Here is a 57,671-nt window from a genome sequence, read left to right on the forward strand (position 1 = left end):
TAGAAAACATTTTTGATTTTTTTCTAAAAAGACGTTTGATTAGTCTTTATAACAATTTGTTTTCCTTTATAAAGGAAACAAAACATCGAAAAGGGGAGAAATAATGATAATGTTACAAAAACCAAACAGTCGTCCCAATAATACTAATTTTTCTTCAGGTCCTTGTAGCAAACGACCTGGTTGGACTTTTGATGTTCTTAAAAGTGCATTAGTTGGGCGTTCACATAGATCAAGAGAAGCAGAATTAAAACTTGCTGAAGTTATTAATTTAACCCGTGAGATTCTTGAGGTTCCTTCTGATCATCGTATAGGAATTATGCCAGGTTCAGATACCGGTGCTGTTGAAGCCTCTCTATGGTCTTTATTAGGTGAGCGTGGCATTGATATGGCGGCGTGGGAAAGTTTTGGATTTGGGTGGAATAAAGATGTTGTTGAGCAATTAAAGCTTTCTGATGTGCGTCGTTTTGAAGCCCCATATGGTGAAATCCCAGACTTAACACAACTTGATTTTGATCGTGATGTTGTTTTTACATGGAATGGGACAACTTCTGGTGTACGTATTCCGAATGCGGATTTTATTCCGGATAAGCGAGCAGGATTGACCATTTGTGATGCAACATCTGCAGCTTTTGCACAATATCTTGATTTTTCAAAATTAGATGTTGTTACTTTTTCGTGGCAAAAAGTTTTGGGAGGTGAAGCAGCACATGGTATGGTGATTTTAAGTCCTCGTGCTGTTGAGAGGCTTGAGAATCATGTTCCAGTTTGGCCTATGCCTCAACTTTTCTGTATGACAAAAAATGGAAAATTAAACGAAGATATTTTTAAAGGAAAGATAATCAATACGCCTTCTATGCTTTGTGTTGAGGATTTTCTTGATGGATTGAGGTGGGCAAAGTCTCTAGGAGGGGCTGCGGCATTAAGAGCGCGGGTTGAGAAAAACTCTTCTGTACTCGATGCCTTTGTCCGTAAAACACCATGGCTAGAATATTTAGCAAAAGATCCTGAGGTACGTTCTAACACATCTATTTGTTTAGATATTGTGGATCCAGTGATTACGGCTTTAGATACTGAAAAGCGAGTATCTTTTATAAAAGCAGTTGTGAATCGTCTTGCTGAGGAAGGTGTTGCTTATGATATCGGTTCATATCGTGATGCTCCTCCCGGGATTCGAATTTGGGCGGGTATAACAATCGAGGCTTCCGACCTTGAAATTTTAACACAATGGCTTGAATGGGCGTTCCAACTTGAAAAGGCAAAGCTTTAAATAAGACAGGTGATTTTCACAACGCGTTTTGAAACAGAAAAAGGATACGAGAGATTATGATGATCTTTCGTATTCTTATATTAGAACGACTTCTGAATCATTTACATGAATTGTAATAGATTAAGAGGGAAAATGAATGTTTTATCAGGGGAGAAAAGCATAAATTGAAATTCTAATTTTTTACTTTTTCTAACAAAAATGACAGATTTAGAATATTTTGGTATTTGCTTATCTTTATTATTATAAATGTAAAAATTTAATTCCTTGAAGATTGAGAAAATCTGAAATGAGGAGTCGCACTTACTCTAAGGTTTCGTTATAAGGAAGTATTTGTTTTTGGATACGGTTTTTTTTGACCAAACACGACGGAGAAAGTTATGGCCAATGTAGTTGTTGTGGGTACACAATGGGGTGATGAAGGCAAAGGTAAAATTGTAGATTGGTTATCTGAGCGCGCAGATATCGTAGTAAGATATCAGGGGGGGCATAATGCTGGCCACACATTGGTTATTGATGGAGTGAGTTATAAATTATCACTTTTACCATCTGGTTTAGTTCGTGGAAAATTATCAATCATTGGTAATGGTGTCGTTGTTGATCCTCATCATTTTGTTGCAGAATTAAAAAAACTATGTGATCAGGGGATAAAAATTACACCAGAAATTTTACGGATTGCTGAAAATGCTCCCTTAATTCTTTCTTTGCATCGTGACCTTGATGCAATTCGAGAAAGCGGTTTATCAGGTTTAAAAATTGGGACAACAAAGCGTGGGATTGGACCGGCTTATGAAGATAAGGTAGGACGTCGTGCTATCCGAGTGATGGATTTAGCAGAAAAAGACACGCTTATGGCTAAGATTGAGCGACTTTTGAGGCATCATAATGCTTTGCGTCGTGGAATGGGTGTTGCAGAGATTGATTCTCAGGCACTTTATGATGAATTAATGCAAGTTGCAGATAAAATTCTGCCCTTTATGGATTGTACGTGGCATCTTTTAGATGAGGGCTATCGGGAGGGAAAGCACATTCTTTTTGAAGGGGCACAAGGTGCTTTACTCGATAATGATTTTGGAACTTATCCTTATGTAACATCATCGAATACAGTTTCTGGGCAGGCATGTACAGGATCTGGGATGGGACCTAGAGTCATTCATTATATTTTGGGTATTGCAAAAGCTTATACTACACGTGTTGGAGAGGGGCCGTTTCCGACAGAGCAGATAAATGATATTGGTGAATTTCTTGGGACACATGGACATGAATTTGGTGTTGTAACGGGTAGAAAGCGTCGATGTGGTTGGTTTGATGCAGTTTTAGTGCGTCAGATGGTAACAATTTGTGGTGTGCAAGGTATAGCATTGACAAAACTTGATGTTCTGGATGGTTTGGATGAAATAAAAATTTGTATTGGTTATGAGCTTGATGGTAGAAAAATTGATTATTTACCTTCTTCCATGGGAGCTCAAGCCCGTGTAAGGCCTATCTATGAAACATTAGAAGGTTGGAAGGAAAAAACAGCTCATGCATTGAGGTGGGAAGATTTACCGGTGCAGGCTGTTAAATATATACGCTATATCGAAGAGCTGATTAATACAAAAGTAGCTTTATTATCCACAAGCCCAGAGCGTGAAGATACTATTCTTATTACAGATCCCTTTGCAGATTGATGATTGTTTTTAGGTTTTTATATAGATTCTTTGTTCATTTCTGTGTCTTTTAACAAAGAGCTTTTTAAAGAGCGCGTAAGAGAAAGGTGTAAAATAACATTGTTTATTTTTCATATTCATTTTACACTATTACGATAGTTGCACCGATATAAATGACAATTAATGTATGAGGCTAAAAAGTGTTTTGGCTTTAGGGCTGGGGTTTCTTTTCTCAGTTTAAGAGAGATTATAGAGGAAATGGTAGATTTCGTTGGAATCTTAAAAAAAGCAATTAATGCGCGAAATAATGTTACACCACAAGTGCGTAAGAGGATTTATAAACGGGCTATCGAAACGTTAGAACATCAATTTTTAACAGCGAAAATGCCGCAAGAAATAGCAGATGAGCAAAGAAAGATTCTCCAAAATGCTATTGAAACTGTTGAAGAAGAATATTTAGCAGTTGAAAAGAAGTTGCTTTCTTCAGTTATTGGGTGGAATCCCATAAATATAAATGAAGATAAAAAATATATAAAAGAGACTATATTACCAAAGAATAATGAATTTTCAGGGATAAATACAAAAAGCAAGCAGGATTTTGTTACATGTCCAAAGGGTAACAAGGTATTTGATGATCCTTGTGTATCGGATATGCCAGAGGCAGAGCCTGTTAATATGGAGGCTTATGTCCCTTCTGAACATGTTAATCGCTATGCGTTAAAGGATTCTCCTTCACAAGAAGATAATCCGCATATTGTTTCGCATATTTTTTCTCAAGCTTTACGTCGTGCTAATAAATCATTGGTGCAAAGGCGTATTGTGATAGGTGCTGTTTCTGTTGTGAGTTTTATTGTTTTAACGGTTGGTGTTTTTTTTATTGGGGGGCGTGTATTTGTATCAAATGATCACCAGTTGTTGGAAGAAAATCTTCAAGCTTCTCATGGGTTACCAAAGGTGCTTTCGGTTAAGAGAAAGTTAACACAACGCTTATTAGAAGATGGGAGTGAAGTTGATGTTGGTTTAAAACAAGCGGCAGATTCTTCCGATGAAGAAGGAATATCAACAGTTGTAGCCAGCAATTTGCAATCGCTTGAAAAATCAGGTGAAGCTGTTTTTTATCAAGCACGGACAAATTATGATGCAGAAAAGGTAGCAACGGGAAGTGTTCGCTGGACGCTTATAAGGGAATCTCGTGTAAAGGAGGCTCCAGAAGAAATGGCTATACAAGGTGATATAACAATTCCCGATGAAGGGCTATCATTACGGTTAATTTTACGTCGTAATACCGATCAGTCATTTCCTGCTGCATATATTATGGACCTTATTTTTATTCCTTCGGATAAATTTTCAGGTCAAGCGATAAGCAATGTTCAAGCATTGACTTTTAAAGCAAGTGAACAATCCATTGGACAGGCTTTAACAAGAACTATTTCTGCAAAGATTAACGATGATTTTTTTCTTGTTGCATTGAGTAGAAATCATCCATTTCTCGATCGAAATTTACAATTGATGCGAAAATTAAATTGGATGCGGTTGGTATTAACGGATAAAAACGGACGTATAAATGAGTTAACCTTTGCAAAAGGTCCAACAGGTGAGTCCATTTTTAATGAAGTTATTGGGAAATGGCTTTCACAACAAGATAAACTAACAGTTCTAGGGCAAAAGAATAAAACATAGGTGCAAATAAGATAAAAGGTTATTCCTCACCATCCATTTTATTCGCACCTAAACGTACTCACTAAAGCGCACATATCAATAACTCAAAGAGTTTGAGAGATTCATTTAAAAGTACAAAGCCAATAGATAGCTTTTTCATTTCCAATTTAAGAATACGCAAACCATTGGCTTTATACCTAATTTTGAAGTTTTATACTGGACTTTGAGATAAAGCAGAATCTCTGATAGAGTTTTGCACTTTTTCAAATGCACGCATTTCAATCTGTCGTACTCGCTCTCGACTAATGTTAAACTCACCAGAAAGTTCTTCTAGAGTTAATGGTATATCGCTTAAACGACGTGCTTTGAATATGCGTTTTTCACGTTCATTGAGATTGTCTATAGCATTGCTAAGCATAGAACGACGATTTTCCAATTCACTTTTTTCAATTAAAATTTGTTCTTGATTGTTAGACTCATCCACCAACCAATCTTGCAACTCGCTGTTTTCTCCTTCTTTTGTACGAAGAGACGCATTGAGTGAAGTATCACCACCAAGTCGACGATTCATCGATACAACTTCATCTTCTGTGACATTCAACTGGGTCGCAATTTCTTTTACTTGCTCTGTATTAAGATCACCACCATCAAGTGCTTGAAGTTTATTTTTTAACTTACGAAGATTAAAAAACAAACGCTTTTGATTGGCCGTTGTCCCCATTTTCACCAAACTCCAAGACCGCAATACATATTCTTGGATTGATGCTTTAATCCACCAGATTGCATACGTCGCCAAACGAAAACCACGCTCTGGTTCAAAACGCTTGACAGCCTGCATGAGTCCAATATTACCTTCTGAAATGACTTCCCCAATGGGGAGTCCATAACCGCGATATCCCATCGCAATCTTAGCGACGAGACGCAAATGACTGGTAACCAACCTATGTGCAGCTTTTAAATCATTATGCTCACGATAACGTTGAGCGAGCATATATTCCTCTTTTGGCTCAAGCATTGGAAAACGACGCACTTCCTCTAAGTAACGGTTTAACCCGCCATCACCTGTGATTACTGATAACAAATTCATATGGGCCATATAGCACCCTCCTTTTATCTGAATTCCCTAATAAGGCAAATTCCATGTTTAAGATAACCAACTATCCTTGTAACTTCACTCTAGCATATTTTTCAATTTTGTTCAAAAAAAGATATTTTATTGTGAAATCTTGAGATGGAAAAAAGTTTCAATTCATTTTTTTAAAGTGCTTAATAAGTTTAGCCATATCTTGGGGCATTGGTGCAGAAAACGACATAACTTTACCGGTAGAAGGATGTTCAAAAGTAAGATTTGCAGCATGGAGTGCTTGTCGGTTGAATTGATCGATTATATTTTTGAGAATGGGATTAAGAGTGTTTGATTTTGTTTTAAAAGCATTTCCATAAACCGTATCACCGACGAGTGGATGTCCGATATGCGCCATATGAACACGAATCTGATGGGTACGTCCGGTTTCCAGACGACATTCCAGAAGACTAGCAAAAGGTGTCGAGTCTGCATGAGTCGCATATTTTTCAAGCAGTGAAAAATGTGTAACAGCATGACGTGCATGAGGATTTTGGTTATGGACGACAGTTTGTTTTGTTCGGTTATGAGGCGAACGGCCAAGTGATGCATCAATTGTCCAGATGTTGCGATGAGGTATTCCCCAAATTAAGGCATGATAGCGTCGATCTAATGCACAGGTTCGTCCATGATCAGAAAATTGAACACTGAGACTTTTGTGAGCCAGATCATTTTTTGCAACAACCATAACACCGCTTGTATTTTTATCAAGGCGATGGACAATACCAGGACGTTTAATACCACCGATACCAGATAAGCTATTCCCACAGTGGTGAATAAGGGCATTAACCAACGTACCAGTCCAATTACCATTGCCAGGATGAACAACAAGACCGGCAGGTTTATTAATAACAATGACATGATCATCTTCAAAAAGAATGTCCAATGCAATGGCTTCAGCGCTAGGTTCTGCATCACGCAGGTCAGGCATCGCCAATTCAATTATTTGGCTAGGTTTTAATTTTGTTTTTGGTTCCTTTATGAATTGACCATCAATTTTAAGACAGCCTTCACGGATGAGGGTTTGCAAACGTGAACGTGAGAGCGCATTATGATATTGTTTTGCAAGCCACTGATCAAGACGTTGCCCAAGAGCACCTTCATCCGTTATTTTCTGTATGACCATACGATTCCTATTAAGTCTTTAATAAGATTTTACCAGTACGAAATTGCTTTGCTATCGAGAAATTCTTTAATTCCCCAATGCCCCCCCTCACGAGCGCGCCCAGAGAATTTCACACCTCCAAAGTAGCTTCCATCAGGTAATCCATGTCCATTAACTTCCACCATACCGGATCGTACTTGTGCCGCAATACGACGGCATTTGTTGCGATCTTGTGATTGAATATAGTTTGTAAGACCATATTCAGTGTCATTTGCTAAAGTGATGGCTTCTTCTTCTGTACTAAAGGAAAGAATCGAGAGAACTGGACCAAAGATCTCTTCTTTGAAAATACGCATATGAGGTTTTACATCAGCAAAGACTGTTGGACGGACATAATAACCGCGTTCCATCTCTATAGGTAAACCAGTTCCCCCTGCAACAAGAGTTGCCCCTTCATCAATTCCTGATTGGATAAGATCTTGAATTTTGTCATACTGTTTTTTTGAAACGACAGGTCCAATATGATTACCTTCTTGCCAGTTTGGTCCTACTTTTGTTGTTTCTGCAATATCTTTGGCTATTGTTACGGCTTTGTCATAGATGTTTTGTTCCACAAGCATGCGAGTCGGTGCATTACAACTTTGTCCACTATTATAAAAGCAGTGTCTTACACCACGCTGAATAGCATCTGAGTCGGCATCAGCAAAGATGATATTTGCGCCTTTCCCTCCAAGTTCCAGACAGACTCTTTTTAAAGTAGCACTGGCATTTTTAGAAATATCTTTTCCTGCTCTGGTTGAACCAGTAAAGCTGATCATTTCTAGATCAGGATGTGCTGAAAGGTAAGAGCCGACAGTTGCACCATCGCCATTGATTAAATTAAAAACACCGGCAGGAAGCGCGGCTTCATCTAAAAATTCAGCAAAAAGCATAGCAGAAAGAGGTGCAATTTCAGAGGGTTTTAGCACCATGGTACAGCCAGCCAAGAGAGCGGGGATAACTTTAAGAGTTACCTGATTCATGGGCCAATTCCATGGCGTAATTAATCCTACGACGCCGATAGGATCGTAGTGAAGGATTGCGTGTTCATTTCCCTTTATTAAAGTTTCTTGGAATGAAAACTCTTTATAAGCTTTGATAAAGTCACGAATGTGGGAACTGCCGGTTGCGGTTTGCGCATTAAGCGCCATATCAATCGGTGCTCCCATTTCCATTGAAATGGTTTTAGCCATGTCTTTGGAACGTTTTTCGTAAATCTCTAAAATTTTTTCAACGAATCCAAGGCGCTCGCTTGGTGGTGTTATTTTCCATTTTGGAAGCGCTTCTTTCGCTGCATTAATTGCTTTATCGGCATCTTTTGTGCTTCCAAGGCTAATGACAGCACAAGCTTCTTCTGTTGATGGATTAATGACGTCAAAATCGTGAGGCGTACTTGGGTTATCCCATAAACCATTGATATAAAATTTCCGTTTATTAAACATAATTCGCTCCCTTTTTCTATTTTGTATTTATGTAACTATGATTATCTTAGTCTAAGCCTTTTTAAGTGGGGATAACAAGGATAATCTTATAAAAACGTGAGAAATTAGATTGTATTATGATCATCAAATATGGGGGTTAAATAGAGCAATGCTTCTATAACTGTTTGTATTATTGGGACTAATCGTTTTTATAAAAGGGGAGGCGAAGAGGGGTATAGATAACTTTCTTGACGCTTTTTATCATGAAGTTTTTTCAAAATAAATGGAATACACGCGATAGGACATTATAAACCTTAGCAATTGCTGTCATACACTTTAAAAGAAAATATTATGCATTTTGACCTTATTTTTTTCATTAAAAAGGAACCATCAGCAAAAGGTTATTAACCTTCATATGATAGCTTCTATAAATTCTTTTTGAAAAGGTCATTTTTCTCATTGCTATAAATTTGTTGGGTTCCCATGCATAATTCGAAAACAAAATCTATTTCTACGTCTGTTTTGTCTGATAATGGTACGAAAGGCGCATCAAAAGAAGATTTGTCTATTAAGATTACAGATATATTTCCTTATCCGGAAGTGTGGAAAAAGGCATTTACCCTCGGAAAAAATGTCCGTTTTACACGAACTCCAGAAGTTGAGATTTTACGTCGTCGTATAGAAACAGATCCAGTTTTTGCAAAACAATTTAAAATTTTTACGAAGCAAGATCGAAAAAAAATTACAGATGTTACGCATTTTAACAAGAAAACAACAAATATTCTATCGACAAAAAAAGTCATTAATCCCCTCTCGATAGAGAATAAAACCTCAGTTTGTCATTCAACAGTTTTAAAGCAGTTGTCACAGGAAGCTATTAGCATACCATCAGCCAATATTTCCCTTGAGGAAGATAACCAAGAGCATGAATTATACGTGAAAAATGAGCTACAAAAAATAAAGCCTGCTCTACACCTTTCTGATGATGCATTTTTTGAGTGTGGGTCTTTGATATTTGAGCCTGTGGATACTCAAACTTCAAAAGAGGATGGTACACCGGTTGATGTAACAAATGAAACGAAACATGATACACTTGATATCCCTTCTACCTTTGATGACTCAATAACGGCTCTTTACCGTGTTCTTGAATACCGTTTTCCGCAACTCTATGATTCAATTACATCAGAATCTTCAGCGGAAAGGATGAGAGGCGTTGAGCAAATTTCTGATTTAATGAATACGAGTAATGATCCTATAAGGGAATCTAAAGAGTATCATTCTAAGCTTTCTGTTGAAGATTCCACTCATATGTTAAATGATACTGAGGTATTAAGTAACACTGGGGATACTATAGAGACAGAGGAACCCCATAATACTGTTGCCCATAATGCTATAGATTGCCAAACAAAGGATGTCACAAAGAATTCAAAAGAGTTTTCTGTGATGCAAGCAAGCGATAAAACGAAAACATTGCAATCTACCCGCGCGCCCTTAGGCAATCATAATTCTTCTTTTATGAAAAATATTCAATCTATTGACTGTGATGTTTATGAGTTTCCCCCGATTAGTTTATTACAGAAACCTGTTTTCCATGAAGGGACGGTGATTTCTCAGGAAACATTAGAACGTGGCGCTGGACTTTTGGAAAGTGTTTTGGAAGATTTTGGCATTAAGGGTGAAATTATCCATGTCCATCCAGGGCCAGTTGTAACAATGTATGAATTTGAGCCTGCTGCAGGTGTAAAGTCATCGCGTGTTATTAATCTTTCTGATGATATTGCACGTTCTATGTCTGCTATTTCCACACGCGTTGCTGTCATTCCTGGACGGAATGTTATTGGGATTGAGTTGCCTAATGCGGTTCGTGAAACTGTTTATTTACGGGAATTAATCCAAACGCGTTCTTTTCGTGAAAGTGAATTTAAGCTTGCTCTTGCTTTGGGGAAAGGAATTAATGGGGAACCTGTTATTGCCGAATTAGCGAAAATGCCTCATTTATTGGTTGCAGGGACAACCGGATCAGGAAAATCTGTTGCAATTAATACAATGATTTTATCGATTCTTTATCGGATGACGCCCCAGCAGTGTCGTTTGATTATGGTTGATCCTAAAATGTTAGAGCTTTCTGTTTATGATGGCATTCCACATCTTTTAACACCTGTTGTAACAGATCCTAAAAAAGCGGTCACCGCTTTAAAATGGGCGGTTCGAGAAATGGAAGAGCGCTATCGCAAAATGGCGAAATTAGGTGTGCGTAATATTGATGGTTTTAATGCACGCGTTGCTCTTGCGGCTCAAAAAGGTGAAACGATCATGTGTACTGTACAGTCGGGTTTTGATAAAGAAACAGGGGAAATGCTTTATCATGAAGAAGCCATGGATCTTACACAGCTTCCTTATATTGTCGTGATTGTTGATGAAATGGCTGATCTTATGATGGTGGCAGGGAAAGAAATTGAGAATGCCATTCAGCGTTTAGCGCAAATGGCGCGTGCAGCAGGTATCCATCTGATTATGGCAACGCAGCGTCCTTCTGTTGATGTTATCACGGGGACAATTAAGGCAAACTTTCCTACCCGCATTTCTTTTCAGGTTACATCAAAAATTGATAGTCGTACGATTTTAGGTGAACAAGGGGCTGAAACGCTTTTAGGTCAAGGAGATATGCTTCATATGGCAGGGGGGGGGCGTATTGTACGCGTTCATGGACCTTTTGTCTCTGATGAAGAAGTTGAATCGATTGTTGCTCATCTTAAAATGCAAGGAAAACCTGATTATTTAGCAACGGTCACGGATAATGAAGACGAAAACAATGATGATGTTTCTACTGGTACGACGACTGAAATTTCTGAGGAAGAAAATTTTGATGAAGAAAGTGAGAGACTCTATAACCAAGCTGTAAAGATTGTTATGCGTGATAAAAAATGTTCAACATCTTATATACAGCGCCGTCTTTCAATCGGTTATAATAAAGCAGCTTCTCTTGTTGAGCGTATGGAGGAAAAAGGTATTGTGGGAGCCGCCAATCACGTTGGAAAACGTGAAATTTTACTCAATGAAGGAAAATAAATGAGCATATTTAAAATATACGATTTTTAAAATGTCAGATAGTCATTATTTAAAGAGCGAATGTGTGTTTTATTTTTTTAAGTCAGATCTGACCATCTATTTATTTTTTGAGAGCCCTATTAAAAAAATTGAGTAGAGAATAATAAAGCAACCTTTTAATGGCTCATGAGAAGAACAAGTTGATACAAAAGGGGGGAGATGTTTGTAACATTTCTCGAGGGTCTTGAATGTGAATAAATGAAATAAATCTTTGATGAGAAAACAGATGATTTTTGTTTTTTTCTGTAGTGGTTTTAATGAAAAAGGGTCTTTAAAGTATTCTGGAAAACATCATAAGAAGAGTCTCCAAAGATCTTGGATGCTTTAAAACGCTACGAATTTATGATTATTGGATGTCTTTGCGTAAGATAAGGTGTTTTTACGAGAATCTTTATTTATTTTTTTAGCTTCTGATTTTAATAATATAATATATTGAATTACAAAGATAATTTATCTTTATTCCTATTGAATAAAAGCCTCAAGTATCGTAAAATTTTCTCGTCTCAAGTCTGTTTATATTGAAACAATCAAAATCGTTTTGTACTTCATAGTAGAAGCGGTGGAGGATAAAAAAATATTTAAAAGGAATAAAAATACCTCTTATGAACATTTTCCAATACAAAAACTATTGGATATATTATGGACTGGGCGAGTATAATAATAGTGCGAGCGAGCTCTTTTAGAAGAATAAAAAGGTAAAATCATAATGCTGTGTTATTCTTTATGAGGTCTTTACATTACAACATTACCGATGCCGCCATAATAAAATAAGCTTGGAACAAGGTGCTTCTTTAAGACAGGTGTATGAGTACATGAAATAAGTACATTCTTTTGGGAGTTACTATTTTATGTGAGGGGCATTTTTCTTTGTAACAAGCTTTATTACAACAATAGGGAAACAAGTAATAGTGTTGGAAGATTTTTTACTCTTGTTTTGTTGGTGAAACAGTCAAAATTTTGCTACAGATAATTGATAATGAGATATCAAGTTTTTAACGAGAGCAGGTATTTTTAAATAAATTAGCATTATTCGTTTGAGAGTTAATCCAACACTTTTTAGTTTTAGTTATGTCATTAAAAGCAGATGAGTTAAGTACAAGTGGATTAGAATGTAAGCAAGAAGCTTTTTGTTTTACACCAGAGCTTTTGCCTCGGCCTTTTACATGGGAAATTGATTGCAACGGTTTATTTTGTGAAGTTTCAAAAGAGTTAGCTGAAGTTGTTGGGCCTCTCTCTTCCTCTATTTTAGGATGTAGTTTTCATGAGCTTGCTTATCAATTTAATGATGATCGATATCTGGTTCTCAGTCGTTTTATTGAAGCAGCTATGCCGTGGAGTAAAGAGATTGTTCAATGGCCTGTTGATGGTTGCTCAAAATGGCTTGATGTTGAATTGTCGGCTTTGCCAATTTTTGATGTTAAAAAGCAACTTAAGGGGTTTCGTGGTTTTGGGATTTTAAAAATACAAGAAAAAGTTCAAGAAAAAAGAGATGGAAATCTGGCGACGGAAATGCCGCATCTTACGGAGATAGAGCGCTCAGCTTTTCGTGAGATTGCAGAGCAATTACGTGATGAATTGAACTCATCAGTAAAAGAAGAAAACTTTGTTGAAGAAACAACTATTCAGTTACCACATCCACAAACATTGCCAGTAAATGCTATAGAACAAGTGCTCATAAAAGAACCCGCTGCAGTTTTATCATTGTTGGATACAGCAACAGATGGTGTTTTATGGTTAGATGAACAAGGCTTTATTCAATCAGCAAGTAAGGCTGCTTTAGCATTAATGGGTTATGAAATAAATGAACTACGAGGACAACCACTCTCTTCACTCTTTACTTTGCCAAGTCGATTTTTGGTTGAAAAATATTTTAAATTAATCCGTATAAAGAAAAAAAATCAGATTTTAAAATGCAGTGAAACAGCTGATTTAATGACGAAAAGTCATAAAAATAGAACTGTTTTTATAACGATTGTATTTTTGGCACAGCAAGGCAATTATGCTGTTATGTTGCGTGATATAACAAAAACAGTTCTATCAGAAGAAAAAAAAGCAGAAGAGAATAAAATCGTCGGAGTTGTTCATGAAATACGGACACCTTTGAATGCTCTTATTGGTTTTGCAGAAATTATGAGAGAGGGCCGTTTTGGTTCGATAGAAAATGAGCGTTATCATGGATATTTACGCGATATTATCTCCTCTGGAAAACATATATTATCACTCATTAACCAATTACTAGAATGTTCAAAGATCAATTACTCTGGTTCCGATAACCAGAGTAATTCTTCCCTTACTTCTGAAACATTTGATGTGATATCTTGTTTACGTGCAACGATAGCTTTTCTTGAAACTCAAGCCAATCATAATGGTATTATCATGCGCATTGTTGCTCCACCACATGTTCCATTTATTCCTGTATCACAACAAATGTTTCGCCAGATTATATGGAATCTTCTTTCCAATGCTATTCGTTTTACCCCCTTGGGTGGTCAGATTATTATTCATGTTTCTTACAGAAAAGAACGCGTAAAAATTTCAGTGAGTGATAATGGTATAGGAATGAGCCAAGAAGAGATTGTACAGGCCCTACAACCTTATGGTCAAGTAGAGCGCAAAGATGGTCGATCTGGTGACAGTGCTTTTATGGGTACAGGCCTAGGACTTCCTATGTGTAAGGCAATGGTGGAAGAAAGAGGGGGAGAATTTTTATTGTTCTCAAAACCCAATCATGGAACAACTGTGGAAATGTTTTTTCCTCGTGTTCCATGATATAAATCTTGTATAAATTTACTTTTTCTTAGCTAGAAGGTCTCTAATTTCTGTTAAAAGTTGTTCTTCTGAAGAGGTTTTTTTGGGGTTTTCTCCTTCTTCTTTTCTACGAATTTTATTCATAGCTTTAACGAAGAAAAAAAGAACCCAAGCAATAATGAGAAAATTGATCAATAAAGTGATAAAGTGCCCATAGCTAATAGTTGCTCCTGCTGCTTTGGCTGCACTCAAAGTCGCTTGTTTTTCGCCAGCAAGTTGAATAAACATATTAGAAAAATCAATTCCACCTGTAAAAAGCCCAATGATTGGCATAAAAATATCATTGACCACTGAATTGACCAAGTTACCAAAAGCGCCACCGATGATCACACCAATAGCAAGATCAATCATATTACCTTTTAGGGCAAATTCTTTAAATTCTTTAAGCATTGCGGTTTCCCCTTTATGTAAGCGATATACGGTAATTTACTTACCGCTTTTGATGAAAAAGGAAAGGGCAGATTTTATCTTCAGAATTATACTACAACATTAATATTATTTTCCAATAACTTTATGCGGCTTAATAAATAGCTCTATGAATTCTATTTGAAATACATATTTCTCATAGAGGAGCTTTTTTGATAAAAACGGTATCTTCTTTCAGGAAGCTTCGTGAATAAAGTATTATATATTGGTATAAAAAGAGAATTGAGAATAAAAAAATTATGTTTCAGCTCTGATGGGCAAATGGATCGATGAAGCGGCATAAAACTTACAGTTTGCCTCCTCTTAACTCAGCAAGCGATAGAGAAATGAGGAGCATAAGCTTATCTAAAAGCTATTTGTACTTTATTGCATAGGTTGAAAATGATTATAATTTTAACAGAAAATGACGCATTGATTTATGATGATAAATCATCCCTTTTAACTTAAATCATAACGTTGAATATCGTAAAATTTCTCCATTACAGTCTCTTTCATTAAAAAAATCAAATACTTGCATGTCATAAACAGGGCTGGTACGTTGGTAAAAAACACGAAAGAAATAAAATTCCTCTTATCAATCGTCTCAAGTACTAAGAGTTGTAGAAATATTCAGAATAAGCAAAATGTGTGATAGTGCTGGCTTGTTGTGCCATAAGCGTAAAGATGCTTGTGCTCTATAAGTTTTATGTATTTTATAGGGCTTTATCGTTATATCCAATCACGGATGGTATCGTGAAATAGGGTGAACAGCATTAAAAAATATTTCTTTAAAGAAAGAATTATCAATCCAATGTGGAGTTCTGTTTTATATGAAGGGTTTGCCTCCCATTGGAGACATATTTTATCAGTTGATAAATATGAGAGATATAGGTTTTACAAGATCGTTTTGGTTTACAAGGCGCGAGTACGATAAGTGTATGTTTAATGATCAACTGTCATTACTTAAACTGTATGTTAGACCAAGCATCGATAGATGCAAAACTGTATTTTGTGCACCAGCAATGGTAACAACACAGATTCTTCAAAATTTTATTAATATATTACAAACGGTTGAATACTACGCTGCTAAATGGCGCAACAATGGTATGAATGTAAGATGATTTTACGAACTATTTACTCTCAATGCTAGGAGAAAAACAGCTTTATGGAGCAACCTTTTTTTCTGTTGAAAACGATATTATACCAAGGAATTTAGGGAATAGAGATCATTTTCTTTTATAAAGGGATTATGAGCTTGCTTGCAAGAGATAAGATCGTAGTTTGTTGAAGAGCTATTGATATCTCAAGTCATACGTCATATGGGCATTTCATATTTTATAAGATTTAGGATTTACAAACATATTTAATTACTAACAATTGTGAAAAGAGAAAATTATTTTCTATTCAGGTTCCGTAAAAATTCGTGTGAATGCCGATGAGGTGATAAGCTTTCTTATGAAAGGGTGGGGTATTATATGAATGATATGCTCTTTTAGCGATCTTTTGTGTTAAAAGGTGTATGTGAAGTGTGATGGATCATTTTTATGTTGTGGAGAAGGATTGATGAGTTTTTTTCGTTGTATTGGCCGTTCTGCTTTATTTATGTTGGATCCAGAGCATGCGCACCGTTTAGCGATTGTCGGATTAAAAAGTGGATTAAACGGTTGTCAAAAGATTGTTGATAAGCGATTGTGTGTAAATATTGCAGGCCTTGAGTTTAAAAACTTTATCGGTCTTGCCGCGGGTTTTGATAAAAATGCAGAGGTTGTTAATGAAATTTTTCGTTTAGGATTTGGTTTTACTGAAATTGGAACAGTGACACCAAAACCTCAGATTGGCAATCCTAAACCACGGCTTTTTCGTTTAAAAGAAGATGAAGCAATTATTAATAGAATGGGTTTTAATAATGACGGGCATCAAGTTGTTTACGATAGACTACGAATATGTCAAAAAACTGGTGTTGTAGGGGTCAACATTGGAGCCAATAAGGATACGGTTAATAAGATTGACGATTATACTGTTGGCATTGCTCATTTTTATGATGTTGCGAATTATTTTACGGTTAATATTTCTTCTCCTAATACACCAGGTTTACGCGATTTACAGACTCGTGATAGTTTGCATCTTTTGTTGAATGCCATTTCACAAGCGCGAAAGGAGCAAGAGAAAAAGCATGGATTTTCGATTCCACTTTTTTTAAAAATTGCACCAGATTTATCAGAAAAAGAATTGGATGATATTGCTGAAGAAATACAGCATTCTGATTTTGATGGTCTTATTGTTTCCAATACGACTCTTTCACGCCAAGGACTTAATAATGTACATTTCCGAAATGAAGAGGGGGGACTTTCTGGGCGTCCACTTTTTGAGCGTTCTACGATTGTGCTTGCAAAAATGCGTCAAAAGTTAGGAAAGGAGATTGCAATTATCGGCGTTGGCGGTGTAAAGAATGCTGAAACCGCTTTGGAAAAAATAAAAGCAGGCGCAGATTTGATTCAATTATATAGTGGAATGGTTTATGAAGGCCCAAATCTTGTCATAACTATTCTGAAAGAGATTTTGCAGATGATGCAACAAGATGGTGTTGACAACATACAAGGCTATCGCGATCATGGTCTTGAGCATTGGGCAAAATTTTCTTTGTAAAAAACATTTTTTCTTCACAAAAAATTGTAAGATTTTTCTTAAGGGGCTTGCAAACTTTATTGATCTTCCTTATGTCACATAAGCAGAGAATAAATGTTTACAAAATCGTGAACAGTTATGATAGATTTTCTTTTATGCGGTTGTAGCTCAGTTGGTTAGAGCGCTGGTTTGTGGCACCAGAGGTCGTAGGTTCAAATCCCACCAACCGTACCATTTATCTTTTCCAACTTTTCTAATTCTTAATTTTTGACGATTTTTTGCGTGGTTAAAAGCCGCGCTTGGCGGGCTTTTTTGCATGTGAACCATCATGGAGCAGAAACCTTGCGCGGATGATCTTTCTCAAATTTTTCCAAAAACGGAATGATACGATCAATAATCGCTTGAAATATAAATGGGTTAACTAAATCTATGATTCTGATTGTAATTGCAAAAATAAATATTTCTATCATTATATTTATATATTTTTAGTATATTTTGTAAACTAAGAAAATCTTATTTTACTTTCATTATTATTGTTCATAATATAAACTACTAAGTTTAAGAACATAAAATAAGTAAGCATAAATTTACTAATATATGCCATATTTTTGACGTAATAACCTAGATTTCGTCAACTATATATTATAAATATGAACTTGCATGAAAGTGCATTCATATTTCCAGGGATATTTCGGTGGCTGATTATAGGTAAACCGTTCGGGCGCGGGGACATAAGTAGCCTTGGGAGGATTTGTTTATACACTAAAATTGGACAAAATAAATGGGAAGTTCAAGTTCACATTCAGGTGGTTTGTACGGTGTTGGAATATTGACGGGCTTTTGATGTAGTTCTTTGGGTTATCCTAAAGTCTAGAGCAGCCACCCCAAGAGGGGTAGTTTCTGGAGCAATAGTAGCCGGGGTCCGTGGTGCATCCGCGGGTATTGCTAAAGCTGTTTGGGATTGTGTTCGCTCTAAGTGGTGAAATTGTTGTTTAACCTGGCTTTATTAACAAGGTAAAGACCTTGCTAAGGGGTACACTATCAGCCTCTTAGCAGGGAGTTTTTCTCCGGCAATAATACCTTGGTATGTTTGGGAGGGCAAGGCGCTTTAAGGAAATTATATGTCTGACTTTGCTGTTGGATCTGCGTTCAAATTAGATAGTGCTTTCATACTCGCTCAATTAGGTGCGGAGGAAGTTTGTATGGGTTACAGCAGTTTTGTGAATGAATCACAAAAAGAACATTAAGTTTTATATTCAGGGGTGGGAAGGAGGAATTGTCTTTGCGCGTGTTGTATATGATTGCCCCCGATTGGGATCACGATTATATCAAAATTTGGGAAAAGGATAAGGAATGCGCACCGTTATTAGAGGAACGCGTCGTTGGTTCAGCCTCAGGAGCGGCAGATCATCAGATTATAAAGCTTATGAGGCAAGTAGAAGATGTGGTAAATTTTGTTTATAGCGGTAAAAAACCAGTTGTTGAATTTGCTGACCTCGGTGCAGCGATTGACTTACAAAAAATGCTCAATGACATAAATAGTTATTCAGGTCGTTACAGGGCGCCTATTTTTTCAGTTAAGGGACAAAAAAGGGTTATTGATTACCATAATTCTTAGGTCAGAAGGTTGCCATGTTTAAAATTCTTTTTATCTCGCTGGCTATGTTTGCATTAGGTTTGGATGCTTATGTTGTTGCCGGTCTTCTTCCCAAAATTGCCGTCAGCTTTGATTTGAGTGAAGCCGCGGTAGGGCAAGCTGTGACAATTTTTACATTCTGTTATGCGCTTTCTGCCCCTTTTTTTACTCTGCTTTTTGCAATGAAAGAGGCAAGAAAAACTCTGCTTTATGCACTGCTCGTTTTCTTTGTTGCTAATGGTGTAAGCGCGTGTTCTGTCAACTATCCGATGTTGCTTGTCTCTCGTGCTATTGCTGGCTTTGGGGCTGGTTTGTTTTCTCCTATAGCTATGGTCGCTGCTACGCATCTCGTATGTGCTGAGAAGAAGGGGCGCGCATTAGGCATGACACTTGGTGGTATGAGTTGTGGGACAGTGTTAGGCGTGCCGCTTGGTTTGCTGATTAGCGATTATTTTAGCTGGCGTGCCAGCTTTGGGTTGGTGGTTTTATTTTCAATAATAGCTTTTGTTGGGCTTTGGCGGGGGGGTGCCACGGCTTGCAATTGCTGCGCCAGCGTCTGTAAAAGAGAGAATACGGGTCTTAGCAGATAAAAGAGTTTTTATTACAGTTTTTATTACTCTTCTGACAGCGATTGCGAGCTTAGGCGCATATACTTATATGATCCCTATTATTGCAAGATCTGTTCCTAATCTCGACATGGTTGCCGCTTTTTGGGTTTGGGGTGCAGGTGGCGTTATTGGGAGTTTTTCTATCGGTTATTTAATTGATAAAACGAAAGGTACGCCTTTATTATTAGCGCTTCTTGCATTCATGGCCATGGCGATTTTTTCGTTGTATTTCGCGCAATATTTGCACAGCATTTTATTTTTCCCGTTGTTTGTTTGGGGGATGACAGGGTGGGCTTCTTTGGCGCCGCAACAGCATAGTTTGTTATCCTATCAACCACAACATAGTAATGCTGTATTAGCGCTTAATGGTTCTTGTAATTATCTTGGAAGTGCATTAGGCGCCTTATTGGGGGGGGTGGTTGGATCGTTTTTATCGTACAGCTATATACCTTTATTCGCTACCCTTATTCTTATCGTGGCTTTTTTACTAAAGATTATGTTAACTAGGTGCCTAGAGCCATGAGCCGCGGTGATGCTAAGCGTGTCTCGCAGCTTAGCTGTAATGGTTGACCAATTTAAGCAGCGCTTGTAGGTGCGAAAGAGAACCCTGTACTTTCTAAATACAAGGGCAGTGGCCTAGAGGCATCGTAATTAGGTGTAGGGACATATACGGTGAGTTTATTGCGTTAATTTGAGCTATGTTAGCCTAAAAGTCTTTCTTTAGACAAAAGTGCGTTGGCCTCGCACGTATTATTTATTCGGTGGGGCTTGGCAGGCCTTCAAAGTTAGCAGTGATCTCAGCGCGGTTTGCGACACTTGCTGAGAACATTAATATTTCCTGTTGGTTTGCGCGCATTTTACTTCTGAAAAAATGAGAACGTTCGAACCGATGTAACGCGTGCAGTACCAAGAGAGACGTCATTTCTGCACTAATCGGGGGGGACCACTGACCCCACGCATATGGGAGCCTGCAATATGCTATCTACGCTTTCTAGTGTCCCTCCTTTCTATTATCCTCCATGAGATTGAAGCCGGAAAGCTGAGGCGGCGGTAACGCATTATTGCAAGGGGGATGCACCATGTTAACATAATAATCTCTTTTATTCCGTGGGAGTATTTACTCTTGGGTTATCAATAGAAACATTTTAACTCTGGTCGAACGCTCTATTATCTTGACTGTGATTTTATTGTCCATTATTGCTGTGAAGATTAAAATTGTCCAACAGGGGGAGCCCGTGATGATTACGAACATTCTGACAGTTATTGTCCTGTTTGTTAATTATTTCGCTGGATGGTCTACACTTTTATTGAACTACCCCACAGTTTTTTGCTATCTGTCACTTGCTCTGGTTTCATTGATGAGCTTGCTGGTAAAGAAACCCTTTACTATTTTTTATGCTCATGCTGGTATTTCTGAAGAAAAACGCAAACATATCCTTTTTTATCTCATCAATAAATATATTACATGGATTTGGGTCATCATCTTTTTTGCCAATGGTCTTCTCGTGACTTTTTTGCATGGCCCCCCCCCCCCCAAGCTTTGGTGGGGCACTATGGGCTTAATTTGTGCTGGTATTCTTTTTTCTAAATATCTTCCTAACATCATGCAATATTTTTATCGCGTCAAACATCATGGAGCATAATATGTCATTGTTTAATATTCTGACTGGAACCCCTTTATGGGTCTGGGGGTTGCTTATTTTTCTCATTGCGTGGGGAGTAATCGCATTGAAAGATAGGGAAATGGGAGTTTACCGCCTTTTTCTCTTGCCGGTGGTCTTTCTTTTTTTGGGCGCAAGCGATGTGATTAACAAGCTGGCGTTCCCGCTCTGGGGAGCAGTCTCAATGTTGGTGGGGCTGATGATCGGCTTTGGCGTTGGCTGGTTGCTCTGGCGTGCCACTCCGCGTTTAAAAATCAAAGAGGGAACGGATCTCATTATTCGGCCTGGTACACCGTTGACGCTGATATTTATTCTTATCACTTTTGTCATCAAATTCACATTGATTGTTTTTCTCAATGTTAAACCTGATTTGAAACATGCATTTGATTTTAACCTTCTTTTTGGTCTTTTAAATGGGTTCACTGCTGGTGTGTTTTGGGGCGGCACATTAAATTTATATAGATCATTTCGAAAGAATCCAAATTAATCCCTATACCATTAGCTGTGGGGGCTTCCCATTAGAACTATCTCAATAGAAGCTTATTTCTAACAACAACGCTGCATACAAATGCAGCGTTGCCTCGTAGTTTCAAATTTTTTTTATCTCAGCGCGTGAATACGTGAGGGAAGTGATATATCTGACTATGACTTATTGTGTTTGGCTATGCTGCATGTGAAGCAATTTTAAATTTACCCGTGGTGATATGTCGTCAAATTAGAAATTCAGTGCTTCGATTTCTCAGAAATGTGACGTGCACCAGAATATAACCATATTGGGGATGGTTTTGTGCCAATTGATAAGCTTACTGATAATGTTTGTAAGTGCCATAATAAAGCACAAAGAGAAATAGAAAACCGCCGTCTTTATTATACGAAACAGCGCGCCAACTTAGAACGCGAAATTATTGCTTTTGCAAAGCAAGGCAAAAAAAGCAAAATGATCAAAATGTGGTAATGCGAATTGATCTAGCTAACTTGCGTAAGCGAAAAGAGGGAAAACAAGCACAAGAAACTTTGCAAAATAAAGAGAACAGCTTATACGACATTTTGCATGAAAGTAAATTTGCAGAGGATACAGAAATAAATAAGATAAAAGGAATTGCGACGTACAAAAGAAATATTCATAGACATATTTTCTAAGCATAACGGAGAAGAACAAAGATGAGTATAATAGCGGGTGATGGATTAACTGGAGTATAAGTGGGTATTGCTAGGGCGGTGTTTTGGGTTAAGGATTGCGCTCCGTACGCTATAAGCTCTCTGCATCCTTTATATAGGTGTTGAGGTCATCGCTCAATGCAACGTAAAGGGTCTGTTTTGCCTTTAGCGCTTGTTTCACTTCTTTCATAGTTCCGCTGCTCTATCAGCCATTATGGTGATAATTTCCTCGTCCAAAGAACAGATCAATTGATTGCGTCATAGGGTATGTGTGCCTTTTCCGACCAATGTTTTTTTTAAAGCAGCTGTTACCTCGTGGCAGGGTTGGGTGTGTCTATATGATCAGCCTGCCAAAGAAATGGAAGCGTTATCGCTATAGCCACCAATAGTACTCCAGCGATAGAGATGGCAGCAAACTGCAATGATATAAAGGAACCAAGGACACCAACCAAAAAGCTTCCGACCGGCATTCCAGCATAGCCTATCACCCGAAAAGCAGAATTAGCTCGTCCGAGAAGTTGCTTTGGTGTGAGGCGCTGCCTGAAGGCGGTAACACTAATAAACCATAAGCTTGCTCCAACACCAGCAATAAAGGTGATACCCCATACGACGAGAGCACTTTTTGAAAAGGCTGGAATAAGTAGCAAGGCAACCGTTCCTAAGCCGTCAGTGAGAACAGCTAGACGTACCGGTGCATAGCGTATACGCGGCGCAAAGAGGGCACCTGCCATTGTACCAAGCGCGTAGGCTGCAAACATCACACCATATTGGCTGCTATGGAGGCCCAGATACTGAACGTCGGTAACGAAGAAGATGAACGAGGTTAGGAATGCTCCAAATACCACCGATAGAAAGAATGTGAGCAATGTAAGGGAGGTGAGATGCCGATTTGAAAAAATGAAACGAAAGCCGGCAATGATATAACGGAAAGTGATGTTTTCTTTATCAAATGCTGGCGATGTGGGAACAGCACGGCGAGCGGTAAAAATCAATGTGATAAAAAGCACGATTAACAGGCCGAAAAATAGCAATGTGCTATACCCTAAAATGCTGCTTGTTATGACAGGAGCAAGAAAATAGGAGACCCCGAAGTCTAAAAACAAAACAATTGAGTAGAAGGTCATCAATCGTTCTCCCTCCATGATAAGTGGTGGAATTGTCATGATATAAGCTTCGGCAGAAACGACGATGAATCCAGCAATGGTTGCATAGAAGAAAATTTGTTCGGCTGGAGCAATCTGTATCATAAGCAGTACGAACAGGATAATATGCAGTAGCATGAAGATGAGGAGAGCGGAGGTGGCCAGTTTTATTTTGTCGCAGCGATCAAGTAAAACGCCTGCAAGGATGCCGAAAATTGGCCATGCTAATGAGAAGAGACCTTGCGCCCAACTTACTCCGACTACGCTATATCCAGATTGTCTTGCTAATAGCGGGATGGCAGTGCGCAAAGCACCGCTGAGTAAGGCGAGCAGACTAACGGTTAGGCAAAAATAGCGTATGTTCTTATTGGCAAAAAGCGTGAACATTCTTTTCTCCTTAAGATGCCACACAGATTTCCGCTGATCCATCAAGTATGGTGGTTGTATTCAGCATGTTTGCGACATAGTCGTCCAAGATATACCTATCTGCTTGAGGTAGAAGAAAATACATGAGGTTGGAATACCATTGCCAACCACACAGAGTTAGCTGGAGATTGTTATCACTTTCTACGATGAGACCTGCGCCTATGAGCTGTTGTAGGTTATTGTATATGAAAGAGGGGAGTGCGATCCAGTCAATTCTTTCTTTTTTGGCATAGCCATTATAAAGTAGCCGCATACACAAAGCCTTGAAGGTTTGTTGCTCCGCTGATACCCAATTGTAGTATACTTTGGATTTTCCTTTAAGTTGTATGTCAGTAATGTATGCGCTTCGACTGGGATTGGCTCGTGTGACGCGTGAGCCGAGAATCGATAGTGCTGACGTCCCGAAGCCAACCACAGGACCGTCATGATAACCATGCAAATATTTGTGATAGTGGAAGTAATTAGCTGAACTTGTTTTAGCGAGCGTTAAAGGAGTGTTATTGGAAATTTTGATATAAGAATGCCCAATACATGGTGCATAGCTGCAGCTGCGCATAACGATATCGCTAAATAAGCGTAGCATCTGTCGATGCTGTAGACTGGATGGTTTTGGCCCTTTTTGTGCGTAAAATTTATGCAGTTGCGATGTGATAGCCAGATTGTTGATTGCATAGAGCTTGATGATTTCAGGGTGAAGCTCGCTGGCTTGCTTCAAATCGTATAATAGTTCTTCGGCTCGCAGGCTGTACATGCCATATAGTATGTCGAAACCGACAGGTCCAATTATCTCTTGTGACCAGTCCACGGTATTTTTGATTTGTTTACATGTTGAGGTGAGGTTAAACAATGAGCGGAAACGCTCAATGAAACTCTGTACACCGAAGTTGATCCGGTTAATGCCGGTCTCACGGGCAGCATAAAGTTTATCACGTGTGACGCTCTTCAGTTCGCTTTCCAGTGTAAACTCGGCTAAGGAAGAAAGCTCAAATTCGGCATGCAATACTTTTCCGATGTGTCGGATATTATCTGCGGACAAGAGCGACGGTGTAATGCCCCCTATATAGATGCTGCGGATGGGCCCTCTAAGCGAGAAAATGAAATTTCCTTTGGTTCTGATCTCTGTAGTAAGCGTTGATATATAAGCTTTGATTTGCTTAAGGTGCTTGTAGGCTTCTTTCTGAAAGGGACAGAAGGAATAGATAGTTTCGTAAAAGGGAATATACAAATAAAGAGAAATGGTATGCACTTGTGAAATCTGCTTACTTTGCGCTAGCTTATTAAAATTTAGGTAATCGTAAAATTCATTTGAAAGAGTGCGAAATAACAGATATATGAAGTTATAAATCAACTTGAGTTGATCGAACTTCACAAAAGAATAATTCACGAGTTGCATAGCTTCCCCCCCTCAATTTCTCAACTCGCAATATATTATTGACGTGTGACTGGTGATCCAATGGCCCGAGTGTATTATCAAGGACTTTCACGGAACATAATGAATCTTCCTTTGTAGAAGTCATATGTGTTACACATATGACTTAATTATATGAACTGGCTAGCTTGTTTAAGAGGCAATGTAAAGATAAAAAAATGTCTCTTTATAAAAGAACGTTCTCTTGCAATCTTATAGCCTGATATTGTAATTAGTATCCTGTTTTACGTGGTGGGGCTATGAATGCCTAGAGCGAGAAAAAGCAGTTTTTAACGGACGTGCGGAGCATCATTGTTATGTTGCTGGGGCTTGGGATTTGCGTCTGGTCATGAAATATCATTAGCGCAAAAAGATGGTTTTAAAGGTAAAGATATATTTTTAATATTCCTATAAAACTTCGAGAAGAGACAGAATTATCTATTAGAAAATATATAAATGTCCAGTGTGATAATATTATCGAATTACATGACATCATCGCTCTTGCCCGCTATTTTGACATAGCGCTTAAAATCTCATTGAGATTGTGCCATATCCTGGCAAATGAGGATAGATCGCGTTTTGGTATGACTGCGGTGGACTTACATGCCGCATTGTCTTTGCTAGAATCCAATAGAATTAGGCTTAATGGGGAGCATTTGCATGTGGGCTCTAATTTGAATTCGACTGAGTTAATTGTATCCACCTTAACTAAGGCTGGAAAGGATATTTACGCATTGAAGGATCAGATAAGTTTTATCAGTCTAGGCGGGGGATATCCAACTTCCACAGAGTTCTGCGATGCTGTGATGGTCAATGACGAATACCCTCGTAAAATTTATGAGGCATTGTCACAATTGGGTTGTGATTTACATAAGCTTACAGTAATTATTGAACCTAGGCGTGTTATATCTGAGATTATGGTTATTTATTTTCAATTGGATAAAATTGTCCAGTTTTGCGTTAGTAAACACATTTTATGGGTAACATGTATATGCTGTCCAATGGCTTCTGTAGACATTGATTCTAATTTGCCATTAATGACGATGTCTTAGTAACTCATAATGCTCGTCAGCTAAAATCACAAGATTTATGGAAAAATTTCATTCCCACTGCCACAGATCTATTTTGGCTATCGGTTGAGGGACGTGTATGACCTCTCAGTTAAGAGATGGTGCTTTATATTCTGCGTATTGATTTTGAAACTAATTCCATTGTACAAAATCTTCGAACAGGACGATTAGTCCCTCGTTTATTTTTTATATTTTTAAGTGGTCTTTCTTGCCAGGAATTCGTTTTTTAGGGGGAGCATATCAAGTTTTGTACCAAGAAATTTTCCCCCAAATTTTATTGAAAATACTGCAAATGGATGTGCAAGATGAACAAATACTTGCTGAGGATATTTTATCAACGATTGTAGCTGTTTTGGCGCGTAATGTTGTACAAAAAAACGCATGGCATGAAGTCCAAAAAAACAATAAAGGCGCATTGCATTTCTCCTTTAAGAACAGGGCATCTCCTCTTAGCTTAATGGGGGCTCGTTATGCATCCTTTACGCAAGATTTGCGATGGAAAGACTTGACGAAAAAAGTCAATGCGTTTTGTTTAAAAGATCTAGACTTAATATGCCCTTCAATAGGGAAGGGTGTTTCACAATGTTTGTTGTGATGAAGAAATTGCTCTCTCTTGGTATGCCACTGGCTATTGGGTTTATCTCTCAGATGATGATTTCCTTCACAGATGCAGCACTTGTGGCGCATTTAGGTGTTCAAGCCTTGAGTGGTACAATGTTAGCTCTGAGTATGTTTAGTTTTGTTATGTTATTGGGACTAGGGATTATTACCGCTGTTGCACCAAAACTTGCGGAAAGCTTTCGCAGACAAGATAGATATGCATTGAAGGCATGGTTTGATCAGGGAATATGGCTTTCCCTTTTGATTGGAATGATGAGTGCGATTATTTTACTCAATACGAGGAATATTTTATGTCTTTTCGGCCAAGATGAGGCAATTGCCCATATAGCGCAGGAATATAATAGTGGCGCTGCTATAGGGGTGGTGTTTTTTTATCTTTATGTAAATAGCCGCGGATTACTTTCAGCAATTGGTCATCCAAAGCCCTTAACTTTTGTTATGCTTGCAGCTATTCTGGTAAATTTTCTTATCTCTTGGCCGCTTATTTTTGGTATAGGTCCAGTAAGCGGATTTGGTGTCTTTGGTGCTGGGATTGCGAGTAGTTTGATCCGTATTTTGATTGTTCTGGCAGTAGCAATAATTCTGTCCCGCAATTCTACTTTTAGTTCCTTTCACTTTAATTATTTAAGACCAAAGTTAGAAATTGCACGAATAATACAATTACTGCGAGTAGGGATTCCCATTGGTATTCGTATTCTTATTGCGGAGGGCTTTCCTTCTGTCATTGCCTTCATGATTACGGCTTATGGGGTCGAAGCTTTGGCTGCGCATACGATTGGAATGCGTCTTGATATGCTTATTTCTGTGGTAGCTTTGGGGATTTCCAGTGCAGCCGCGACCATAGCAGCGTGGTATCGAGCAGATGAGAATCATATGGCTCTAAAACAGTTACGTATGAGTATCACAGTTTTTGCTGCAGCTTATGTCTTGTTTTTATCAGGGATTGTATATCTCTCTTATGAATTTATCCTTACAACCATCTTTGATATTTCTTCAGTCCGCGTTGTTGTTCTCTCTTGGGAGTTGCTTCCGTTTGTCTTATTGTCTTTTGCTTTTGGCACTTTAGGAGCTATGCTCAATGGCATACTTGTGGGTTTGCTTGATACGTTTTGGTCAATCATTGTGGTCACAATAAGCTATTGGGGGGTAGGCTTATTTGGAGGCGCGCTCTTGGCATATTTTTTTGAATATGGCTTTATGGGCTATTGGCTTGGCATGATTGGCGCAAACTTAAACGTTTCTTTCTTTAATTATATGCGCGTGGGTTATTTAATAAAACGCAATTCTCTGTTTGGAGTGGGGTGAGTGTTATAAAAGCACTCTAAGCACTCACTGTGAAGGCATAGCTCCTCATCCTCCATAGAGGTTGTTTACTTCTATGGAGATAACAGCATAGGTTACAAAACTTACATCATATTGAAAAGGGGGACCTTTGATTATGACCTCAATATGATCTGTTGAGTTTTGAAAATAATATGCGTTTATGAGAAACATTCAGCCTTACAATGAGAAATAAGCTCGGTAAATGGGAATAGTTTAATACTGTAAAAATGACGAGAAAAGTATGTCTATATTTATAAGCTGTTGAGGGGTCATTTTAAAAAAGTTATTGTTTCTATAAGTTAAGGACAATGGCGGTGTTAAAGTGCGTTTGTCAAAATAATCGCCAGCTGCTGATGGTGTTATTCTTGCAAGTCCTGCTTGCGCGGACAAGGGAGAACTAAAAGTAGATGCCAACATAATCCCTTACGAAATTGGTTTTTATTATGTCTAAATAAATTATGAAGAAATTTATGTTTTAGTCGTCCGTGATAATACTTGTTTGTGCGTGATCAAGCCTCATGTAAAGGAATTTTCAAATTACCCATGGTGATATGTCGTCAAATTGGCGATTCAGTGCTTCGATTTCTCAGAAATGTAGCGGGCACTAGAATATAACCATATTAGGGATGGTCTTGTGCCAATTGATAAGCTTACTGATAATGTTTGTAAGTGCCATAATAGCGCACAAAGAGAAATGAAAAACCGCCGTCTTTAATTATGCAAAACAGCGCGCCGACTTAGAGCGCGAAATTATTGTTCTTGCAAAGCAAGACAAAAAAAGCAAAATGATCAAAATGTGGTAATGCGAACTGATCTAGCTGACTTGCATAAGAGCAAAGAGATAAAACAAGCACAAGAAACTTTGCAAAATAAAGAGAACAGCTTATACGACATTTTGCATGAAAGTAAATTTGTAGAGGATACAGAAATAAATGGGATAAAAGGAATTGCAACGTACAAAAGAAATATTCATAGACATATTTTATACTAAGCGTAACGGAGAAACGCAAAGATGAGTATAATAGCGGGTGAAGATAAAATAGAAGGCATGAGTCAAAGCCCAGTTAATCCAGACATGGAGAAGTTAAAAGCAGTATTTCCGCAATGTTTTGCTGAGGGCAAGCTAGATATAGACCAGCTTCTTAATCTATGCGGCGAATATATCGATAATGATTTTGAGAAATTCAAATTTGAATGGAAGGGCAAAGGAGCGAGTTTAAAGCTTGCACAAAAACCTTCACTTGCAACTTTGCGTCCGAAGCGCGAGGAGAGCGTAAGCTTTGATAATACACATAATCTTTATATTAAGGGCGATAATCTTGAAGTATTAAAGCTTATCCAGCGGGCTTATTTTGGCCAAGTGAAGATGATCTATATAGACCCGCCCTATAATACGGGGAATGATTTTATCTATGATGATGATTTTAAAGACCCGTTGGCGCGCTATAAGGAAGTGACGAGCCAAACGACCAAATCGAATCCTGAGACAATGGGGCGGTTTCACACGGCGTGGCTCAATATGATTTATCCGCGCTTGCGTTTGGCACAGACCTTATTGCGTGACGATGGGGTGATATTTATCTCGATTGATGATCATGAAGTGCATAATTTGCGCAAAGTGTGCGACGAGGTGTTTGGCGAGGAGAATTTTAGAAACGTTTTTATCCTGAAACGTTATGATAAAAATATCAATAGTCAATTCGTTCAAGATGGATTGGTTAGCTTTAATACTGGTTTTGAGTATGTGCTTTGCTATGCTAAATCTAGCAAATTTAAATTTAACCCTGTGTATCGGGAAGCGAGTGAGAAACGGCAGGCAGCAGGATACTGGAAAGGTTTCTGGAATAATGCTGATCGTCCAACGATGCGTTACGATATTTTAGACTTTACGCCAAATGAGGGGCAATGGAAATGGTCAAAAGAAAAAGCAGAGGAAGCGATTGCAAATTATGTTGATTACTTAGAAAATCATTCCTCTATTTCACTAGAAGAATATTGGAGAAAGACGGGTTGCACTAAAAAATTTATACGTAGAAATCCTTCTGGCAAGGGGAAAAATATGGGCGTTGAACATTGGATTCCGCCTACAGAAAATATTTTACGAAATACAAACTGGTTAGATCATTTTGCCTCTAAACCGTTAGAAGATTTTAAGGGGGCGTTCGATTTTCCGAAAAATCCAGAGGCGATAAAGGTTCTATTAGAAAGTAGTACAAGCGAGAACGACATAATCCTCGATTTTTTCGCGGGCTCTAGCACGACCGCCCACGCGGTGATGGACTTAAACGCGCAAGATGGCGGCAATCGTAAATTCATCATGGTGCAATTGCCTGAATTGTGTGATGAGAAGAGCGAAGCTTATAAGGCTGGTTATAAAACTATCTGCGATATAGGAATTGAACGTATTCGCCGCGCTGGTGCACAAATTAAGCAAAAGCATAAAGCAGAACTCATAGGTGAGCAGCCTCTAGACACTGGATTTCGTGTGCTAGAGCTCGATAGTTCTAACTTTCCCATATGGGACGATAGTCCGATTGATCCGAATGCACTTGATGTTAAAGAACAATTGCGAATGCGCTTTGATCATGTTTTGCGGGGGGTAAATCCCGAGCACTCTCATCAAGATATTATTTTCGAGATCATGCTTAAATATGGTTGGTCACTGGATTTAAAAATTTATCCTTTACCAATCAATGGAAAAAAATTCTATTATATAGGCGAGAGCGAAGGCGATGTCTTGGTGATTATAGCCATAGATCCGCCTTTTGAACCTGAAGATGCGGAGGAGATGATAAAATATTTGCCCGTAAAAATCGTAGCGCTTGATGCGGCCTTTGAAGGTGATGAGGCGCTTATTAATTGCGACTTTATCTTTAAAGACAATGAAGTAAGTTTTGATAAAATTTAAACTATAAAGAGACGATTGGGGCGTCGATATGAAACTTAAATTTAAAAAACAAGAATTTCAAAATGATGCGGTTAAAAGCGTCACTGATTTATTTAAAGGACAAGCGCGAAGAGCTTCTTCTTTTTCCTTGCGTTCCGAACCAGGACAATTAGCGTTAAAAGAATTTGGCTATGGTAATCAATTATCGATTAGTGATGAAAGCATATTAGCAAATTTACGAGAGGTGCAACAGAACAATAAACTCTTGGTGAGTAAGACGCTAGAGCAAAAGCAGTTTTCTATTGAGATGGAAACGGGGACAGGCAAAACCTATGTCTATAGCAAGACGATTTTTGAGTTAAATCAACGCTATGGCTTTACTAAATTTATTATTGTCGTACCAAGTGTTGCGATTCGCGAAGGGGTATATAAATCACTGCAGGTAACGAGGGAGCATTTTCAAGCAGAGTTTGATAATCTGCCCTATCGTTATTTTATTTATAATTCAAAAGATCTTTCGCAAATTCGCCAATTTGCAAACTCGACCAATATTGAAATTATGATTATCAATATTGATGCATTTAAAAAAGCAGAAAATATTATCAATCTTCCGCAGGATAAACTGAATGGCGAAAGTGCTATGCGCTATATCCAAGACACAAATCCGATTGTGATCATAGATGAACCGCAATCAGTGGATAATACAGCAAAAGCGAAGGAGGCTATTGTAAGTCTTAATCCGCTTTGTGTTTTCCGCTATAGTGCCACGCATAAAGATGAGATTAATCTTTTATATCGTCTAACACCTGTTGATGCTTATAAAAAAGGACTGGTGAAGCAAATTTGTGTCTCTTCTAATCAGATAGAGAAAGATTTTAATCGTCCCTATATTGCTCTGAAAGGCGTATCACACGAACATGGCTTTAAGGCGCGGTTAGAGCTAGACGTTGCCGGCAAAGGCGGCACTGTCAGCCGCAAGACCATGACGGTTAAACCAGGGGATGATCTGTATCTCATTACGGGCGGGCGTGAGCTTTATAGGGGGTACATTGTTTCGGGTATCAATTGCATGGCGGGGGATGAAGCCGTTGAGTTTTCTGATACTGAAATTGTTAAATTTGGCCATCCGCTTGGTGATGTGAATACAATAGAGCTTAAACGTGCGCAAATTTATCGCACTATAGAAACACATTTAGATAAGGAATTGCGGCTTGTACCTTTAGGGATCAAAGTTTTATCACTTTTTTTTATTGATGAGGTGGCTAAATATCGTAGCAATGATGAAGAGCCCGCGCTTTATGAGCGTATGTTTGAAGAATGTTATGAAGAGCTGTTGGCGAAAGAGAAATATGCACTCTTGCGGACTAGGTTTACGCAAAATGTTCGAAACGTGCACGGGGGTTATTTCTCGCAAGACAGGAAGGGAGTGTATAAGGATACAAAAGGCGACAGCCAAGCTGATGATGACACTTATAACACAATTATGCGAGATAAGGAGTGGTTATTATCTTTTGCATGCCCCTTACGTTTTATCTTTTCGCATTCAGCATTGAGGGAAGGCTGGGATAATCCGAATGTGTTTCAAGTGTGCATGTTGATTGAGCAAAAATCGAATTTTACTGCACGGCAAAAGATTGGTCGCGGTTTGCGCTTGTGCGTAAACCAACAAGGTGAGCAGGTAGAAGATAAAGATATAAATGTGCTGCATGTCATGGTGAATGAAAGTTTTGCTGAGTTTGTGAGTACATTGCAAAAAGAATTAGAGGCAGATATTGGTTATAAATTTGGTACATTGCAGATGGAGCAGTTGGTTGGCCGTATGTATGAAGATGTAAAATATGTGGCCGCTAAAGTGGAAGTGCCGCAAGCACAAAAAATTGTTAAAACGCTTGTTGCAAAAGATTTGATTGATGAGGCGGGTGTCGTAAAAGTAGATCAAGATTTAGTGGCTAGTGAATTTGAAGCTATAGCGACGTCGGAAATGCCACGCGAGTTATATCAAGAAATTGTCAAAAAAATTAATGCAGGCGCGCTTATTAATGTTGAGACGCTGCAAGATCTGACGTATACAATAGCTGTCATGGAAACAAAGACTCTGTCTTCGCAAGAGGCTGCTGGTATATTGGTTGAGTTGCGTGAAAAAGCCTTGCTTACATCAGCAGGGAAAATTACAGATACATTAAAAATGCAATGGGCGGCTGGGACGTTGGATTTAAGTGAACGTTTTAGTAAAGGGCAGAAGCAAGCTGTGCTGCAGGCGTTAGAAGCAAGCCAAGCCATGCCGATTATTCGTAATGCTACACGTGAGGTGCGGGTTAAGCTTAAAAAGCAAACAGTTATTTCGCCGGAGTTTTTATCCTTGTGGGAGAAGATCAATAAAAAGACCACTTATCGTGCAAAGCTTGATCACACAGAGTTTGTTGCCAAAGCAGTGGATGCAGTGAAAAAAATGGCGCCAGTTGCGCCTGCGCATTTGGTTTATCAGACAGCAGAGATAGAACTGGATAGTTCTGGTGTAACCTATGAAGAGAAGTTATTAAAGCAGAGTGCGCTTGATTATAGTTCGTGTGCACTGCCGAACATCATACATTATTTGACCTTAAAGCTGAAATTAACCGCAAAGACAATTATTGGTATTTTGATAAAGAGTGGTCGTGAGCATGAGTTTGTGAAAAATCCACAAGCTTTTTTAGAGCGCATAGAAGAAATACTCAATAAAACCCATGTTAATTTGGCAATTGATGGCATTAAGTATTTAAAGCTAGTTGGGAAAGAATATAGTGTGCAAGAGCTTTTTACCAGTAAAGAGCTTGTGGCGAATTTAGAGCGTACAGCTGTTGTGAGTGAGAAGAGTGTGTATGATCATGTGGTTTATGAAAGCAGTGTGGAGAAAGAGTTTGCACAAAGTCTTGAAAATGATCCTGAAGTCAGATTGTTTTTTAAACTGCCAAGAAGTTTTAAAATAGCCACTCCCATTGGTTCTTATACGCCGGATTGGGCGGTATTTTTAGAGCGCGAGGGCGAACAAAAGCTTTATTTTGTTCTGGAGACAAAAGGAGCAAGCAGCGAGTTTGATTTGCGCCTTAAAGAAATACTGAAGATTAAATGTGGCAAAGCGCATTTTGATGCACTGCAAACGAGCGTTGTATTTAATGACCAGCCGGTGACAAATTGGCGTGCATATAAGCGTGGGGTGTCGGCGAGGGACGGTGTGACGGGGACGCCAAGTACTGAACTCGTCGCTGCGGAATGAAGGGGGTATGGGGAAGAATAAGTGGCTTGTAGCAACACGTTATATTCTTTTGAAATAAATTTATGAATTTAAAAGTTTGAAGAACTTGATAGGGTCTATTTTTAAAGCAACAATAAAATAGATTAATATTCGCGGAGAGTGTTTATGGAAGTTGCAATTCCCCAAGCTTTGTTGTCTGATGCGTTAGAAATCAGCCGCTTTCTTGTTGAGACTTGGCATGATACTTATGATGCAGTGCTTGGTGCAGATGTTGTTACAGCTCAAACGGATAAATGGCATAATATTGAAGCTATAAGTGATCAGATCAAAAATGTGGTACCTTGTTCTTGATAGCAAGGTGGATGGACAAAATTGCTGGCCATATATTTTTTGATTGTTCTGATAAGGATAAAGCTTATTTAGCAAGGCTTTATGTGCTACCTTCCTATCAGCGTTTAGGAATCTGCGAAAAACTGCTTGAACAAGCTATAGCGATCAATAAGATACAAGGTAGGATTCATCTTAAAGTGAACAGCGAGAATATCAAAGGCCTTTCCTTTTGTGAAAAATTAGGTTTTAAGAGAATTGGTCAATTATACGAAGATGGGGGAACACTTTTGATTATGGAGAAAGAGATATAAAAAGTTTTGCTTTTTTAAGTCATTAAAAGGGATAATATGTGTCTCTATTTGAATTTTTTACGTTAAAAGTTCTAAGCGCGGAATAATAACTTGTATTACACAGATTGCTCTTTGCTTTAATGTTGCATTAGTTCTCTTTATTATAAATGCATGCGGTTTATGCGAGGCAGGGAATTCGCAATCTGTTAATTTACAATTTTACAGCAACATGTGGGGTATATTCTTTAAGTCACTTCCATAATTTAGAAGCTGTTGGTACAGAAATGTTAGCTCCCTTGTGCTGGTAATGAGGGTTGGATGACGTGATTATCGCAGCGCATTTTTGTTCTCATCAATCCGAAACCAAGTTATTTCAGACAAGGGCTAAATATGTGTTTTGGGATTATTATTTTGATCAGTCATAGGTACAATTTTTAAAAGGTGGTCCATATGGATGGGTTTGGAATATAGTATTTTTGGGGGACACTCGCCTGCACAATGCATTTTCGTGTTGGTTGATTGAGCAGCTGGTCTCATGATCAAAGCCACCACCGCATGTTGTTGATGTTTTTCGCTCACGTGCAGATGATAAAATAATTGCTGAATGTGTGCAGCGTAAATAAAATTGATTCTACATCTGTAAGATGAGGTCATAAAAGGCGATCATATGGCCGGCGGCGGTCAATGGAAAAGAGTTTATGATCATGTGATTTGTGAGAGCCGTATTGAGAAAGAGTTTGCGCAAAATCTCGATAATGCCCCTGATGTAAGATTGTTTTTTAAACTGCCAAGGAGTTTTAAAATTGTAACGTTCATTGGCTCTTATACGCCAGATTGAGCAGTATGAGCGCGCGAGGGTGAACAAAAGCTTTATTTTAGCTGGAGACAAAAGGGGCAAACAGCGAGTTTGATTTGCGCCTTAAAGAAATGGCGAAGATTAAGTGCGGAAAAGCGTGTTTTGATGCCCTGCAAAATGGATGTTGCTTTTAATGATCAAGCCGGTAACAAATTGGCGTGCGTATAAGCGTACTTTGCTTCAAGGGGTGCATAATTTCCAAGTGCTGCGGTGGTTGTTGTAGAATGATTGGTGCATGAAATACTTTAATATGGGCGCGGGGGAAGAGCAAAGCTTTTTATATCAAAATAATACATTGACAAAAAAAATTAGCTATAAAGTAGCTATAATGTGTACTTCATGTTATTTAATTGTTTTCATTATGATTGATGCGTGAAATACTTAGCTTAAGCGTGGGGAGGAGAGTAAAACTTTTTACATCAAAATAACAAATTGACAAAAGGTAGCTATAAAGTAGCTACAGTATGTGCTTCATGTTAAATTTAATTGTTTTCATTTAATACAGGAGGTAAAGTTATGAAAAATAAAGATATGTATAAACCACTGAAAAAAATTCAAATTAAGCGGGTTGATGTTACTGCGCTCAAAACTCTGTCAAATGAGCAGAAAATGGCTACTCGACGCTCCCTTGCGAATTGAGGTTTAAAAAAACTATAAAGCTGGTGGCAAAAAAGCTGCCAGCTTTATAGCTTTAGGATATATTAATGGCGATAGATTATGAAGTTAAAAAATTGCTCTATGGCTGTGCGGCAATGAGCGGGGTTCGGCTGATTACAGGTTCCTTCCATGCTTTTTTTTGGTTGTCTATGGGCGTTAGTGTAACACAGCTCGCTTTGTTGCAAATTGTGTTTAGCGTGGCTATTTGTATTTTTGAAGTACCGTGTGGGATTTTAGGAGATAAAATCGGCGTTAAACAAAATGTTATCTTTTCATGTTTCTTTTTTTCACTCTTCTTCTTTTTATGTATCTACGCGCCTAATCTTTCTGTCTTAATTCCGGCAGAAATTATTTATGCTTTAGCCTTTGCTTTATGTTCTGGCGCTGATAGCGCGTGGATTAAAGGTTTAATCGACGGCAGTCTTTACAAGGGTAGTTTGGTCTATCACCAAGTAAACGCCTATAAGCGGGAACTAACAGCATTCATGAATATGATTGCTGGTGCACTAGGTGTTCTTATTGTTTTGTCTATGGATAATTATCAGTCGGCATATTATTTTTGTTCTTTTGGGTTTCTCGTGCTTGTATTCTGGTTTAGTCGGGTGAGGGGAGTGGGTATTGCATCCGTTGGGAGTAGTCAGCTAAGAAACTCAGGTTCTTTGTTGCATGCAACAGAAGCTTTTGTTTATTTAGTTACCTCAAAAATCGGGTTATATTATATATTGATATGTGGTTTTATTGTTGCTGCCTTGCAGCCAATATTTCATTTTTGGCAACCTTTTATTTTGGAACAAACAGGAGCATTAGATAATGCAACAGGGAAGACTAAAATTCTTATTCTTGGCCTGTGCTTTGTGTCTTATAGTTTTGTCAAATACTTATTTAATCGCTTTGTCATTAAATATCTTATGCAAAAATATGCTCCTATGGCGATAACTTTGTGCTCGCTAGTCCTGAGTGCTGTTGTTATGCTTGCTCTGCTTCTTGTTGCGAACAGTTGGGCTCCCATTATTTTATTCACCATATTTCACAGTTTTTTTTCTGTCCCTGTGACGCAGTTTGAAGCAGAATTTTTTAAACATATTCAACAAAAGAACGCGAATACGGTTTTATCTATTGTGAGTTTTCTTGCGCGTATTTTTGGTATTTTAGCGCTTATACTGATTGGTTGGTTGGCAAGTAATATTGGTATAGAAGCAGCTTTTTGTTTCGCTTTGCTTTGTATATGTTTGGTTATCCCGCTTAATTTGGCCTGGCTTTATACTGATAAAAAGTTAATAAAAGGCGAGGGGGCTTGAGAGTGAAGATACAGTTGAACAAGGCCTTGCCTATGACTTACATAAAGACACAGGAAAAAATAGTGTGTGGGTCATTTTATATGGATTTCATCGAAATGAATAGCGGTCTATCATTTTTAGGAGAGATGCTTACAGATTTGAATGCGCCAAATAATTGTGCTGCTATAAGCCAGAAATATCGGAGCGAACATATCAAGAGGCTTATGATATTGATGTTTTGCTAAAGAGTGGGCGCATATTAGATTTTGTAAAAAAAACGCAAGCTTTTTTAGAGTGCGTGGAGGAAATCTTCAATAAAGCGCATGTCAATCTCACTATTGATAGTATTAATAAGCTGGCCAAGACTATAGCGTGCAAGAATGTTTTGCAAGTAGCGAACTTTTGGCGAATTTAGAACGGACCGCTGTGACGAGTGAGAAAAGCATGTATGATCATGTGGTTTATAAGAGTAATATTGAGAAAGAATTTGTGCAAAATCAATGATAATGTCTCAGAAGTAAAATTATTTTTTTATTACCAAGGAGAGCTTTAAAATTGTGACGATCATAGGCTCTTACACGCCGGATTTGGTGGTGTTTTTAGAGCGCGAGGGAGAACAAAAGCTTTACTTTGTGCTGGAGATCTGTTTAAAAAATCCTATAAGGAGGAAATTATATGATGGAGCTTAGTGATTATTTGCGAAGTTTGAAGACGTTTGTTCGATGAGTCATGCTGATTTTGTGGCGCTGATGAAACAGGATAATACGCCGCTCGGTGGTAACTATACTGTTGATTATTGGATAAGGATGCTAGCATTCATCACGAGTCTGTGTTGTTGGATCTTGCTGGCTCTACCGGTTACAGTTTGCGTTATTATTTTGAAAAAACTGGATCTTCTGTTGAGGGCATTAGTATATCTGAAGTAGCAATCATTATTGCTCGCGAGTTAGCAGCTAAGCTTGCAGCGGATGGCCGTTTACGCTATCAAGTTTCTGACGCCTGCAGGCTTCCTTTTTATACAGAAACGTTCACTTATGTACTCGGTGAATGTAATTTTGCATTTATTCGAGCAAGAGAACAAGCCCTGTCTGAGGTCAGTTGTGTTTTGAAAGGAGAGGGCGTTCTTTGTACTTCAAATTTTTACTATAGAAGGACGCCTAGCGATAAAATGATTATTGACATTTATAGCGCCTAGGATTCAAACTTGATCCTGCTTGGACGCTGCATTATTGGCATGACTTTTTTGGCAAAGCAGGATTGGAACTGGATCATGAAAAGAATGATGAATTATTGTCTTGTCCCTATGAAGAGCTTAAAGAAAATCTTCGTAGATATATTAGAATTGCAAATAAGTTTACTTGTCAGCTTGAGGAAAATACGCAGGAAGCATTTTATTCAGCAGTATCTTGCTATCCGTGCTCCTCTTAATGCTCAACGAGATTATCAGGGAGTTACCATACAGGTATGGCGCAAAAAATAGTAGATCAAAATATTATCATGGCAGCTAAACGACTGTGTGAACGCCAGCCTTATGGCGACGAGCCATTTTTTATATTCGATGTTGATTCTGCGCTGGAACGGGCTCTGCGTTTGCAAGCGGTCTGTCAGCAATATTTTCTGGACGCAGTTATTGCTGTTTCGGTTAAGTCATGCTCGTTAGGTTTGTTGTTGCGACTAATCGCTGAGCACGGACTTAGCGCAGAAGTATGCTCGGCAGATGAGCTTCAGCTAGCTTTAAAGGCTGGTTTTACTGGCGATAAGATTGTATTGAATGGGCCTTATAAATCTCTCAACGATCTTTCTCAAGGGATTGCTAAAAATGCACTGATTCATGTCGACAGTCCGCACGAACTCAAGGCCATAATTGATCTGGTTTCTGATACTGACCGCGTAGTGGGTCTTGGCTTAAGATTGGCACATTTTTACAAAGATAGCCAGCGTTCTCGTTTTGGCGTGACAGTGGAAGAATTTGAGGAAGAAATCGTTCCCTTGCTGCAATCTTGCAAGAATGTTTATCTTAAGGGCTTTCATCTTCATATCGGTTCGAATCTGGAAAGTCCGGTACGAATTATTGAGAACTTGCGTGATTGGCTTCCCTTCCTTTTAAAAAATATGCCTAAGGGAGGATATCTTGATATAGGGGGCGGATTTCCAGCAGACTCCTTCTCAGCAGATGCTGAAGTTATGGCTACGAAACCACGGGAGTTTTTTCAAGGAATTTTTAATGTTTTATCTGAACAAGATCCCACTTTACCTGCTAGATGGAAATTGTTTTTTGAGCCTGGTCGGTATATCAGCGAAGATCATGGTTATGCTGTAGGGAAAACTGTGAGTATTAAAAAGCGCGGTCAGGTCGATATTATACAGACAAATATCGGCATTAACTGGATACCTTCTGCGCGTGTTTGGCATCATTCGCTTGTGCCCTTAGAAGAGAAAAAAAACGCTCGTGGTAAACATGGTCAGATATTAGCAGGTTTTAACTGTTTTGAAAATGATTGCCTTTTTCCCAAGGAGGATTACGGTTTGGGCCAAGATCAGTTGTTTATTATTCGCGGTTGCGGTTCTTATGATTTACAAACTGCTCATGAATGGACGCGTCTTAAACCTCCCGTATATGCTTTATACAAAAAAGATATCGTAACAGCTAGGCTTGCAGAAAATGCCTTACCAGCTGGGCGAGTAGACTTATTGCATGCAGAGGAAGCTATTAGTGTGGATAAAAATATTCAACTCGCACCCGCGTCCTCGAGATATGCTTCCGAACTTTTTAATATCATAGATCGTAATAGAAAAGAATTCAGTCAATATATGGCTTGGCCACGTTATGTTATGAATGAACATGATGAAGCTATTTTTCTTGACGTTTGCTTTTTGCAACATCAGAAGAATGATGGAAAAACATATGCTATTTTGTTTGATGAAGCTCCAGTGGGATTACTTTCTTTCAATAGGATTGATAGTGGTAATAAGACCGCTTATATCGGCTATTGGCTTGATTTAAAACTTCAAGGAAAAGGGATTATCACTAAGTCTGTGAGAGCCTTGATACAGTCTTATTTGAAATCTGGCGAAATCAAAAGATTTGTCATAACATGCTCCGTAGACAACCAAAAAAGCAATGCAGTAGCACAGCGCTGTGGCTTTGAGCTTGAGGGCAGATTGAGAAAAGCTGAATTGTTGAACGGCGTTTTTCATGATCAGAATATTTATAGCTTTATAATGTCTGATTAGCTAAAAAAGTATTTCTTGATATATTGTATGGGTTGTACCGATGAGGTAGGTCGTCAATACTAAATAAAATTCAGTCGCGCAAATAAGAAGTCATATGGACAGTGTCTGGAGAGGGGCAAAAAAATCATTGAGGGGGCTAGTGCTTTAAATCAAGCTAGATTTGTTAGCAGAATAGGAAATTTGCCTTTCGTTCAGCCGTCCACCAATTCTGGGTGCTTCTCGTTGTTTCAAGTGTTTATCGCAGTTGCGGTAAGGCGCAGTTAATGAGACGCTATGATTGGGTATCTTGCTGTATAGATTTAGCAAGCAGAAGTGGCGGTGCGTATCGCTTCTTTGTGTCCATGAAGAGTAGAGATGTCATAATTACGTTGAGCATCCACTATAAGATTTTATACGATTATTGCTTGCCAGAATGGCTTTAGGTCTTTTGTTTTTTACAAACAGAACGTTAGTATCGATGTATCGCGATAGTGCCATTTTTCACTATGTTTAATATGATAAGCAGCTTATAATAATAATAAGGTCTCTTTCACCTTGATGGGAGTTGCATATTCTCTAAAATGAAGTTGATAAGGGTTTTTAGTAACGCTTAAACATGAGATGATACCATAAGAGCGGGCTTTGATTGTTTTTTTAATTGGTGTGTTATGGCTGTAAAAAATGGTAAACAAATGAAAAAAAAGAGCTCTAAGCCTGTTTGTGGTTTTCTTAAAAATTTACGAGGTGTAAGAAATTGGGAGCAAGTTTCGCAGTGGCTCGCTTTCCGTAATGTAGAAGATATTGAATGTATTACGCCTGATCAAGCAGGAGTACCCCGCGGCAAGATGATGCTTTCTAAAAAATTTACCTCGGAAACATCATTGGCATTACCTTCAGCGGTTTTTGTCGCAACAATCTCAGGAGATTATCCTGAAGATGGTCATGGTTTTGAATATCCCAAAGCAGATGGTGATCTACGCCTTGAACCTGATTTGTCTACATTAAGTATTGTACCATGGGAAGATGCCCCCACAGCACAAGTGATTTGTGATCTTGTCTATCAAAATGGACAGGTTGTGGATTACACACCACGAAATGTTTTACGAAAAGTCATTGATTTTTATACGAAAATGGGACTAAAGCCTGTTGTTTCACCGGAAATTGAGTTTTATTTGGTAGAAAAAAATCCTGATCCTGATTATCCTTTAGTTCCTCCAGTTGGTCGTTCTGGACGTTCAATTGGTGGGGGGCAGGGCTATTCGATTGCCGGTGTGAATGAGTTTGATGAGTTCATTGATGATATTTATCATTTTTCGGAAGCACAAGGGTTGGAGATTGATACACTCATTCATGAGGAAGGGGCAGGTCAGTTTGAAATAAATTTACGCCATGGTGATCCCATCGAATTAGCTGATCAAGTTTTTATGTTTAAACGAACAATTCGTGAAGCAGCACTAAAGCATAATATGTATGCCACTTTTATGGCCAAGCCTATTCAAGGGCAGCCAGGTTCTGCGATGCATATTCATCAATCAGTTGTTGATAAGAAGACGGGTATGAACATTTTTACACAAAAGGATGGTGAAGAAAGTGTCTGTTTTCGTCATTTTATTGGTGGATTACAAAGGCATATGGCAGGAGCACTTGTAATGCTTGCACCTTATGTAAATTCTTATCGACGTCTTATGCCTGATATTTCAGCACCTGTTAATTTGCGATGGGGATATGACAACCGTACCACAGCGTTTCGTGTCCCTCGTTCTGCTCCTCAAGCACGACGTGTTGAAAATAGGCTTCCCTCATCAGATACTAATCCTTATTTAGCGCTTGCGGCTTCTTTAGCTTGCGGTCTCATTGGATTACAGCAAAAGCTTGAACCCGATGAGCCAACAACAAGTAATGTGAATGCTGATAACATTGAATTACCGCGTGGCCTTATTGAAGCGGTCAATTTATTTGAACAAGATACAGCGATACGTGCTATTCTAGGAGATGTGTTTGTCAGTACTTATGCTGCAATCAAACGTCAAGAGTTTGAAACTTTTATGGAAGTAATTAGCCCGTGGGAGCGCGAATATCTCTTGCTTAATGTCTAAGGTTTATCACGATGATTGGCTCTAATCCAATTTCTCCAGGACTTTCTTGGTATGAAGATACTTTAAAAGAACGCCCCTCTTATCCTTCGTTTTGTGAAGATAGAAAATGTGACGTGGTCATTATTGGGGGTGGATTGACAGGCCTTTCAGCTGCTTATCATTTAGCGAACACTGGAGTAGATGTTGTTTTATTTGAAGCTTCACGTTTTGGTGATGGGGCTTCAGGGCGCAATGGTGGACAATTGGGAACAGGGCAACGGCAATGGGTCGAAACATTAGAGAAAAAATATGGTTTTGAGCGCAGTAAAGTGTTATTTGATTTAGCAGAAGAAGCTAAAAAGGATATTTTATCTTTATGTGCGATGCCTGATTGCCAATGCGATTTTATGGTAGGACAGCTTTCTGTAACCCATAAAAGGCGTGAGCTTCTCTCTTATCAACACCATATTGAAACGATGCAGCGTTATGGCTATCACGCGCTTACCTTTATGGATAGGGCTGAAACATCTAGGCGACTTGGATCGTCTTTTTATTGTGGTGGTATTTATGATGCGGGTACCGGCCATATAAACCCCTTAAAATTGACTGTTGGGCTGGCAAAAAGAGCTAAAAATGCTGGTGCTAAGCTTTATGAGAAGACACAAGTAACAACCGTGAAGAGCAAGGGAGCTCATTGGACAGTAATAACAGAAAAAGGAAGTATAACAGCAGAGTATGTTTTACTCGCAACGAACGGGTATAAACTTGGTTTGCAGCATTTTGTTCAAAAAAATATTGTTTCTATTCGCTCGTATATTGGAGCAACGGAACCATTACCAAAGAACAGTTCAATTCTCATGAGGGGTGAATCAGTTGATGATTCCCGTTTTATGGTTCGCTATTTTCGCAAAAGCATCGATAATCGTCTCTTATTTGGTGGTGTAGAAAGTTACAATAATAAGAATCCTATAAATTTAGAAAAACGTATAAAACGGCAAATTGCTGAAATTTATCCTCAATTACACTCTATCAATTTAACTCATCGTTGGGGGGCAACGGTTGCCATCACGGTTGAACGTATGCCTTATGTTCGCCAACTTTTCTCTAAGATGACTTATTGTGGCGGTTATTCAGGGCATGGCGTTACGCTTGCTCCTTTTATGGGAAAATTATACGCAGAATGGTTGACTGGGAATCATGAACGTTTTGCCCATTTTCAGAACTTAAAGATTTCATCCTTTCCCGGAGGAAGCATTTTGCGTTATCCGTTTATATTTTTAGCAATGCGTTGGTTTTCTTTAATGGACCATTTTTAACAGAAACATTGATTGAAATGTAGAAAATTAATGGCTTATTTAGGTTCTGTCTGCTTTAATGATGAAAGCTTTTATAAGTAATATAGGATTGAATAATCGAATAGAAAAATAAATAAGTTCATGGTAAGTAAAATTATTCCAGTCTCTCCCTTTGATTGTATAGTTTTTGGTGGTAATGGTGATTTAGCAGCGCGCAAACTTATGCCTGCTCTCTATCATTGTCAGTGTGTTGGGCAATTTAATGAGCCCACGCGTATTATTGGGGTTGCGCGCTCTGCGTGGAGTAATGAAGAATATCAAAATTTTGTTCGGGATTCTTTAGAAACACATATTCATCCCAAAGAACTCAATTCAACTGAACTCCATCGTTTTCTTGCGCGTTTGATTTATGTTTCTGTTGATGTTACCTCAAATCAAGGGTGGCAAGATCTTGCGCTGGTATTGTCACAAGATTCAACGGATATTCGAGCTTTTTATTTGGCTGTTGGTTCGTCACTTTTTTCTGATATTGCGATGAAGTTGGGGAAAAGCAATTTGGTGACGCCACAAACAAGAATTATCATTGAAAAACCTATTGGCCGTGATGTAAAAACAGCCATTTCGCTTAACGATGCATTTGCAAGTGTTTGTAATGAAGATCAAATCTTTCGCATTGATCATTATCTTGGCAAGGAAACTGTTCAAAATCTGATGGCATTGCGATTTGTGAATACACTTTATGAGCCGTTATGGAATTCCAATTATATTGATCATGTTCAAATAACGGTTGCTGAGTCTTTAGGTTTGGAAGGGCGTGCAGAATATTATGAAAGTGCAGGTGCACTACGCGATATGGTGCAAAACCATATGTTGCAATTGCTCTGTTTGGTGGCGATGGAAATACCATTTACGAATAGAGCAAATGCTGTGCGTGATGAAAAATTGAAAGTTTTGCATTCTTTAACGCCTCTTGATGTTTACAATGTAGCTCAACATACTGTACGTGGGCAGTATCTTTCTGGTGTCTTGAATGGTATTTCTGTGGGATCTTATCTTGATGATCTGGGGAAAAAAGTAAGTAAAAGCGAAACATTTGTAGCACTTAAAGTTACAATTAATAATTGGCGCTGGGCGAATACGCCTTTTTATTTACGAACTGGTAAGCGCATGTCCACGCGGATGTCTGAAATTGTAGTTGTTTTCAAATCCATTCCACATAATATTTTTAATGTGGATTCGGATGAGATTTTTTCTAATCGGCTTGTTATTCGTCTCCAGCCTGATGAAGGCGTCAAACAATGGTTGATGATTAAGGATCCAGGTTCTGGTGGTATGCGATTTCGTCATATACCCTTGGATATGAGTTTTGCTTCCGCATTTTCTCAGCGTAATCCTGATGCTTATGAACGTTTATTGATGGATGTTATTCGTGGCGATCAAACACTCTTTATGCGTCGTGACGAAGTTGAAGCGGCTTGGCATTGGATTGATCCTATTATCGAGGGATGGCAAGCAATAAAGCAACCTGTTCATGGTTATAGTGCTGGTTCATGGGGGCCACCTGCTTCGACAATTTTAATGGAACGTGATGGACGTATATGGAATAATTTAGTTTAGAGCAATAAACAATAAGTATGCATGGAATGAATATTGACCGTTTAAATTTTGAAACACCCACGACTCTTGCTTTAGCGTTGGCTGACCGTGTTGCAGCAGAGCTTAGTATAGCTGTTCTTGAGAGAAAACGCGCGATTTTAGCGGTTTCTGGTGGAAAAACACCAGAATTGTTTTTTCATTATTTATCAAAGGCTGATATTGACTGGCAAAATATTATCATCACTTTGGTTGATGAACGCTTTGTACCTGCTCACCATGAGCGTTCAAATGAACATATGGTACAGCGTTATTTGTTACAAAATTGTGCTGTAAAAGCGCGTTTTATAGGACTTTATCATAAGGCACGCACCGTTGAACTTGCGGCTTTTTCAGCAGCAAGCCGTGTTAATACTTTACCTAAACCCTTTGATGTTGTTGTTTTAGGAATGGGGGTTGATGGACATACGGCTTCCTTTTTTCCTGATGCTGATCGTTTAAAGCAAGCACTTGATCTTCGAACACAAGCACTTGTTTTACCACTTCATGCCAAGAGTGCTTTTGAACCAAGGCTCTCACTAACTTTGCCAGTTATTATGCAATCTCGTTGTATTATTCTCCATTTTGAAGGTTTTCAGAAACGCGATTGTTTTGAAGAAGCTTGTCAAGATGGATCTGAAATAGAAATGCCGATTCGAGCAATTTTGCGTAATTCCCCTCATCTTGTGCAGGTTTATTGGTCACCTGCAGAAAATGAAATAAGTGAATCAGAATGTGAGAGACAAGGGGAATAGAAATGCAATCTCTCTTTAATAAATAAGGGAGAGAAACAATGAAAGGGGGGAAGTAAATATGGCACTTTCCAAGACAATTGCCACAGTTACACGAAGGATTTATGAACGCTCTCTACCTACACGAGAAATTTATTTAGAACGCATCGCGAACGCACAAAGCCATCGTCCCAAGCGGAGTTTTTTGGGATGCGCTAATCAGGCTCATGGTTTTGCTGCTTGTGGAGCAATAGACAAAGAGCGTTTGAAGGGAAATATCGTTGGAAATATTGGTATTATCACGGCCTATAACGATATACTTTCAGCGCATCAACCTTTTGAAAAGTTTCCTCACTTAATTAAAGAAGCAGCTCGTATGGTTGGTGGTGTTGCGCAGGTAGCAGGAGGTGTTCCTGCGATGTGTGATGGTGTGACACAGGGAAATGCGGGAATGGAGCTTTCCCTTTTTTCGCGTGAAGTGATTGCAATGGCGACAGCGATAAGCTTATCACACGATGTTTTTGATGCTGCACTGTATCTTGGGGTTTGTGATAAAATTATACCTGGTCTCATGATCGGCGCACTAACATTTGGTCACTTACCAGGAATTTTTATACCCGCTGGTCCTATGACAAGTGGTCAAGGCAATGATGAAAAAGCAAAAATACGTCAACTTTACGCGGAAAATAAAATAGATCGCCAAACTTTGTTAGAATCAGAAGCTCGTTCTTATCATGGACCAGGAACATGCACATTTTATGGAACAGCTAATTCCAATCAGGTGATATTGGAAATGATGGGGCTACATATGCCGGGTGCTTCTTTTGTCAATGCAAATACACCGTTGCGTGATGCTCTAACAAAAGAAGCGACAAAGCGTGTACTTGAAATGACCGATATCGGTGATCATTATAGACCACTTGGTATGATCATTGATGAGCGTTCTTTTGTGAACGCTATTGTAGGATTAAATGCGACAGGAGGTTCTACCAACCATACGATTCATTTGATTGCCATGGCTGCTGCCTGCGGTATTCAATTAACATGGCATGATATTGCAGAAATTTCGTCAGTTGTCCCTCTTTTAGCGCGGATTTACCCCAATGGTTTAGCTGATATTAATCATTTTCACGCAGCTGGTGGTATAGGATTTGTCATTCGCGAGCTCATTGAGGCGGGTTTAGTGCATGAAGATATTTCTACAGTTTATGGTAAAGATCTCAATGCTTATGCCATTGAAGCAAAGCTTTCTGCTGATGGCTGTGTGGTACGTGAACCGGCCCTCAAGGAAAGTGGTGATCATAAGGTGTTAGCAGGGTGGAAAAAACCATTTCAGCCTGACGGTGGTCTTCGTGTTTTATCGGGAGATTTGGGAACAGCTATTATAAAAGTTTCATCCGTTAAACCAGAATATTGGCAAATTAAAGCACCAGTCCTTGTCTTTAATGATCAAGAGGAGCTCAAAAAATCTTTTCAATCTAGAGCATTACATGATAAAGATTTTATTGCTGTTATTCGCTACCAAGGACCAAAAGCCAATGGGATGCCAGAGCTTCATAAATTAACCACTATTTTAGGCGTTTTACAAGATCGCGGTCAAAGGGTAGCATTGATAACGGATGGCCGTATGTCCGGAGCATCAGGAAAAATTCCCGCTGCCATACATGTGACACCAGAAGCTTTGGATAATGGCCCTATTGCGCGGTTGCAAGATGGTGACATTGTTTTCCTCGATGTTCATAGGGGTAAATTAACTCTTTTAGAGGATTTAGAAAAATTTAATGCGCGAACAATCACACCTCCTGATCTTTCAAAAAATGAACAAGGTGTTGGACGTGAACTCTTTCGTGTTTTCCGTCAATCGGTTAATCGTGCAGACCAAGGGGCATCTGTTTTTATGGCATGAGAAATGCAAAAAGAAACAAGGTAAACCATGCACAATGAAATCATGCACAATGATTGTTAAAATTTTTAGAATTTTGGTATAGGAAGATTGTGTAGTCGGGCAGCGGCTTTGAGTGTATTAACCATAAGCATAGCAATTGTCATTGGTCCAACACCTCCTGGAACAGGGGTAATTGCAGCAGCTTTTTCTTTTACATTTTCAAAATCGACGTCTCCAACAAGACGCGTTTTTCCTATACCTTTTTCTGGTGCAGCAATGCGGTTAATACCAACATCAATAACAATTGCACCATTTTTTACCCAGTCTTTTTTAATCATTTGAGGACGGCCTACAGCCGCTACGAGAATATCGGCACTCCGACATACATCATCAAGGTCACGGGTACGACTATGGGCAATTGTCACAGTAGCATTGGCTGCTGTTAAAAGGGCAGCCATAGGTTTTCCAACAATATTAGAACGTCCAACAACAACAGCATCAAGTCCAGATAAGTCTTGTCCACATTGTTGTTCAATCATCATCATAGCACCAGCTGGTGTGCAGGGAATAATAGCATCATCAAGTGCATTTGCTGTGAGTTTTCCGACATTGACATAATGGAAACCATCAACATCTTTTTGGAAAGAAACGGCTTGTGTTATGCGGTTTGTATTGATATGGGCGGGGAGAGGCAGCTGTACCAAAATACCATGAATTTTTGGATCAGAATTTAAAGTTGCAATAAGTTGAAGGAGCTCTTTTTCTTGCGTTTCTTTGGACATGGCATGTTTGATTGAAAGAAACCCACATTCTTCAGCTTTTTTATTTTTTGAGGAGACATAGACTTGGCTTGCAGGATCGTCTCCAACGATAACGACAGCGATGCTAGGTTGTATATTATAGTTATTGCGGAGTTTTGTTGTTTCAGCCTTAACTTTCTCAATAATCTCTTCAGCAAGTTTTTTTCCGTCAATAATATTACTCATGAGAAAGATCCTTTCGGTAAGGCTGTTTGTTCTTTTGTAAAGCATTTTCTAATAATAGGATAGAGTTTTATAGCTATATTCATAGGGAAACAGTGAGAATGGTTTGATAACGTTGTGGATTTATAGTTTTAGAAGGGTTTTAAATAATTGCTTTATAAAGAAGTAGCAATATTGCTGTTTAAATAAACTTTGGATAAAGAACAAAAATAATGAAAATACAAAGTGGATATGGTGAATTATAGGGTTATAAAAAGTCTTTTAACGATTATTTGAGTTTTTTAATCTGTTACTAGAGGAATACGTGTAGAGGGATATTGTGCGCATCAGAATAATAAAATTTTTGAGCGGAATTTTTATTATAATTATCTTTTTATTTGGGGTGGGGATTCTTGTTTTACCTTATCTTGTCTCTACAGATGTGATTCGTGTTCGTTTAGCGCAAGAGCTGAGTACATGGACAGGTTATAATGTGCAATTGCGTGATCCACCGCGTTTAAATCTTTTTCCTTACCCTAGAGCATTGCTTTCCGGTGTTACTTTAACATCAAAAATGGATGATGTTGCGCCATTAATGGAAGCTGAATCAATAGAAGTTGATCTTTCTGTCGTTGATCTTCTTTGGGGACGAGTTTCTTTTTCAGAAACGCGAATTATGCGTCCTCAATTTGCTATGGAAAAGCCCGTTAAAACAATGGCAGATTTTTTTGATCGATTTTCGCGCTCACAAGGTGCTTTAGGATTAGCCATACGCAAGGCGCGTGAAATATTAAAACAAAATCCTGATCATCCAGAGATAGAACACCTTTTAAAACAACCTTTTGGACGGGTTGTCATTAAAAATGGTGCTCTTGTGTATCAAGATAGCCTTTCAGGGGTAGCGGAAAAAATCACAGGATTAAATGCGACTTTAGATTGGTCAGAATCGACTCAAGAAATACGGTTGCGTGCAGATGCTCGTTGGCACGGAGAGTTTACAAAATTGTCCATTGATGCTGCACAAGCATTGTTGCTTCTGGCAGGAGGAAAAAGTCAAATTAAGGCAACTCTTAATTCTGTACGAGGGGGAATAACTTTTACAGGACAGGCGCGGTTATCTGAATATTATATTTTTGACGGAAAGGTATCGATGCGTTCTCCGGGATGGAATCAGACTGTGTCTTGGTTTGGAGGGAAACAATTTTGGGGACATAAATTAAAAGCCCCTATTGTCTGGGAATCTCATTTTTTAGCGCGTCCAATGCATATCCAAATGAACAACGTTACATTTACGATAGGAAAAGACAATGCACGTGGGGCTTTGGAACTTGACTTTCAAGATTATGTACCAAATGTCATGGGTTCTTTAGCATTTGATAACCTAGACTTTAATCTTTTGGGCTCAATGTTTTCTTCAGTTAAAAAGAAAAATTCATTCTTTGATATGGCGCTTTTTGATCGTATTGGAGTGGATATACGACTTTCTGCGCCTCAAGCCAAAATAGAAAATATTTTACTCACAGATTTAGCTGCTGCGATACAAATAAAAAATGGGTATGGAATTTTTGATCTTGGACATGCAAATATTTGGGGTGGATCCGTTCAAAGTAATATTGAAGTTACGCCGGCTGGGCAGAAAATCCGTATTGGAGGAAATATTTCAGGATCTTCTATTGATACACAGGAGGCTTTAGAAGCTTTAGGATTTATGCCATTTGTACAGAGCAAAACAAATTTTACCGCAACGATACAAACACTTGTGGGTTCTTGGATGGAAGTTTTTACAAAAATGCAGGGTAGATTAACACTAAAGATGTCTTCTGGTCGGCTTTTAGGGTATGATTTGAATGAATTACAAACAAAACTTTCAAGAAAACAACCATTTCTTTTAAAAAATAATGATTCCGTCTCTACAAATTTTGATCACTGGGATATTCAGACAAGCTTTTCAGCAGCTACGATAAAGATAACAGAATCATTGATGCGTACAACAGACTTGAGTTTATCCATACAGGGGGGGGGTACAACTGCTCTTGCTCAAGGACAGCAGAGCGAATTGATATTACAGGCACAATTGCAAAAAAATCATAGATCAGAGACTTTATGTAAAGATGTTCAATGTCTTGCTAACAGCCTTGTATGTCCTTTTACATTTTCTCTGAGCTCTAAAGGACAAGATCATGGTAATTTTTTGATTACAAAAGACATTGATACAGATTAAACATTATTTTTTATTTGCACAACACGCTATTCTATAGTGATAATTCATCTATTTGCAATTTAAAGTCGTTTTTAAATTTAAACAAGAAATTTCAAGATCATAAGATTCTCTTACTTTCTATTCGTGATGAAACTAAGAAGCTTCTTCTTCGTCACATAAGTGCAGTTGTTATTTAGATAAACAACTGAAGAGAGGGATAAAAATACCCCCCTCCAGAATCTTTTCAATACAGGAAAGTCATTATGAGTGCAAATCTTAGAAAATTGCTGAAAAATATTTTGTTGCCTTAAAACGTTAAGGGTATATCAGCCAGAACTTATTGAATCTGAGAAGAAATACCATAACCATCTTTGGTAACTGTATGCTTCCCATCTGCTCCAACAGAACCAATTCCCACTGTAATCAAAATAAAGGCTAAGAGGGTTGTAATCGTAATAATGGTAGCTTTTTTAGCAGACATATCTTTCCTCCACTGATGCATCAATGACTGAGTGCAAAGATGAATGGTGTATTATTTAAACTTATATGAAAGCAGAATCGCTTAACGATCTATTGGTTCCTATCATTATCTTATAAAGCTAAAAAACTCTATAATTCTTTAATATATTATAGTTCTATAGATATAATTTTTTCTTTTTGTTATATATTTTTCTTCATTTCTTGATGACGGTAGTGAGCATTGGCAAGATTTTATGCGCATAAACTATAAACTTAAAAGATTATTTATCCGACAGACATTGGCTTTGAATGAAGAAATAAAGATAGAAGGAGCACAAGCTTTTTATCTTGTGCATGTTTTGCGGATGAAAGAAGGGGCAGAAATTCTACTTTTTAATGGACAGGATGGTGAGTGGCTTGCTAGACTTACTCTTGTTAAGAAAAAATTTGTTTTGGTTCAGCTTATTCATCAAGAAAGATTACAAACGACGCATTCCAGTCTTATTTACTGCTTTGCTCCACTCAAAAACGCGCGGTTGGATTATATGGTGCAAAAAGCTGTTGAAATGGGGGTATCGATTTTGCAGCCTGTTATAACGCATCATACACAGGTTACGCGTATCAATATGGCGCGTATGGAAGCCAATGTTATTGAAGCTTCTGAACAATGTGGTATTTTATCTCTTCCTAAATGTGTATCAGCTCTATCATTAGCAGAGCTTTTAGCAAGTTGGGATGAGACACAGCCTTTATTCTTTTGTGATGAAGAGTATCAATCGCATAATCCATTATCTCCTTTTAAAAAGTGTGATGTTATAGCACCTGGTATTCTTATTGGACCAGAAGGTGGATTTAGTGAAGAAGAGCGGAGCTTTTTAAAAAAGCATCCTTTTGTGGTCTCGATATCATTAGGTCCACGCATTTTACGCGCTGATACTGCCGCTGTTGCGGCTTTGGCTCTTCTTAATGCTACTGTGGGGGATTGGTCAATGGATTGAGATGTCTCTAAAATCACTCTAAACAATTCATTTAAGATGATAATACTAATGATAGGATACGATAAGTTATGGCGCTTGATGTAATGGATGAAAGTGAAGTTTATAACTTAGATTCCTTGGTTAGCTATTTCCAAGGGGGGTGTAAAGTAGAAGAAGATTGGCGTATTGGCACAGAACATGAAAAGTTTCCGTTTTATAGAGAGGGTTTTCGTCCTGTTCCTTATGACGGAGAGAGAGGAATTCGAGCGCTGTTAGAGGGGATGCAAAATGCTTTAGGATGGAAACCTATTTTAGATGAAGGGAATATTATTGGGCTTGTAGGATCAGTTGATCAGGGGGCTATTTCTTTGGAACCTGGGGGACAATTTGAATTATCTGGGGCACCATTAAAAACAATAGGCCAGACATATCATGAGTTGATGGAACATTTAACGCTTCTCAAAAAAATTGCAGAACCATTGGGTATTGGCTTTTTGGGGATGGGAGCGAGCCCAAAGTGGACGTTAGCTGAAACGCCGAAAATGCCTAAATCACGTTATCAGATTATGACTGATTATATGCCGAAAGTTGGGCATAATGGCCTTAATATGATGTATCGTACATCAACGGTTCAGGTTAATCTTGATTTTTCATCTGAAAGTGATATGCGGCGAAAAATGCAAGTATCCATGAAATTACAGTCCATTGCGACCGCCTTATTTGCAAGTTCACCTTTTACAGAAGGACGTCCAAATGGCTTTTTGTCATGGCGTTCTGAAATTTGGCGTGATACGGATAATGACAGGACAGGTGTTCTTCCCTTTATATTTTCTAAGCATTTTGGTTTTGCTGATTACGTTGAATGGGCCCTTGATGTTCCCATGTATTTTATTGTACGTGATGGCCGTTATTATGATTGTACACATATAACGTTTCGTCAGTTTATGAATGGAGCATTAAGAGGACAGGTTGCAAATTCAATCCCAAACATGGGAGATTGGATTAATCACTTATCAACGTTATTTCCTGAAGTTCGTTTAAAAAGGTTTTTAGAAATGAGAGGCGCTGATTGCGGTTCTTGGAAGCGCATCTGTGCATTGTCGGCTTTTTGGGTTGGGCTTCTTTATGATAGAGAAGCGCTTAACGAGGCAGAGGCTTTGACCAAAGATTGGTGTTTTGAAGAAGTTTTGGAGATGCGTGAACGCGTTCCCAAAGAAGGGTTTAAAACCCCTTTTCGTCAAACCATTCTTTTAGAATTAGCTCGTCAAGCTATTGCGATTGCACGCAAGGGCTTAAAAAATCGCAAACACTATGATGCAAATGGTTTTGATGAAACAAACTTTCTTAATCCTTTAGAAGAGGTTGTAGCAACAGGGCAAACAGATGCTGAAAAACTTTTGTTTCATTATTCTTCTATTTGGAATGAGTCTGTCGAACCTCTATTTTTAGAATGTGCCTATTAAATTGAAGGCAAAGAAACTTTGTACTTTTTTAAAACTGTATCATAGTGGTTTATTTGTTTTAGAGAGAATATCCTTCTTTCTTTCAACATTGCTCATAAGGAATACAATACAAAGATCTCAAGCATACTGAAGATTACTACGATTACGATACTTCCGTAACCTTTATGTTATATCGTTGTGCTAGAAATGATTTGCTCTATTTAGCTCTTTATCAAACATTTTTTATCTGCTTTGCGCATTCCTCTTATGAAGAGGAGTAGAAAATAATTTTATTACTTTTAAATAAAAAATATTATTTATATTTATAGGTTTAACGTTATACTTATAAAAATACGAAGTATTTTATTTTGTAGAGTAAAAATACAAAACCTTAGTTTTTTATGCTGGTAAGCCACAAACACTTCTTTTATTATTTAAAAACGTATAGTACGCTTACTAACTGCCTGTTGCCTCTGCTTTTTAAGAGCAAGAGTGCATGGGGATTTGTATACCTTTTTGTGACATTACACGATATCATTATACAGTCATCATGAAGGCAATAGCTAGATTTTTTAATGGGTAGGAAAATTACAGGAAACCATTTTCTCTATACGGATAATTTGTTTTTTGGGATTAATGCCCGTTGGAGAATCTAGAAATTTTTTACGTATTCAAACATCGGATTACTAAAAATCTACTTCAAGTCTTGCGAGGAAAATGTCTTTTATCAATAAATAAGAAGCATCCTATTTTATTATTTAGCAAACCCTCATATTGGGATTCCTTACCTAAAAATAGTAAAGCATCCACAAAAAAGAGTAGCTTTGAGTAATACTTTAAAATATTTAATTATGAAAATTCATTTGTTGTTCTATTCAATATTTCTAAAATAATCCCTTATCTTATTCTATAGATGTGACAGGTTCTATTTTACTCTTATATATTCTTTTGCTATTTCTTCTTTTTCGCGATATCCTGAACTTTCACAGTTTTTATTGAGATATGACTGATAAAGTTCATCGTACAGATTCAGATCGTTCACTTTCGTATATCCAAGTGATATTAGTACAGCGAACAAAAGTATCAATAGAGAAGATAAAACAATAAATGTTATGGTACGTTTCATGAGTGATTTAACTCCTTATCTTTGATAAATAGACCGATATTGAATACGGCTATTATAACGGTTGATATCACTTGGTTTAGTTATATCGATAAGATATAGGGTATTTTTGTTGGTATTGTGTTTTAGGTTGTATCAAATAATAATATGCATTACTGATTGCATTGCCTTTTCAATAGGCATTATGGTTTTTAAATCCTTCACATTTGCGATTTTTTTTTGTTATTGAGAGGGAATATTTTTATGCCTATAAGAGAATTTCTAAAAACAAAAAAGTTTCTTCTCTAAAAGCTTTTGGGAGCGCAGTCCATAGAATTTGTAAGAGGAGTTTGATGGTTTATTTTTCGGAAAATTCATGAATGTTTGTTTGTTAATGAATCATTTTAAAGAAAGCTTTCCTTAATTCAAAAGGCAAAAGAGATTGATAAGGACTTTGATAGAATAAGATAGGTTGGAATTATTCAGTATTAAAATGCAATGAAGGGTGTTCATATTTCTCTTTTTAAACTATTTTATAACCTCTGTAATTTTAAAGAGTAAGGAGATAAATTTACTTATTTTCTTTAAGCAGTTATTCGTAGATAAAAAATTCTCTTTTAATCTATAAATTAAAAAAATAATGACTTTTTAAAAGCCTTATAAGCTTTATACATTAATTTAAATATTATGCATTGATTTTGAATTATGCATATTATTCACCATAAATTATAACAATAGTGGATATAGACTGGGCATAGACAATGACGTTTAATTTTTTCATCAATTTATTTCTATTTGTTATTTTTTTATTGTGGATTGCCCAAAGTAAGAGAATGCAATGGAGTCTTTCACGCCGTGTCATGCTGGGGCTTGTCCTTGGCTTGATTTTTGGTGGTGTTTTGCAGGTTATTTATGGAGAAGGTGAAGTCATTTTATTGAAATCCATTGAATGGTTTAACATTGTTGGGAGTGGCTATATCTTATTACTCCAAATGATTGTTATGCCACTGGTTTTTATCTCTATTGTTTCAGCTGTTGCTCATTTGCATTCTGTTTATGCTGTTGGAAAAATGAGTATAATGACTATTTCAATATTGCTTTTTACAACGGCTCTTTCAGCATTGGTTGGCGTTTTAGTCGTGAATGCCTTTGGTTTAACCGCAAATGGTTTGGTACATGAAGGGCAAAATTTTTCTACTGTTCTTGGAGAGCGTATTTCTCAACTTGGAGATATGAATATTCCAAAGATGATTTTATCCTTGATTCCTAAAAACCCCTTTGCTGAGTTAAGTGGTTCTAAGCGTACATCAATTATCAGTGTTGTTATTTTTGCGTCATTTTTAGGGGCTGCGGTTCTTCTTTTGAAGAAAGATGAGCCAGAAAAAGGGGAAAAAGCACTTTTATTTATTCAAGTGGCACAAGCTTGGATTATGCGGTTAGTTCGTCTTGTGATTGCTTTGACGCCTTATGGTATTTTTGCACTTATGACGAAAGTAGGAGCATCTTCTCATGTTGCAGATATTTTAAATTTACTCGTTTTTATTATTGCTTCTTATGTTGGTATTATTTTAATTTTTGGCATTCATGGTGTGTTGCTCGGCATTTTTGGGGTTAACCCCTTCCGTTTTTTTAAAAAGGTTTTGCCGGTTTTGACATTTGCTTTTAGCAGTCGTTCAAGTGCTGCGAGTATTCCTTTGAATATTGAAGCGCAAACACAGTGGATAGGTGTACCGCAATCCATTGCGAGTTTTGCAGCTTCTTTTGGGGCAACAATTGGACAAAATGGGTGTGCTGGTCTTTATCCAGCAATGCTTGCAACCATGATTGCACCGACCGTGGGGATTAATCCTCTTGATCCTACTTGGATTGCAACGCTTGTTGGGATTGTAACATTGAGTTCCATTGGTGTT

General features: G+C 38.1%; 43 protein-coding genes and 1 tRNA gene (1 of these 44 running past the window's edge). 36 read left to right on the forward strand and 8 right to left on the reverse strand.

The annotated features are described in order from the left end of the window. Positions 1-103: 103 nt before the first annotated feature. From D1092_RS00880 to D1092_RS00890, 3 genes are all read left to right on the forward strand, one after another. Positions 104-1,267, forward strand: coding sequence for a phosphoserine transaminase (locus D1092_RS00880; protein ID WP_120121772.1), 1,164 nt, complete (start codon positions 104-106; stop codon positions 1,265-1,267). Between the two features lie 377 nt (positions 1,268-1,644). Beyond that, on the forward strand, positions 1,645-2,934 hold the full coding sequence (locus D1092_RS00885) for an adenylosuccinate synthase (protein ID WP_120121773.1): 1,290 nt from the start codon (positions 1,645-1,647) through the stop codon (positions 2,932-2,934). A gap of 237 nt (positions 2,935-3,171) precedes the next feature. Next, positions 3,172-4,593, forward strand: a complete 1,422-nt coding sequence (locus D1092_RS00890) for a hypothetical protein (protein WP_120122740.1) — start codon at positions 3,172-3,174, stop codon at positions 4,591-4,593. Positions 4,594-4,783: 190 nt separating this feature from the next. Here D1092_RS00890 and rpoH read toward each other — a convergent pair whose 3' ends face one another. The 3 genes from rpoH to D1092_RS00905 all read right to left on the reverse strand — a co-directional run bounded on the left by rpoH (position 4,784) and on the right by D1092_RS00905 (position 8,281). Continuing rightward, positions 4,784-5,668, reverse strand: coding sequence for an RNA polymerase sigma factor RpoH (gene rpoH / locus D1092_RS00895; protein ID WP_120121774.1), 885 nt, complete (start codon positions 5,666-5,668; stop codon positions 4,784-4,786). Positions 5,669-5,816: 148 nt separating this feature from the next. After that, entirely contained in the window at positions 5,817-6,821 is a 1,005-nt protein-coding gene (locus tag D1092_RS00900; protein WP_120121775.1) for an RluA family pseudouridine synthase, read from the reverse strand. Between the two features lie 29 nt (positions 6,822-6,850). Continuing rightward, positions 6,851-8,281, reverse strand: a complete 1,431-nt coding sequence (locus D1092_RS00905; protein ID WP_120121776.1) for an aldehyde dehydrogenase family protein — start codon at positions 8,279-8,281, stop codon at positions 6,851-6,853. Between the two features lie 462 nt (positions 8,282-8,743). Between D1092_RS00905 and D1092_RS00910 the strand changes: the two genes are divergently transcribed. Both D1092_RS00910 and D1092_RS00915 read left to right on the forward strand, forming a co-directional pair. After that, positions 8,744-11,329, forward strand: coding sequence for a DNA translocase FtsK (locus D1092_RS00910; protein ID WP_120121777.1), 2,586 nt, complete (start codon positions 8,744-8,746; stop codon positions 11,327-11,329). A gap of 1,107 nt (positions 11,330-12,436) precedes the next feature. Continuing rightward, positions 12,437-14,137: a PAS domain-containing sensor histidine kinase gene (locus D1092_RS00915; RefSeq protein WP_120121778.1), complete on the forward strand. Its 1,701-nt coding sequence runs from the start codon at positions 12,437-12,439 to the stop codon at positions 14,135-14,137. 18 nt (positions 14,138-14,155) lie between these two features. On the opposite strand, the gene mscL is transcribed toward D1092_RS00915, so the two are convergent. Then, positions 14,156-14,566, reverse strand: a complete 411-nt coding sequence (gene mscL, locus D1092_RS00920; protein WP_120121779.1) for a large conductance mechanosensitive channel protein MscL — start codon at positions 14,564-14,566, stop codon at positions 14,156-14,158. Positions 14,567-16,144: 1,578 nt separating this feature from the next. Between mscL and D1092_RS00925 the strand changes: the two genes are divergently transcribed. The 9 genes from D1092_RS00925 to D1092_RS09720 all read left to right on the forward strand — a co-directional run bounded on the left by D1092_RS00925 (position 16,145) and on the right by D1092_RS09720 (position 22,066). Then, positions 16,145-17,227 carry a quinone-dependent dihydroorotate dehydrogenase gene (locus D1092_RS00925; RefSeq protein ID WP_120121781.1) on the forward strand — a complete coding sequence of 361 codons (1,083 nt, stop codon included), beginning with the start codon at positions 16,145-16,147 and terminating at the stop codon, positions 17,225-17,227. A 136-nt stretch (positions 17,228-17,363) separates the two neighbouring features. After that, positions 17,364-17,440, forward strand: a tRNA-His gene (locus tag D1092_RS00930). A gap of 887 nt (positions 17,441-18,327) precedes the next feature. Next, positions 18,328-18,453: a hypothetical protein gene (locus D1092_RS09990; RefSeq protein ID WP_277623166.1), complete on the forward strand. Its 126-nt coding sequence runs from the start codon at positions 18,328-18,330 to the stop codon at positions 18,451-18,453. A 35-nt stretch (positions 18,454-18,488) separates the two neighbouring features. Beyond that, positions 18,489-18,824: a hypothetical protein gene (locus tag D1092_RS00935; protein ID WP_151030296.1), complete on the forward strand. Its 336-nt coding sequence runs from the start codon at positions 18,489-18,491 to the stop codon at positions 18,822-18,824. 14 nt (positions 18,825-18,838) lie between these two features. Beyond that, positions 18,839-19,432, forward strand: a complete 594-nt coding sequence (locus tag D1092_RS09995) for an MFS transporter (protein WP_120121783.1) — start codon at positions 18,839-18,841, stop codon at positions 19,430-19,432. Further along, a complete protein-coding gene (locus D1092_RS10000; protein WP_167309292.1) occupies positions 19,368-19,973 on the forward strand; it encodes an MFS transporter in 606 nt (201 codons plus the stop codon). The genes D1092_RS09995 and D1092_RS10000 overlap by 65 nt, the downstream gene beginning before the upstream one ends. Positions 19,974-20,688: 715 nt before the next feature. Then, entirely contained in the window at positions 20,689-21,093 is a 405-nt protein-coding gene (locus tag D1092_RS00950; protein ID WP_174767353.1) for a hypothetical protein, read from the forward strand. A gap of 1 nt (position 21,094) precedes the next feature. After that, positions 21,095-21,598, forward strand: a complete 504-nt coding sequence (locus D1092_RS00955; RefSeq protein WP_120121785.1) for a DUF6622 family protein — start codon at positions 21,095-21,097, stop codon at positions 21,596-21,598. 300 nt (positions 21,599-21,898) lie between these two features. Beyond that, positions 21,899-22,066, forward strand: coding sequence for a hypothetical protein (locus tag D1092_RS09720; protein WP_241436782.1), 168 nt, complete (start codon positions 21,899-21,901; stop codon positions 22,064-22,066). A 511-nt stretch (positions 22,067-22,577) separates the two neighbouring features. Here D1092_RS09720 and D1092_RS00970 read toward each other — a convergent pair. Continuing rightward, positions 22,578-23,798 carry an MFS transporter gene (locus tag D1092_RS00970; RefSeq protein ID WP_120121786.1) on the reverse strand — a complete coding sequence of 407 codons (1,221 nt, stop codon included), beginning with the start codon at positions 23,796-23,798 and terminating at the stop codon, positions 22,578-22,580. 10 nt (positions 23,799-23,808) lie between these two features. Continuing rightward, the gene (locus tag D1092_RS00975) at positions 23,809-25,230 is read right to left on the reverse strand and encodes a coproporphyrinogen III oxidase (RefSeq protein WP_174767354.1); all 1,422 of its coding nucleotides are present in this window, start codon (positions 25,228-25,230) and stop codon (positions 23,809-23,811) included. A gap of 419 nt (positions 25,231-25,649) precedes the next feature. Between D1092_RS00975 and D1092_RS00980 the strand changes: the two genes are divergently transcribed. The 18 genes from D1092_RS00980 to edd all read left to right on the forward strand — a co-directional run bounded on the left by D1092_RS00980 (position 25,650) and on the right by edd (position 48,640). Continuing rightward, positions 25,650-26,297: a type III PLP-dependent enzyme domain-containing protein gene (locus D1092_RS00980; RefSeq protein ID WP_338155462.1), complete on the forward strand. Its 648-nt coding sequence runs from the start codon at positions 25,650-25,652 to the stop codon at positions 26,295-26,297. Between the two features lie 226 nt (positions 26,298-26,523). Beyond that, complete coding sequence (locus D1092_RS00985; RefSeq protein WP_120121788.1) at positions 26,524-26,910, forward strand: hypothetical protein; 387 nt, start codon at positions 26,524-26,526, stop codon at positions 26,908-26,910. Next, a complete protein-coding gene (locus D1092_RS00990) occupies positions 26,898-28,241 on the forward strand; it encodes an MATE family efflux transporter (RefSeq protein WP_120121789.1) in 1,344 nt (447 codons plus the stop codon). The genes D1092_RS00985 and D1092_RS00990 overlap by 13 nt, the downstream gene beginning before the upstream one ends. A 1,030-nt stretch (positions 28,242-29,271) precedes the next feature. Next, positions 29,272-31,167: a site-specific DNA-methyltransferase gene (locus D1092_RS01005; protein WP_148255597.1), complete on the forward strand. Its 1,896-nt coding sequence runs from the start codon at positions 29,272-29,274 to the stop codon at positions 31,165-31,167. A 28-nt stretch (positions 31,168-31,195) separates the two neighbouring features. Then, the gene (locus D1092_RS01010) at positions 31,196-34,399 is read left to right on the forward strand and encodes a restriction endonuclease (RefSeq protein ID WP_241436789.1); all 3,204 of its coding nucleotides are present in this window, start codon (positions 31,196-31,198) and stop codon (positions 34,397-34,399) included. Between the two features lie 144 nt (positions 34,400-34,543). Further along, the gene (locus D1092_RS01015) at positions 34,544-34,729 is read left to right on the forward strand and encodes a hypothetical protein (protein ID WP_120121793.1); all 186 of its coding nucleotides are present in this window, start codon (positions 34,544-34,546) and stop codon (positions 34,727-34,729) included. 11 nt (positions 34,730-34,740) lie between these two features. Beyond that, positions 34,741-35,019 carry a GNAT family N-acetyltransferase gene (locus D1092_RS01020; protein ID WP_120121794.1) on the forward strand — a complete coding sequence of 93 codons (279 nt, stop codon included), beginning with the start codon at positions 34,741-34,743 and terminating at the stop codon, positions 35,017-35,019. Between the two features lie 646 nt (positions 35,020-35,665). Then, positions 35,666-35,836, forward strand: coding sequence for a restriction endonuclease (locus D1092_RS10005; protein ID WP_167309293.1), 171 nt, complete (start codon positions 35,666-35,668; stop codon positions 35,834-35,836). 74 nt (positions 35,837-35,910) lie between these two features. Then, positions 35,911-35,988 carry a hypothetical protein gene (locus D1092_RS10175; RefSeq protein WP_277623160.1) on the forward strand — a complete coding sequence of 26 codons (78 nt, stop codon included), beginning with the start codon at positions 35,911-35,913 and terminating at the stop codon, positions 35,986-35,988. A gap of 570 nt (positions 35,989-36,558) precedes the next feature. Next, the gene (locus D1092_RS01025; RefSeq protein ID WP_120121795.1) at positions 36,559-37,809 is read left to right on the forward strand and encodes an MFS transporter; all 1,251 of its coding nucleotides are present in this window, start codon (positions 36,559-36,561) and stop codon (positions 37,807-37,809) included. 569 nt (positions 37,810-38,378) lie between these two features. After that, positions 38,379-38,477: a hypothetical protein gene (locus D1092_RS09730; protein WP_420914086.1), complete on the forward strand. Its 99-nt coding sequence runs from the start codon at positions 38,379-38,381 to the stop codon at positions 38,475-38,477. Between the two features lie 107 nt (positions 38,478-38,584). Continuing rightward, positions 38,585-38,983, forward strand: a complete 399-nt coding sequence (locus D1092_RS09655) for a class I SAM-dependent methyltransferase (RefSeq protein ID WP_210247576.1) — start codon at positions 38,585-38,587, stop codon at positions 38,981-38,983. 269 nt (positions 38,984-39,252) lie between these two features. Next, on the forward strand, positions 39,253-41,022 hold the full coding sequence (gene rimL / locus D1092_RS01035) for a 50S ribosomal protein L7/L12-serine acetyltransferase (RefSeq protein ID WP_120121797.1): 1,770 nt from the start codon (positions 39,253-39,255) through the stop codon (positions 41,020-41,022). 647 nt (positions 41,023-41,669) lie between these two features. Beyond that, complete coding sequence (locus D1092_RS01040; protein ID WP_120121798.1) at positions 41,670-43,097, forward strand: glutamine synthetase family protein; 1,428 nt, start codon at positions 41,670-41,672, stop codon at positions 43,095-43,097. A gap of 11 nt (positions 43,098-43,108) precedes the next feature. Continuing rightward, positions 43,109-44,392, forward strand: coding sequence for an NAD(P)/FAD-dependent oxidoreductase (locus D1092_RS01045; protein ID WP_120121799.1), 1,284 nt, complete (start codon positions 43,109-43,111; stop codon positions 44,390-44,392). Positions 44,393-44,512: 120 nt separating this feature from the next. Continuing rightward, complete coding sequence (gene zwf / locus D1092_RS01050) at positions 44,513-45,988, forward strand: glucose-6-phosphate dehydrogenase (protein ID WP_120121800.1); 1,476 nt, start codon at positions 44,513-44,515, stop codon at positions 45,986-45,988. Positions 45,989-46,005: 17 nt separating this feature from the next. Beyond that, positions 46,006-46,758: a 6-phosphogluconolactonase gene (gene pgl, locus D1092_RS01055; protein WP_120121801.1), complete on the forward strand. Its 753-nt coding sequence runs from the start codon at positions 46,006-46,008 to the stop codon at positions 46,756-46,758. A gap of 58 nt (positions 46,759-46,816) precedes the next feature. Continuing rightward, on the forward strand, positions 46,817-48,640 hold the full coding sequence (gene edd, locus D1092_RS01060; RefSeq protein WP_120121802.1) for a phosphogluconate dehydratase: 1,824 nt from the start codon (positions 46,817-46,819) through the stop codon (positions 48,638-48,640). Between the two features lie 65 nt (positions 48,641-48,705). On the opposite strand, the gene folD is transcribed toward edd, so the two are convergent. Next, positions 48,706-49,605, reverse strand: coding sequence for a bifunctional methylenetetrahydrofolate dehydrogenase/methenyltetrahydrofolate cyclohydrolase FolD (gene folD / locus D1092_RS01065; protein WP_120121803.1), 900 nt, complete (start codon positions 49,603-49,605; stop codon positions 48,706-48,708). Positions 49,606-49,921: 316 nt separating this feature from the next. Between folD and D1092_RS01070 the strand changes: the two genes are divergently transcribed. After that, positions 49,922-51,802 carry an AsmA family protein gene (locus tag D1092_RS01070; protein WP_120121804.1) on the forward strand — a complete coding sequence of 627 codons (1,881 nt, stop codon included), beginning with the start codon at positions 49,922-49,924 and terminating at the stop codon, positions 51,800-51,802. 316 nt (positions 51,803-52,118) lie between these two features. On the opposite strand, the gene D1092_RS09405 is transcribed toward D1092_RS01070, so the two are convergent. After that, positions 52,119-52,262 carry a hypothetical protein gene (locus D1092_RS09405; protein ID WP_005773989.1) on the reverse strand — a complete coding sequence of 48 codons (144 nt, stop codon included), beginning with the start codon at positions 52,260-52,262 and terminating at the stop codon, positions 52,119-52,121. Between the two features lie 232 nt (positions 52,263-52,494). Between D1092_RS09405 and D1092_RS01075 the strand changes: the two genes are divergently transcribed. The 3 genes from D1092_RS01075 to D1092_RS01090 form a co-directional block, all read left to right on the forward strand. Beyond that, positions 52,495-53,238 (forward strand): 16S rRNA (uracil(1498)-N(3))-methyltransferase, encoded by a 744-nt coding sequence (locus D1092_RS01075; RefSeq protein ID WP_120121805.1) that lies wholly within the window; start codon positions 52,495-52,497, stop codon positions 53,236-53,238. Positions 53,239-53,306: 68 nt separating this feature from the next. Continuing rightward, a complete protein-coding gene (locus D1092_RS01080; protein ID WP_120121806.1) occupies positions 53,307-54,680 on the forward strand; it encodes a glutamate--cysteine ligase in 1,374 nt (457 codons plus the stop codon). Between the two features lie 1,842 nt (positions 54,681-56,522). Further along, positions 56,523-57,671 carry the 5' portion of an L-cystine transporter gene (locus D1092_RS01090; RefSeq protein ID WP_120121807.1) on the forward strand. Its footprint extends 207 nt past the window's final position, so 1,149 of the gene's 1,356 nt are visible here — the first part of the coding sequence; the start codon lies at positions 56,523-56,525; its stop codon lies off the right edge, out of view.

The organism is Bartonella krasnovii, assembly GCF_003606345.3.
Lineage (GTDB): Bacteria > Pseudomonadota > Alphaproteobacteria > Rhizobiales > Rhizobiaceae > Bartonella > Bartonella krasnovii.

Coding starts and splice junctions, on each gene's coding strand:
- D1092_RS00905 (WP_120121776.1), bottom strand. CDS start 8,281: ATGTTTAATAAACGGAAATTTTATATCAATGGTTTATGGGATAACCCA.
- D1092_RS00915 (WP_120121778.1), top strand. CDS start 12,437: ATGTCATTAAAAGCAGATGAGTTAAGTACAAGTGGATTAGAATGTAAG.
- D1092_RS00990 (WP_120121789.1), top strand. CDS start 26,898: ATGTTTGTTGTGATGAAGAAATTGCTCTCTCTTGGTATGCCACTGGCT.
- D1092_RS01075 (WP_120121805.1), top strand. CDS start 52,495: ATGCGCATAAACTATAAACTTAAAAGATTATTTATCCGACAGACATTG.
- mscL (WP_120121779.1), bottom strand. CDS start 14,566: ATGCTTAAAGAATTTAAAGAATTTGCCCTAAAAGGTAATATGATTGAT.
- edd (WP_120121802.1), top strand. CDS start 46,817: ATGGCACTTTCCAAGACAATTGCCACAGTTACACGAAGGATTTATGAA.
- D1092_RS00955 (WP_120121785.1), top strand. CDS start 21,095: ATGTCATTGTTTAATATTCTGACTGGAACCCCTTTATGGGTCTGGGGG.
- D1092_RS00910 (WP_120121777.1), top strand. CDS start 8,744: ATGCATAATTCGAAAACAAAATCTATTTCTACGTCTGTTTTGTCTGAT.
- D1092_RS01005 (WP_148255597.1), top strand. CDS start 29,272: ATGAGTATAATAGCGGGTGAAGATAAAATAGAAGGCATGAGTCAAAGC.
- D1092_RS01015 (WP_120121793.1), top strand. CDS start 34,544: ATGGAAGTTGCAATTCCCCAAGCTTTGTTGTCTGATGCGTTAGAAATC.
- D1092_RS01020 (WP_120121794.1), top strand. CDS start 34,741: ATGGACAAAATTGCTGGCCATATATTTTTTGATTGTTCTGATAAGGAT.
- D1092_RS01045 (WP_120121799.1), top strand. CDS start 43,109: ATGATTGGCTCTAATCCAATTTCTCCAGGACTTTCTTGGTATGAAGAT.
- D1092_RS09405 (WP_005773989.1), bottom strand. CDS start 52,262: ATGTCTGCTAAAAAAGCTACCATTATTACGATTACAACCCTCTTAGCC.
- D1092_RS01080 (WP_120121806.1), top strand. CDS start 53,307: ATGGCGCTTGATGTAATGGATGAAAGTGAAGTTTATAACTTAGATTCC.
- D1092_RS00925 (WP_120121781.1), top strand. CDS start 16,145: ATGAGTTTTTTTCGTTGTATTGGCCGTTCTGCTTTATTTATGTTGGAT.
- D1092_RS01010 (WP_241436789.1), top strand. CDS start 31,196: ATGAAACTTAAATTTAAAAAACAAGAATTTCAAAATGATGCGGTTAAA.
- D1092_RS01040 (WP_120121798.1), top strand. CDS start 41,670: ATGGCTGTAAAAAATGGTAAACAAATGAAAAAAAAGAGCTCTAAGCCT.
- D1092_RS10005 (WP_167309293.1), top strand. CDS start 35,666: ATGGCCGGCGGCGGTCAATGGAAAAGAGTTTATGATCATGTGATTTGT.
- D1092_RS00885 (WP_120121773.1), top strand. CDS start 1,645: ATGGCCAATGTAGTTGTTGTGGGTACACAATGGGGTGATGAAGGCAAA.
- D1092_RS00890 (WP_120122740.1), top strand. CDS start 3,172: ATGGTAGATTTCGTTGGAATCTTAAAAAAAGCAATTAATGCGCGAAAT.
- D1092_RS09990 (WP_277623166.1), top strand. CDS start 18,328: ATGTCTGACTTTGCTGTTGGATCTGCGTTCAAATTAGATAGTGCTTTC.
- D1092_RS00950 (WP_174767353.1), top strand. CDS start 20,689: ATGATTACGAACATTCTGACAGTTATTGTCCTGTTTGTTAATTATTTC.
- D1092_RS00970 (WP_120121786.1), bottom strand. CDS start 23,798: ATGTTCACGCTTTTTGCCAATAAGAACATACGCTATTTTTGCCTAACC.
- rimL (WP_120121797.1), top strand. CDS start 39,253: ATGGCGCAAAAAATAGTAGATCAAAATATTATCATGGCAGCTAAACGA.
- D1092_RS00975 (WP_174767354.1), bottom strand. CDS start 25,230: ATGCAACTCGTGAATTATTCTTTTGTGAAGTTCGATCAACTCAAGTTG.
- D1092_RS00880 (WP_120121772.1), top strand. CDS start 104: ATGATAATGTTACAAAAACCAAACAGTCGTCCCAATAATACTAATTTT.
- zwf (WP_120121800.1), top strand. CDS start 44,513: ATGGTAAGTAAAATTATTCCAGTCTCTCCCTTTGATTGTATAGTTTTT.
- D1092_RS01025 (WP_120121795.1), top strand. CDS start 36,559: ATGGCGATAGATTATGAAGTTAAAAAATTGCTCTATGGCTGTGCGGCA.
- pgl (WP_120121801.1), top strand. CDS start 46,006: ATGCATGGAATGAATATTGACCGTTTAAATTTTGAAACACCCACGACT.
- D1092_RS00900 (WP_120121775.1), bottom strand. CDS start 6,821: ATGGTCATACAGAAAATAACGGATGAAGGTGCTCTTGGGCAACGTCTT.
- rpoH (WP_120121774.1), bottom strand. CDS start 5,668: ATGGCCCATATGAATTTGTTATCAGTAATCACAGGTGATGGCGGGTTA.
- folD (WP_120121803.1), bottom strand. CDS start 49,605: ATGAGTAATATTATTGACGGAAAAAAACTTGCTGAAGAGATTATTGAG.
- D1092_RS09995 (WP_120121783.1), top strand. CDS start 18,839: ATGTTTAAAATTCTTTTTATCTCGCTGGCTATGTTTGCATTAGGTTTG.